This is a genomic window from Deltaproteobacteria bacterium, assembly GCA_016875225.1.
In the GTDB taxonomy this organism is placed as follows: domain Bacteria; phylum Myxococcota_A; class UBA9160; order SZUA-336; family SZUA-336; genus VGRW01.
Map to the genome: position 1 here is coordinate 1 of VGRW01000027.1, position 40450 is coordinate 40450.

General features: G+C 71.6%; 37 protein-coding genes and 1 pseudogene. 21 read left to right on the top strand and 17 right to left on the bottom strand.

What is annotated here, in order from left to right:
* Window positions 1-789 (top strand): hypothetical protein (locus tag FJ108_08750; GenBank protein ID MBM4335988.1); only part of this gene is annotated, 789 nt, incomplete at its 5' end.
* Here FJ108_08750 and FJ108_08755 read toward each other — a convergent pair.
* Genes FJ108_08755 through FJ108_08770 form a run of 4 tightly spaced genes read right to left on the bottom strand, consistent with a single transcriptional unit; the run spans window position 786 to window position 3811 of the window.
* The gene (locus FJ108_08755; GenBank protein ID MBM4335989.1) at window positions 786-1337 is read right to left on the bottom strand and encodes a hypothetical protein; all 552 of its coding nucleotides are present in this window, start codon (window positions 1335-1337) and stop codon (window positions 786-788) included. The two genes, FJ108_08750 and FJ108_08755, sit on opposite strands and share 4 nt — an antisense overlap.
* The gene (locus FJ108_08760) at window positions 1325-1657 is read right to left on the bottom strand and encodes a hypothetical protein (GenBank protein ID MBM4335990.1); all 333 of its coding nucleotides are present in this window, start codon (window positions 1655-1657) and stop codon (window positions 1325-1327) included. The genes FJ108_08755 and FJ108_08760 overlap by 13 nt, the downstream gene beginning before the upstream one ends.
* Entirely contained in the window at window positions 1635-3008 is a 1374-nt protein-coding gene (locus tag FJ108_08765) for an ArsA family ATPase (protein ID MBM4335991.1), read from the bottom strand. Before FJ108_08765 ends, FJ108_08760 begins: the two co-directional genes overlap by 23 nt.
* On the bottom strand, window positions 2810-3811 hold the full coding sequence (locus FJ108_08770) for an ArsA family ATPase (protein MBM4335992.1): 1002 nt from the start codon (window positions 3809-3811) through the stop codon (window positions 2810-2812). The genes FJ108_08765 and FJ108_08770 overlap by 199 nt, the downstream gene beginning before the upstream one ends.
* A gap of 54 nt (window positions 3812-3865) precedes the next feature.
* Between FJ108_08770 and FJ108_08775 the strand changes: the two genes are divergently transcribed.
* Complete coding sequence (locus FJ108_08775) at window positions 3866-5311, top strand: hypothetical protein (GenBank protein ID MBM4335993.1); 1446 nt, start codon at window positions 3866-3868, stop codon at window positions 5309-5311.
* Between the two features lie 8 nt (window positions 5312-5319).
* Here the strand turns inward: FJ108_08775 and tatA are convergent, their stop codons facing one another.
* Entirely contained in the window at window positions 5320-5508 is a 189-nt protein-coding gene (gene tatA, locus FJ108_08780) for a twin-arginine translocase TatA/TatE family subunit (protein MBM4335994.1), read from the bottom strand.
* A 62-nt stretch (window positions 5509-5570) separates the two neighbouring features.
* On the opposite strand from tatA, the gene FJ108_08785 reads away from it, so the two are divergent.
* A complete protein-coding gene (locus FJ108_08785; protein ID MBM4335995.1) occupies window positions 5571-6923 on the top strand; it encodes a phosphomannomutase/phosphoglucomutase in 1353 nt (450 codons plus the stop codon).
* 34 nt (window positions 6924-6957) lie between these two features.
* Window positions 6958-7722 (top strand): hypothetical protein, encoded by a 765-nt coding sequence (locus FJ108_08790; GenBank protein ID MBM4335996.1) that lies wholly within the window; start codon window positions 6958-6960, stop codon window positions 7720-7722.
* 23 nt (window positions 7723-7745) lie between these two features.
* Here the strand turns inward: FJ108_08790 and FJ108_08795 are convergent, their stop codons facing one another.
* Genes FJ108_08795 through FJ108_08805 form a run of 3 tightly spaced genes read right to left on the bottom strand, consistent with a single transcriptional unit; the run spans window position 7746 to window position 10161 of the window.
* Window positions 7746-8312: a hypothetical protein gene (locus FJ108_08795; GenBank protein ID MBM4335997.1), complete on the bottom strand. Its 567-nt coding sequence runs from the start codon at window positions 8310-8312 to the stop codon at window positions 7746-7748.
* Window positions 8312-9049, bottom strand: coding sequence for a hypothetical protein (locus FJ108_08800; GenBank protein MBM4335998.1), 738 nt, complete (start codon window positions 9047-9049; stop codon window positions 8312-8314). The genes FJ108_08795 and FJ108_08800 overlap by 1 nt, the downstream gene beginning before the upstream one ends.
* 14 nt (window positions 9050-9063) lie before the next feature.
* Window positions 9064-10161 carry a ParA family protein gene (locus tag FJ108_08805; GenBank protein ID MBM4335999.1) on the bottom strand — a complete coding sequence of 366 codons (1098 nt, stop codon included), beginning with the start codon at window positions 10159-10161 and terminating at the stop codon, window positions 9064-9066.
* A gap of 203 nt (window positions 10162-10364) precedes the next feature.
* On the opposite strand from FJ108_08805, the gene FJ108_08810 reads away from it, so the two are divergent.
* The 9 genes from FJ108_08810 to FJ108_08850 all read left to right on the top strand — a co-directional run bounded on the left by FJ108_08810 (window position 10365) and on the right by FJ108_08850 (window position 21575).
* Window positions 10365-11324: a Ppx/GppA family phosphatase gene (locus FJ108_08810; protein MBM4336000.1), complete on the top strand. Its 960-nt coding sequence runs from the start codon at window positions 10365-10367 to the stop codon at window positions 11322-11324.
* Window positions 11325-11340: 16 nt separating this feature from the next.
* The gene (locus FJ108_08815) at window positions 11341-12504 is read left to right on the top strand and encodes a hypothetical protein (GenBank protein ID MBM4336001.1); all 1164 of its coding nucleotides are present in this window, start codon (window positions 11341-11343) and stop codon (window positions 12502-12504) included.
* A 2-nt stretch (window positions 12505-12506) separates the two neighbouring features.
* On the top strand, window positions 12507-13346 hold the full coding sequence (locus FJ108_08820) for a peptidase M48 (protein ID MBM4336002.1): 840 nt from the start codon (window positions 12507-12509) through the stop codon (window positions 13344-13346).
* A gap of 55 nt (window positions 13347-13401) precedes the next feature.
* The gene (locus FJ108_08825) at window positions 13402-14796 is read left to right on the top strand and encodes a magnesium chelatase (protein MBM4336003.1); all 1395 of its coding nucleotides are present in this window, start codon (window positions 13402-13404) and stop codon (window positions 14794-14796) included.
* A 1372-nt stretch (window positions 14797-16168) separates the two neighbouring features.
* A complete protein-coding gene (sppA, locus tag FJ108_08830; protein MBM4336004.1) occupies window positions 16169-18103 on the top strand; it encodes a signal peptide peptidase SppA in 1935 nt (644 codons plus the stop codon).
* A complete protein-coding gene (gene trmB, locus FJ108_08835) occupies window positions 17818-18693 on the top strand; it encodes a tRNA (guanosine(46)-N7)-methyltransferase TrmB (GenBank protein ID MBM4336005.1) in 876 nt (291 codons plus the stop codon). The genes sppA and trmB overlap by 286 nt, the downstream gene beginning before the upstream one ends.
* The gene (gene rlmN, locus FJ108_08840) at window positions 18690-19754 is read left to right on the top strand and encodes a 23S rRNA (adenine(2503)-C(2))-methyltransferase RlmN (GenBank protein ID MBM4336006.1); all 1065 of its coding nucleotides are present in this window, start codon (window positions 18690-18692) and stop codon (window positions 19752-19754) included. Before trmB ends, rlmN begins: the two co-directional genes overlap by 4 nt.
* A gap of 10 nt (window positions 19755-19764) precedes the next feature.
* A complete protein-coding gene (locus FJ108_08845) occupies window positions 19765-20433 on the top strand; it encodes a serine/threonine protein phosphatase (GenBank protein MBM4336007.1) in 669 nt (222 codons plus the stop codon).
* Complete coding sequence (locus FJ108_08850; protein MBM4336008.1) at window positions 20433-21575, top strand: isovaleryl-CoA dehydrogenase; 1143 nt, start codon at window positions 20433-20435, stop codon at window positions 21573-21575. The genes FJ108_08845 and FJ108_08850 overlap by 1 nt, the downstream gene beginning before the upstream one ends.
* A 7-nt stretch (window positions 21576-21582) precedes the next feature.
* Here the strand turns inward: FJ108_08850 and FJ108_08855 are convergent, their stop codons facing one another.
* Entirely contained in the window at window positions 21583-23520 is a 1938-nt protein-coding gene (locus tag FJ108_08855) for a LysM peptidoglycan-binding domain-containing protein (protein MBM4336009.1), read from the bottom strand.
* A gap of 150 nt (window positions 23521-23670) precedes the next feature.
* Between FJ108_08855 and FJ108_08860 the strand changes: the two genes are divergently transcribed.
* Together FJ108_08860 and FJ108_08865 are read left to right on the top strand one after the other, a co-directional pair.
* The gene (locus FJ108_08860) at window positions 23671-24813 is read left to right on the top strand and encodes a CoA transferase (GenBank protein MBM4336010.1); all 1143 of its coding nucleotides are present in this window, start codon (window positions 23671-23673) and stop codon (window positions 24811-24813) included.
* Between the two features lie 19 nt (window positions 24814-24832).
* Window positions 24833-26335, top strand: coding sequence for a DUF2779 domain-containing protein (locus FJ108_08865; GenBank protein ID MBM4336011.1), 1503 nt, complete (start codon window positions 24833-24835; stop codon window positions 26333-26335).
* Here the strand turns inward: FJ108_08865 and FJ108_08870 are convergent.
* From FJ108_08870 to FJ108_08900, 7 genes are read right to left on the bottom strand one after another with little or no spacing between them, the layout of a single operon-like run.
* Window positions 26320-27246 (bottom strand): hypothetical protein, encoded by a 927-nt coding sequence (locus FJ108_08870; protein MBM4336012.1) that lies wholly within the window; start codon window positions 27244-27246, stop codon window positions 26320-26322. The genes FJ108_08865 and FJ108_08870 overlap by 16 nt on opposite strands.
* Window positions 27247-27257: 11 nt before the next feature.
* On the bottom strand, window positions 27258-27950 hold the full coding sequence (locus FJ108_08875) for a histidine phosphatase family protein (GenBank protein ID MBM4336013.1): 693 nt from the start codon (window positions 27948-27950) through the stop codon (window positions 27258-27260).
* Window positions 27874-29208 (bottom strand): hypothetical protein, encoded by a 1335-nt coding sequence (locus tag FJ108_08880; GenBank protein MBM4336014.1) that lies wholly within the window; start codon window positions 29206-29208, stop codon window positions 27874-27876. Before FJ108_08880 ends, FJ108_08875 begins: the two co-directional genes overlap by 77 nt.
* 10 nt (window positions 29209-29218) lie before the next feature.
* Window positions 29219-30520, bottom strand: coding sequence for an MFS transporter (locus FJ108_08885; protein ID MBM4336015.1), 1302 nt, complete (start codon window positions 30518-30520; stop codon window positions 29219-29221).
* Window positions 30520-31326, bottom strand: a complete 807-nt coding sequence (locus FJ108_08890; GenBank protein MBM4336016.1) for a thioesterase family protein — start codon at window positions 31324-31326, stop codon at window positions 30520-30522. The genes FJ108_08885 and FJ108_08890 overlap by 1 nt, the downstream gene beginning before the upstream one ends.
* Window positions 31323-32264, bottom strand: coding sequence for a TIGR03560 family F420-dependent LLM class oxidoreductase (locus tag FJ108_08895; protein MBM4336017.1), 942 nt, complete (start codon window positions 32262-32264; stop codon window positions 31323-31325). The genes FJ108_08890 and FJ108_08895 overlap by 4 nt, the downstream gene beginning before the upstream one ends.
* A 20-nt stretch (window positions 32265-32284) precedes the next feature.
* On the bottom strand, window positions 32285-33118 hold the full coding sequence (locus tag FJ108_08900; GenBank protein MBM4336018.1) for a GGDEF domain-containing protein: 834 nt from the start codon (window positions 33116-33118) through the stop codon (window positions 32285-32287).
* 65 nt (window positions 33119-33183) lie between these two features.
* Between FJ108_08900 and FJ108_08905 the strand changes: the two genes are divergently transcribed.
* Window positions 33184-34350, top strand: a complete 1167-nt coding sequence (locus FJ108_08905; protein MBM4336019.1) for an MFS transporter — start codon at window positions 33184-33186, stop codon at window positions 34348-34350.
* Here the strand turns inward: FJ108_08905 and FJ108_08910 are convergent.
* Entirely contained in the window at window positions 34328-35785 is a 1458-nt protein-coding gene (locus FJ108_08910; protein ID MBM4336020.1) for an amidase, read from the bottom strand. The genes FJ108_08905 and FJ108_08910 overlap by 23 nt on opposite strands.
* Before the next feature lie 38 nt (window positions 35786-35823).
* Here FJ108_08910 and apaG point away from each other — a divergent pair, with 38 nt between their 5' ends.
* From apaG to FJ108_08935, 5 genes and pseudogenes are all read left to right on the top strand, one after another.
* On the top strand, window positions 35824-36249 hold the full coding sequence (gene apaG / locus FJ108_08915; protein MBM4336021.1) for a Co2+/Mg2+ efflux protein ApaG: 426 nt from the start codon (window positions 35824-35826) through the stop codon (window positions 36247-36249).
* A 13-nt stretch (window positions 36250-36262) separates the two neighbouring features.
* Window positions 36263-38356: a formate dehydrogenase gene (locus FJ108_08920; protein MBM4336022.1), complete on the top strand. Its 2094-nt coding sequence runs from the start codon at window positions 36263-36265 to the stop codon at window positions 38354-38356.
* Window positions 38357-38442: 86 nt separating this feature from the next.
* Window positions 38443-38637 (top strand): annotated as a pseudogene (locus FJ108_08925) (helix-turn-helix transcriptional regulator).
* 450 nt (window positions 38638-39087) lie between these two features.
* On the top strand, window positions 39088-39678 hold the full coding sequence (locus tag FJ108_08930) for a hypothetical protein (protein ID MBM4336023.1): 591 nt from the start codon (window positions 39088-39090) through the stop codon (window positions 39676-39678).
* Between the two features lie 64 nt (window positions 39679-39742).
* Window positions 39743-40450 (top strand): carbohydrate binding family 9 domain-containing protein (locus FJ108_08935; GenBank protein ID MBM4336024.1); only part of this gene is annotated, 708 nt, incomplete at its 3' end.

Sequence of the window (40450 nt, forward strand, 5' to 3'; positions counted from 1 at the left end):
GCTCGCGCAGCAGCAGCACCCCGCCGTCGCTGCTCGCGTGCTCCGCGTCGAACCGGCCCACCACGGGCCGTCGTCCCAGCGGCGAAAACTCAAGCTGCGTCGCGCTACACTCTGTCTGCACAGGTCGGCCCTTTCTGTTGGCCCGTTTTGTCTTGCAACTCAACGGTTAACAGAAGTCAGCCGGCCTGTGCTCGTTTGAGTGGTGAGAAATCCAGGCTAGGAATCACCGTCGTCGAAGCCGCCGGCAATGGGAGCGTCGATCTCGACGCTCCGGCTTGCGGCGGCGTGTTCGACCGGGCGGTCGGAGACAGCGGCGCGATTCTGGTGGCTGCGGGATCGGCCGCCTCGCACGCGCCCCTCTCTTACTCGACCCACGGCGGACGCGTCGATCTCCAGGGAATCGCCGAGGGCGTCGTGACGCTCGGCGGTGGAGGTCTGTTCGGCGGGAGCGACCCGTTGCAGCGCTATCAGTCGAGCTTCGGCGGCTCGTCTGCCGCTTCGGCGATGGTTGCCGGCGTGGCGCTCGCCGTCCAAGGCCAGAGGCGCGTGGGAGGTCATGCGCCGCTCGAGCCGCTGGAGCTGCGCGATCTGCTGGTCGAGACGGGCACGCCGCAGGCTCCCGATCCACGTCTGATCGGGCCGCTTCCCGACCTGGCCGCGGCATCGGCGGTCGGCGTGCCGGCGCCGCGGATCACGGCGCTCTCGGCGAGCTGGACGCTCGCGCTCTGCGCGCTGCTGTGGGTCGCGGTCGCGACGCGCGCCAGCGCGCGCTGCGCTGCCGGCGGCTAGAGCGCGCGGTCTCGCGGTCGGTCGGCGTCCGCCAGGCGGGCCTCGAAGCCCTCGAGCGCCGTTGCGAGTCGCTCGAGGTTCTTGTTCAGCGCCTCGAGGTCGCCGCGCGTGGGCAGATCGGCGACGTGCAGCACGCGCTCGACCGCGGCGTGAACGGTCTGCGTGATCTCCGAGGAGTCGAAGCGCGGGCCGTCGCCGGGAGTGCGGATCCAGCGCCTCACGTTGTCGCGCATCTCGTTCAGGTTGGTCTCGACGTCTCCGACTCCCCGGCGCACCAGGCTGTAGAGCGCGTCGCCGCCGCGCTGGATCAGCTCGGTGAGCAGCGTTCCGGAGACGGCGGGATCGCGATCGCCGCGATTCTCGCGCTGGTCGTCCACCAGGATCTGCGACAGGACGATCGGCGTGATCTCTTCGCCCGTCTCGTTGTCGATCACGCAGATGTCGTGACCCTCGCGCACGAGCTCGGAGATCCCTTTCAGCGTGATGTACCGGCTCGACTCCGTGTTGTAGAGCTTCCGGTTCGCGTAGCGCTTGATCAGGATCGCCATGATTTTCGAGTATCCCACCGGCCCCTGGGTCGGTCAAACCCGCCCCCATCTCGTTCTCGTCTCGCGTGGACGTCCGGTGCGATGGCATCGGAGAGCGCCGCGAAGACCTCGCGCACGCGCTCGGCCGCCGGATCGCGGCCGGCGCGTTCTGCCCAGCGCTTCTCCTCTGCGCGCAGCGCCTCGCGCAGGCGCTCGAGCGAGGGGGCGGCGCCGCCGAGCAGGCTGGCTCCGGACGCGAGCGCGAGGGCGAGCTCCTGCGCGGAGCGCACCAGATGCTCGAGCGCGCGCCTGCCCGAGTCAGGCATCGCCGCGCTCCGCAAAGATCATCCCGACCATTCGCCCGAGCGCCGCGAGCTCGTGCACGTCCTCGCCGAAGAGCGGCACCGCGCGCACCGCCTCGGCCGGGAGCGGAAGCGCCTTCTCGAGGCGCTCGCGCACCGAAGCGTCGCGGAGCGCAAGCGCCGCCTGCGCGCGCGTCGCCGCGACCAGTGCGCTCGCGCTCGCCGGCGCGTCCAGGTCGGGCGCGGCCTCGCCGAGCGCGCGCGTGAGCCAGGCGATCGCGCGCTCCACTTCGCCGTCGTCGTCGGCCGGCGGCTCGCCTGCGCCCGGCCAGACGTGCACCCGATTCAGCACCAGCCCGACCAGCGCGATTCCCTCCGCCTGAAGGCGCAGCCAGAACGTCTCCGCGCTCTTCGCCTGCTGCAGATCGGGCCCCGAGACCAGCACGAAGCCGCAGCTGGGATCGCGAAGCAGACGCGCGACCTCGTGCGCCCGTTCGGAGAAGCCGCCGAGCATCTCCTCCATCGCGAGCAGGAACTCCGAGATCGCGGTCAGGAACTCGAGGCCCGTGATCCGCTCCAGGCCCTTCAGGACCAGCTCCGAGCCGGAGCGGAACAGGCGCAGGCTGGCCCGTCCGACGACCGCGGCCGGATGCAGGAGCGTGGTCAGGAACTGGCTCTCGAGAAAGCCAGCGAGTCTTCGCGGCGCGTCGAGGAAGTCGAGCGCGTGCGATGCGGGGGGCGTGTCGAGCACGATCAGATCGTACCCCCCCTCGACGTGAACCTGGCGCAGCTTTTCCATCGCGGAATACTCGCGGCTGCCTCCGAGCGCGTCGGTCAGGTTGCGGTAAATGGGATTCGCGAAGATCCGCTCGCGCGACGCCGGATCGGCGGCGAAGCGCTCGACCAGCTCGTCGAAGGTGCGCTTGGTGTCGAGCATCATCGCGGCGAGCGTTCCCTCTCCGGCGACGCCGGCCTCGCGCAGACGCTCGCGCGGCACCTCGCGCGGAACGTGGTCGAGCGCTCCGGTGCCGAGCGCGTCGGCCAGGCGGCGAGCGGGATCGATCGTCATCACGAGCACGGACTTCCCTGCGCGCGCGCCGGCCAGCCCGAGCGCCGCCGCGACGGTGGTCTTGCCGACCCCGCCGGTGCCGACGGTGACGAGGATCCGGCGGTCGAGCCAGCCGGCAGGCTTCACGCCCCGACCTCGGCTCGCGATCGCGCGAGCTCGGCCTCGAGGCTGCGCGCGAGCGCCGCCACGCCGGTGGGGTCGTCGACGCCCCGCGCGAGCCAGGGCAGGGCGATCGGCGCGACGCCGAACTCGCGCTCGAGTCGCACGAGATGGCCCGCCTGCATCCGTGCGCGCGCCAACCGGTAGCGCGCGGAAGCACAGAGCGTGACCGGGTCGACGAGCGGGGACGGCGCGCCCGCGGCGTCGAGCTTCGCGACCATGCCGAGCACGCGTTCGGCGTCGCGCAGGTCGAGCGGCGGCTCGACGCCATTGGCGATCACCGGGCCGAGCGCGAGTCCGAGCTCGCGGATCCGCGCGCTGAGCTCGAGCGTCTCGTTCACCGGCAGCTCCTCGAGCAGGCTCACGATCAGCACGGCCGTCCGCGCGGCGTCGGTGAGCAACGCCTGAACCAGATCGGTGTTGCGGCGCAGTGGACCGAGCCTCACGGTGTCGAGGATCACCTTCGGGGCCGAGAGCAGCGAGAGCCCGTGACCGGTCGCGGGCGCGTCGATCACGATCAGCGGCCAGACTGGGGCTCCGCGCGAGTCCTCCCGCGTGACCAGGTGCCAGAGCTTCCCGAGCGTGATCAGCTCGCGCCAGCCGGGCGCTGCCTCCAGGAAGCGCTTGAAGCCCGCGTTGCCGACGATCCCGCGCGCCAGCGCGCGCACGCGGATCTGCAGCTCGAGGTACTCGAGCAGGGCGTCTTCGGGGATCAGCCTGAGCGTGAACAGGTTTGGCGCGGCGCGGAGCGGATCGCGGCGGGGCTCGCCCGTCGCGCGTGGGGGGCCCTCGCAGAGCAGGTCCGGCAGAACCGACGCGTGTCCGAGCTCGACGACCAGCGTCTTTACGCCGGTGTCTGCCGCCAGCCGGCCGAGCGCGGCCGCGACGCTGGTCTTGCCGGTGCCTCCCTTGCCCGTGACGAGCAGGAGACGACGCGCGAGAAGCTGCGCGATCAGGTCCGTCATCGTCGCTCCTCAAGCGGCGCGCCGCGCCCGCCGACCCGGAAGTGGGGCCCCCGAATGACCGTAGAGTGCGAGAACTGCAACACGCGTTTCCACGTCGCCGACGCGCGCATTCCGGCCAAGGGTGCGCGGGTTCGCTGCTCGCGCTGCCACCACCGATTCCACATCACACCGTCGTCCGCTCCACCCAAGCAGCCGAGCGCCGGGGCACAGGGTAGCGCGGAGGAGCCGGTTCTCGGGGGCGAGGCCTCGCGCGAGGAGGATCAGCTCGACCATCCCGAGTTCATCTTCGACCGTCCCGACACCGGACGGACCCGACCGGGGCGAGCCGCGGCGCTCGAGTCGGAGTTCGCGCAGACGCGGCCCGTGCAGCCTCACCTCGCCGAGCCTCCCGAGCCGGCGACGCCCGCGCCCCCGCGGGAAGAGCACATCGTCTCGAGCGGCGGAGTGACCGCCCAGCAGCTTCTCGACGACGGCGCTCCAGACCTGCCGACCGGTCGCCTCGAGATCGCGGGCGCGCTCGGCGAGACCGACAGCATGATCGGCAGCCCCGACGACGGTGCGGCCTCTTCCGCTCGGCCCGCGCCGGCCGACGACCTGATCGATTTCGACGCGCCGGTCGAGAGACTCGCGCCGCCCCGTCCCGGATCGGCGGACATCGCGGCGCTCGCGGCGGAGCTCGGCGAGGACGAGGACACCTCTCTCTCCGACTGGGATCCCCTCGCCACACCCGCGTCCGCGTCGACCGCGATTCCGGCCGACGAGCCGCTCGCGCCGGTCGCCCCGAGTCCCAAGCCCGCAACCTCGAGCCCGGCGCCGCGTCCGAAGCGCCGCGCCCTTGCCGAGACGCCGGCGTTCGATCCCGAGGCCGCCGGCCCGATCGGGCTGGTACTGCGGGTCGCCGCTGCGATCGTCGGCCTGGCGCTGCTCGCCGGAGCCGGGCGGCTCCTCTGGCTGCAGCGCGACGTCGCCGACTTCGCCCCGGAGGTCGTTCAGGCCGCCGGCTGGATCGCGGCCGATCTCGAGACCTTCCTCGCGCGAAGCGGCGACGGCGAACGCGTGGTCGTGGTTCGCGGCAATCTGTTTCCGGAAGGGTCCGCCCCGCCTCCGGACGTCGAGGTGCGGCTGATCGGGGGCGACGGCGAGGCGTTGGTGGCCTCGCCGCGAACCTGGCTGGAGCGGATCGACGACGCCGAGATCTCGCCGGAGCGGCTCGCGATCCGGCTGGCCGGAAGCGGCGGAGAGATCGGCGCAATGGGAGAGCTGGTGACCGGATTCACCGCCGTGATCGCGGATCCTCCCCCGGGGGTGCGCCGGATCGAGGTCAGGCTCAGCGCGCGAGAGCGAGCGCCCACCGGAACCGCCACGGCCGACGCGCCGCCTGCGCCGGCCGCGCCGCCCGCCCTGGAGCCCGCGACCGAGACGGCCGCTCCGGGCCCGGTCGAGCTCCCGAGCGCCGAAGCGCCGGCCGACGTCCTTCCCGCCGCACCTGCACCGGAATAGCCTGGCGGCTACTCGCCCTTCTTCTCGTCGCCTTCCTTGGGCGTGACGTCGATCGCGGTCGGCTCCTTCAGCGCGCCGCGGAAGTTCTTGATCCCCTCGCCGAGGCCCTGGCCGATCTGCGGCAAGCGTGTGGCCCCGAAGATCACGATCACGATCACCAGGATGATCAGAAGCTCGGTCGCGCCCAAGCCGAACATGAACGGGAGATTCGGCGACCTCCGAGTTGAAGTCAACCAAGCGAGTCGAGACACTGCGCGCGATGAAGCCCGCCATCTTCAAGGCCTACGACATCCGAGGTCTCTATCCCGAGGAGCTCGACGCGGCCGCGGCGCTCGCGATCGGGCGGGCGCTCGCGCGCAAGCTCGGGCCGGGTCCGGTCGCGGTCGGCTTCGACATGCGCACCAGCGCCCGCGACCTGCACACGGCGCTCGTCGCCGGGCTTCGCGGCGAGGGCTCCGACGTGATCGACGTCGGCCGCGTCGCCACGCCGATCCTCTACTTCGCGACGACGACGCTTCGCGCGGTGGGCGGCGCGATGATCACCGCCTCGCACAATCCGGGCGCGTACAACGGCTTCAAGCTGTGCGGCCCGAACGCCGCGCCGATCGGGATCGAGTCGGGGCTGCGCGAGATCCGGGACGTCGCGCTCGGGCTGCACGGCCAGCCGGCGCCCGCCCCGCGCGGAACGCTGCGAAGCGAGGACCCGAAGCCGCGCTACTACGACACGCTGCTCGAGCTGTTCCCGTCGCGGCCGCGCCTGCGGGCCGTGATCGACGCGGGCAACGGCATCGCGGGCGAGGCGTACTCGGGCCTGATCGACCGATTGCCGCTCGAAGCGCGGCGCCTGTACTTCGAGCCCGACGGCCGCTTTCCCAATCACGAGGCCGACCCGCTCAAGCACGAGAACCTCGCGGACCTGCGCAAGGCGGTGCTCGAGGATCGCGCGGACCTCGGCATCGCGTTCGACGGCGACGGCGATCGCGCGGTTTTCGTGGACGAGACCGGCGAGGTGATCCCGGCGGATCTTCTCACCGCGCTCTTCTGCGAGGTGATCCTCGAGCGCAAGCTGCTCGGCGCGGGAGCGCGCGCCGCGATGCTCTACGACCTGCGCTCCAGCCGCGTCGTGCCCGAGACGCTGCGCGCGCGCGGCGCGGTGGCGATCCGCAGTCGCGTCGGCCACGCGTTCATGAAAGCGGTCATGCGCGAGCGCGGCGCGTGCTTCGGCGGCGAGCTCTCGGGTCACTACTACTTCAACTTCCCGTCGGGCTACATCGGCGACGACGGCGCGGCCGCGATGATGCTCCTTCTCGAGGCCATCGCCGTGCGCGGGCTCCCGCTATCGAAGCTCTGGCGGCCGTACCGGCGCTACCGCCAGAGCGGCGAGATCAACCGACGGGTCGCCGACGTTCCGGCGACGCTCGCGCGCGTGCGCGCGGCGCACGCGGCAGGCGACGCGGACGAGCTCGACGGGCTCACGGTCAGCTATCCCGACTGGTGGTTCAACCTGCGGCCGTCGAACACCGAGCCGCTTCTGCGCCTGAACCTCGAGGCCCCGAGCGACGCCGAGGTCGCCGCGAGGCGCGACGCGCTGCTCGCGCTGATCGAGGGCTAGCGTCTCGCGCCCGGGATTCCTCGCGGGCCCCGACGTGCTGCGGCGCGGCTTCGCTCTGCTCTGCCGCGAGCGGTCGCTCTGGCCCTGGGCGATCCTGCCGCTGCTCTCGAGCCTCGCGGCGTTCGCGCTCGCGATCTGGGCCTTCACCGCCAATCTCGACGCGATCGCGGCACCGCTCGAGCGCGCGCTCGACCCCGGCGAGCCGGAGGCCTGGTGGGGCTGGGCCTGGGCCGGGCCGCTGCTGGTGCTCGCGCTGCTCGTTCGCTGGCTCCTGCTCGCCGCGCTCGGCGTCGCGATCTATTTCCTGTTCACGGTACTCGGCGGCGTGATCGCGGCTCCGTTCCTCGAGGTGCTCTCCGAACGAGTCGAGCGGATCGCGACGGGCGCGTCCGCGCCGTCGGACTCGGGACTCGCGGCGCTCGCCCGCGGCGCAGTGCGAAGCATCGTCGAGGAGGGCAAACGCGCGGCCTTCTTCGTCTCCGTGCAGATCGGGCTGCTGCTGCTCGGCCTGATCCCGGGCGCGCAGCCGATCGCGGCCGCGGCGAGCCTCGTCTTCACGGCGCTGTTCCTTCCGCTCGACTACACCGCGCACGCGCTCGACCGGCGCCGAGTCTCGTTCCGGCTGCGCCGGCGCTGGATCTTCGGGCACCCGGCCGAGATGCTCGGCTTCGGAGGCCTCGGGCTCGCGCTCTTCTTCGTGCCCGGTCTCTCGTTCCTGTGCCTGCCGTGGCTGGTGACTTCCGGCACGCTGCTCGCGCTCGAGCTCGGCCCGCCGGAAGAGCGGCCGCCGGCTCCGTGAATCGACGTACGGCGCGGCTCCGCTCAGGCGCGCGAAGCGCGCTCGGCGACCTCTCGGAACCAGCTCGGGCTCGGCGTCGGGTCCTTCGCGATCGCGACGTGCGCGATGCCGCTCGGCGCCGCGAGGAATCCGCGCGCGAGCTCTGCGCCCAGCCCGACACCGACGAACGTCACGCGCGACGCGTCGAGCTCCGGATCCGCCGCGACGAGCGCGAGCACCGCGGCGAGATCTGCGGCGACCTGTTGCTCGAGCTCCGGCCGGAGCCGCGCGGCGAGCGGGGTACGCGCGTCCAGCGCGAGCGCGCTCAGCTTGTCGCTCCTTCGCGCGCCGCAGAGCGGCAGGTCGAAGCTGATCAGCGCCGCCGTCGCGCTGCACGCCAGTGCCGCGCTCTCGGCGAGCGCGGAGCTCGCGCATCCATCGGGTCCGGCCAGCCGGATCACCGGGTTCGGGCCGGGGTGCGCGGGTCGGATCACGTAGCCGTGCACGCGGTCGCCACGCGAGAGCAGACTCCAATGGGTCTTCGCGCCCTCGCGCCTCGTCGCAAGCCCCGGGACGCCCGCGTTCGGATCCTGCGCAGCGACGCGGCGCATCAGGCCGCGAGCCGCTGGCTGAGTCGCTGGCACAGCGCGCGAAGACTCCGACCCGTCGCGCTCTCGTCCTCGAGCGCGTGCAGCGATTCGCCGCGCAGCAGGGAGCGATAGCTCTGCTCGTCGCGCGCGAGCTCGCCGAGCAGCTCGATTCCGACGCCGTACTGGCGCCGTGCGGCCGAGGAGAGCCGCGCGATCAGGTCGGCGGCCGCGACCGGGGAGTCGGATCCGACCACCAGCGCCAGCACGCGGCGGCCGGCGAGCGCCGGCGCGAGCTCGCGAAGCAGGCCCAGCGCCCGGCCCAGGCCCCAGGCGGCGAGCTCGACCGGGAGCAGCACGCCGTCGATTCCGTCCGCGGCGATCCGTCCGAGCATCGCGCCGATTCGCGCCGGGCGCTCGACCGCGATCGCGGGCACATCGTCCGAAATCGCGGCCAGCGCCACGGCCGGATCCGCGCAGACCTCCCAGCTTGCGCAGCGAACGCGGGGGACCAGGGGCGAGGCAGGGAACGAGCTGATCACGCGAGCCGGCCGGCCCGCGGCGCCCATTCCACCGGCGAGCTCGAGCGCGAGCGCGCAGGAGAGCGGCCGCTCCGGGTCCGCCGGCAGGCAGTAGCGGGGCGCGCGCGAGGGCTGCGCCAGCGGCGGCGTCGCTCGCGCTCGCGCGGCCTCGCGGGCCTCCCGCTGCTCCTCCTCGGAGATGAAGTAGTGGAGAACGTCTCCGAGGTTCCTGCGCGCCAAGGCCGGCTCTCGTGCTAGCTGATGATGAGCACCGAGTTTACACCGCCAGCCGGACCCTCGACGCGTCGCGGGTTGCTCGGATCCGGCTGCCACTCGCCGTCGACGAAGTAGCGGTACTGGTACACGCCCGGCCCCAGCCGTACGACCTTCTCCCAGGTGCCGTTCGGACCCAGCCGAGTCTCGACGCCCTGGTCGGGAATCCAGTTGTTGAAGTCGCCGGCGAGCTGGACCTCGTTCACGTTGGGGTTCTTGAACGTGAAGACCACGCCCTTGGCCGCCGCGGAGGCCAGCTCGATCGGATCGGGCTTTGCGGCCGCGGGCTTCGCGGGCTGCTGCTCCTCTTCGCGGTCGTAGAGGACCTCGAGCGCGAGCGACATGTAGTCGACGAATCCGTAGGAGCGGCGGTCGAGCTTCGCGATCGGAATGCCGCGCTGCGCCGCCTCGCGCAGCCGCACGTTGGAACGGATCACCGTGTCGAAGACCAGATCCTTGTAGGTCTCGCGGATCTCGGCGAGCGCGCGCTTCGCGAAGCGCGTTCGCCCGTCGAAGAGCGTCGGCAGGATGCGGATCTTGAGCGAGTGTCCGATCCGATCCTCGAGCAATCCGATCGTCTCGAGCAGCTTGCCCACGCCGTGCATCGAGTAGTAGCTGGTCTCGAGCGGGATGATCACCTCCTGTGCCGCGCGAAGCGCGTTGAAGGTCAGGATCCCGACGTTGGGCGGACAGTCGATCAGCACGAAGTCGTAGCGCTTCTCGAGCTTTGCGATCGCCGCGGCCAGCCGCTCGGTGCGCCCCCGCGCTCCTTCCGCGCCGAGCTTCTGCTCGAGCGCGGAGAGGATCACCCCGGAGGGTGCGACGTCGAGGTTCTGAGAGGCGTTGGTGATCACCTCGTCGAGCTTCGCGCCCGCGCCGTCCGGCTCCGAGAGCACTTCGTACAGGTTCTCGTCGACCTCTTCGGGGTCGACGCCGAGGCCGAGCGTCGCGTGCGCTTGCGGGTCCATGTCGATCACGAGAACCGAATGACCTTCGGCCGCGAGACACCCGGCGAGACTCACCACGCTGGTGGTCTTGCCGCAGCCACCCTTCTGGTTCATCACCGCGATGCAGCGCATGCCTGTCCCTCCTCTCTACGAGACAGAGATCCGAATGGGGGCGTACCACGACGAGCGGAGGAGCGGCAGGGGAAACAGCGGTTCCGCGCCCCGCGGGTCATGCACGGGTGCACCGCTTGATTCCGACGAGGCAGATCGCGAGATCTCCCTCAACTTCCCCACCCCCATTCGAACCGATCGAAACGTAGCAGCAGGAGAATCCGATGGCCAACTCCGAACAGGCGCGCCCGGCGCGAATCGGCGTGCTCGACCTGGGCTCGAACACCGTGCTTCTGCTCGTGGTCGACGCGAGCGGCCGCGTGATCCGCGACGTGGCGCGCATCACGCGTCTCGGACAAGGCGTCTTCGCCAGCTCCTCGCTCGCGCCCGATGCGGTCGCGCGCACGCGCGCGGCGATCTCGGAGCTCGCGAGCCTGGCGCGCGCGGACGGGGTCGATCGCCTGGTCGCGGTGGGCACCGAGGCGCTGCGCCGCGCGCGCGACGGAGCCGACTTCCTCGCGCGGCTGGTGAGCGAGGGGTGGATCGACGCCGCGCGGCTGCTCTCGGGCGAGGAGGAAGCCGAGCTCGCGATCGAGGCGACACGGCGCAGCGTCGGCGCTCACGCGGCGGCGCTTGCAGTGATCGATGTCGGCGGTGGTAGCACCGAGATCGCCTGGCGCGCGCGCGCCGACGCGCCGATCGCAGCGCTCTCGCTGCCGCTGGGAAGCGTCCGGCTCTCCGAGGAGCTGCTGCCGCGGCATCCGGTTCCCGACGCGGATCTCGCGCGGGTCCGCGCTCGGGTCCGGAGCGCGACGCAGAGGCTTGCGCTGGCGCTGCCGAACGGATTGCCGTCCGGCTGCGCGGTGGTCGCGGTCGCGGGCACCGCGACCACGCTCGCCGCGCTCGAGCTCGCACTCGAAACCTGGGACGAGTCTCGGGTCGAGGGAATGGAGCTCGGCACCGGGACGCTCGCGGCGTGGATCGAGCGCCTGGCACGGCTCGGTGTCGCGGAGCGAGCGCGGCTGCCGGGGCTCGATCCCGGACGCGCGGACGTGATCGTCGCCGGGCTCGTCGTGCTCGAAGGGGTGCTCGACCGGCTCGGCGCGAGCCGCTTCACCGTCTCGGGTCGCGGCGTGCGGCACGGCGTGGCGCTCCGCGCGCTCGCTGGCGAGAGGGTCATTTGATAACGTCGGAGTGCCGGTGAAACAGACAGTTCTGGTCGTCGTCGGTCCGGACGGGCCGCGGCCCTTCATGCGCGGGATTCTGGTGCAGTCGTTGGTCTCGCGCGGCGTGCCATTCGATGTCGCGCTGGAGACCGCGACGGCGATTCGCGACCGCGTTGCCGCCAAGCGGCAGGTGCTGGTCGGCGAGCTCTCGAGGCTCGTCGACGAGCTCCTCGACGACCGCTACGACCTCGATTCGCCGCCCATCCTCGCGAGCGCCGAGCCGCCGCGCGTGCTCGAAGAGACCGGCTCCGGCAGCCCCTTCTCGAAGGGAATCCTGGCCGTCTCGCTGATGGGCGCGGGTCTCGAGCCGGACGAAGCGCACGACGCGGCGCGCGAGATCGAGGCGCGACTCCTGCGCCAGGGTCTGCCGCACATCGACCGCACGGAGCTGCGCGACCTGGTCGCCGAGACGCTCGAGCGCACCCACGGCGAAGGGCCGGCCAGCCGGTATCGCATCTGGCGCGAGGCTCGCGACGACGGCAAGCCCAGCCTGGTGCTGCTCGGCGGAGCCACCGGCTCGGGCAAGACCTCGATCGCGATCGAGGTCGCGCGGCGGCTCGAGATCCCGCGCGTGATCGGCACCGACTCGATCCGCCAGATCATGCGGCTGATGTTCTCTCCCGACCTGATGCCGGAGATCCACTCCTCGACCTTCGACGCGCACCTGCGGCTCGCGCGCGCGGCCACGCCGGCCGCCGAGCCGGTCGTGGTGGGCTTCCGCGAGCAGGCGCAGAAGATCGCCGTCGGCGTGCACGCGCTCTTCGACCGGGCCGTCGAGGAGAACACCAGCATGCTGATCGAGGGCGCGAACCTGGTTCCGGGAATGCTCGACCTCGAGCGCTATCGCGATCGCGCGCACGTCTCGTTCATCATGACCGGAACGCTCGACCGCGAGGCGTACCGAAGCCGGTTCTCGACCCGCTCCGCCAAGGCGCGCGGCCGCTCGGCCGATCGCTACCTGGAGCACTTCGACGACATCCTGACGATCCAGAACTACCTTCTGGCCGAAGCGGAGCGCCACGCGCTTCCGATCGTCGACAACGTGCACTTCGATACCGCCGTGGTGTCGGTGATCCGCTCGGTGATCGCGACGCTGCCGCCGGCACGAGCGAGGGGTCAGGAGGGGGAGGCGTGCTAGGCGTGGGATTTCGGATCGGGCTCTGCGCGCTGGCCCTCGCGCTCTCGGCGTGCGGGACGCTCAGCGTCCAGGAAGAGAAGCAGATGGGCGCGCAGGCGCAGTCCCAGCTGCGCAAGCAGCTCACCTTCGTGCGCGACCCGGTCACGGTGAGCTACGTGCGCAAGCTCGGCGAGAACCTGGCCGCCGCGGCGCGACCGTCGCCGTTCGAGTTCCGCTTCTACGTCGTCGAGGACGAGACGCTGAACGCCTTCGCGATCCCGGGCGGGGCGATGTACGTGAACACCGGCCTGATCCAGGCCGTCGACAACTCCGCCGAGCTCGCGGGAGTGCTCGCCCACGAGATGGGGCACGTCACGGCGCGTCACGTCGCGCAGATGGCCAACCGCAGCCGCAACACCGGCTTCGTCGCGAACATCTTCTACATGCTCGTCGCGATCCTGACCGGCAACCCGTACCTCGCCAACGCGGGCGGGCTCGCCGGCTCGGTCGCCGGTCAGGCGTACATGAACACGTACACGCGCGACGCGGAGCGCGAGGCGGACGCGCTGGCGGTCGAGACGCTGGTTCACGCGGGCTGGAATCCCGAGGCGCTGGTCACGATGTTCGAGACGCTGAAGAAGGAGTCGGGCGGATTCAGCGGACCGCAGTTCCTCTCCAGTCACCCGGCCACGGACGAGCGGATCGCCAACGTGCAGCGCGACATCGCGAAGTATCCGGGCACCGCGAAGCTCCGGCTGGACGACGGCAAGCTCCCGATCATCCAGGAGCGGCTGAAGCTGATCGTGGGCACCGATCGGGAAGAGTCCGCCGACGACGAAGAGGGTGAATCGGACGAGGAATAGGGCCCGGGCGTACAATTTCCGCGCTGCAGGGGAATGCGGCCGGAGGCGTGGGAGAGTGGGACGACCTGAACGGCTCGGCGAGCTTCTAGCGTCGGGCTATCGACCGCGCAGCGTGCGAGAGGAGCTGCGCGCGAACCTGATCGCGCGGATCCGCGCCGGGCAGCCGCTCTTCCCGGAGATGATCGGCTACGCGGATTCCGTCGTGCCCGCGATCGAGAACGCGATTCTCGCGGGCCACGACATGATCTATCTCGGCGAGCGCGGGCAGGGCAAGAGCAAGATGATCCGCAAGCTCGTCGAGCTTCTCGACGACTGCGTACCGATCATCGCGGGCAGCGAGGTCAACGACGATCCCTGCGCGCCGATCAGCCGCTGGGGCCGCGATCGGGTCGAGAAGGAGGGCGATGCGACGCCGATCGAGTGGATCACCCGCGCCTCGCGCTACGGCGAGAAGCTCGCCACGCCCGACGTCTCGATCGCCGACCTGATCGGCGAGATCGACCCGATCCGGGTCGCCGAGGGGCGCTACCTCGCCGACGAGTCGACCATCCACTACGGGCTGATCCCGCGCACCAATCGCGGCATCTTCTGCATCAACGAGCTGCCCGACCTGGCGGAGAAGGTGCAGGTCGGGCTGTTCAACGTGATGGAGGAGCGCGACTTCCAGGTGAAGGGCTTCAAGGTCCGGCTTCCGCTCGACGTGCTCGTGGTCGCCAGCGCCAACCCCGAGGACTACACCCGTCGAGGTCGCATCATCACCCCGCTGAAGGACCGCTATCAGGCGCAGATCCGCACGCACTACCCGCCCACGCGCGCGCTCGAGATCGAGGTCATGAAGCAGGAGCGGCGCAAGCCGCGCACGCAGGCGGTGCCGCTCTGGATTCCGGGCTTCCTCGAGCAGATCGTCGCCGAGCTCACGATCCAGGCGCGCAAGAGCGCCGACATCAGCCAGGTCTCCGGCGTCTCGGTCCGCGCCTCGATCGCGAATTACGAGACGCTGCTCGCCGCCGCGGAGCGACGCGCGCTCCGGCTCGGCGAGGACGAGGCGGTTCCGCGACTCACCGACCTGCCGGGGCTGCTCGCGTCGATGGGTGGCAAGGTCGAGCTCGAGTACGCGGGCACCGACACCCACGAGTCCGAGATCCTGGACAACCTGGTGCGGCGCGCGGTGATCGAGGTCTTCGGCGAGGTCTGCGCGGCGTTCGATCTCGACGCGGTCGTGCGCGCGTTCGAGGACGGCTGGAAGGTCGAGGTCGGAGACGAGCTGCCCTCGCGCGAGTACGCCGACGGCCTCGACCAGATCGCGGGCCTGCGCAAGGCGGTCGAGCAGCTCGGCTGTGACTCGAGCCCGGCGCGGATCGCGGCCGCGGTGGAGTTCGTGCTCGAGGGTCTGCACCTTTCGAACCGACTCAACCGCGAGACCTCGGGCGACCGCGTCGTCTACGGCTAGCGATGCCGAGGCTGCGCTACAGCCGCTGGGACGGCACGCAGCGACCGTTCTCGCTCGCCGCGGAGGCCGCGCTCGACGAGCTCGCGCGCCACCTCATGGAGGGAATGAGCGTCGACGAGGCGCTCTCCTGGATGCGCTACCAGGGCTTCGAGCTCGCGGGCCAGAACTTCCGGGTGATGGGCGTCGAGGAGCTCATGCAGCAGCTGCGCCAGAAGGCGCGCGAGCTGATGAGCGGCCGCAACATGGACCAGGTCTTCGACGAGCGCTGGCAGAAGCTTCGCGACGCGCTCGACCGCGAGCAGGCGGCGCTTCGCGACCGACACGGAGACGAGTCACGGCGGCTGAACGAGTTCCGCGATCGCCGCGAGCCGCTTCCCAAGCGCCTCTCCGAGGCGCTGCGCCGCTTCGAGAGCCACGAGTGGGAGGATGCCGAGGCCGAAGCCGCCTACCGCGAGCTGCTCGAGGAGCAGGAGGAGATCCGCGCGCTCGAGGACTTCCAGGCGCGAAACCGCCAGCAACTCCGCGGCGGACGCAGTCTCGGCTACGACGAGGCGCTCGAGCTGATGCGCCAGGTCGAGCGGCTGGGCCAGATGGCGCGAAACCTGCTCGAGGGGAACTTCGAATCGATCTCGCTCGACGAGCTTCGCGAGCTCGCGGGCGAGGAGGGCGTCGAGTCGCTGCTGATCCTGCGCGATCTGCGCGGGCGGCTCGAGCAGGCGGGCTACGTTCGCGACGGCTCGGGGGGACTGGAGCTCACGCCGCGCGCGATCCGGCGCATCGGCGAGCTCGCGCTCGACGACATCTACGGCGCGCTGAAGCGAGGCGCGCCGGGCGCGCACGCGACCGTGCACCGCGGCGGGGGCCCGATCACGATCGAGCGCAGCCGGCCCTACGTCTTCGGCGAGCCGGCGAACATCGACGCGGTCGCCACGGTGCGCAACGCGCTGCTACGAGACCCCGCCAGCGCCAGCGTGCCGGTCTCGATATCGCCGCAGGACCTCGAGGTCTGGGACACGGACCAGCAGACCGACACCACGACGGTGCTGCTGCTCGACATGAGCTGGTCGATGTCCTGGTCCGGACGTTGGCCCGCGGCCAAACGCGTGGCGATCGCGATGGACCAGCTGATCCGAACCCGCTACCCGCGCGATCGCTTCTTCACCGTCGGCTTCTACACGCGCGCTCGCGAGCTGCGCATCCCCGAGCTGCCGGAGCTGGTCTGGAACATGGAGGACCCGTTCACGAACCTTCAGGACGGGCTGCGCGTCGCGCAGCGCCTGATCGACCGGCATCCCTCGGCCAACAAGCAGATCATCGTGATCACCGACGGCCAGCCGACCGCGTACTTCGTCGGCGAGGAGCTGCGCGTCGAATGGCCCAGCGGCGTGGGCGGAACCAGCCCGCGCGCCAACAAGGAGACGCTGGGCGAGGTCTCGCGCGTCACGCGAAAGGGCATCACGATCAACACCTTCATGCTCGACGACGCGCCGGAGCTGATGCACTTCGTCGAGGCGATGACCCGAATCAACAAGGGCCGCGCGTTCTACACCACGCCGGGTCAGATCGGCGAGTACGTGATGGTCGACTACCTGTCGCGGAAGCGCCGGAAGATCCGCTGATGGCGAAACGCGCGACGGGCGGCGCGCGCGCGGCCGCCCAGGCGACGCGCGCGGCGGCAAACGCGGCGAGCTGGCTGCGCGACGCGGCGACGCTTCCGTTCACCTGGCGCCTGCCGCGCGACTGGGTCGCGCTCCCGCTCGAGCACGGCATCGCCCCCTCGCCCCCGACGCTGCCTCGCTTCCTGCAGCGCGGCCGGTCGCCGCTGCCGCTGCTCGCGCTCGACCTCGGGCTCTCGCTCGCAGAGCGCGATCCGCAATTGTGCGGGCTGGTGGTGCGACTCGGCGCAGCTCCGCTCGGCTTCGCGCGCACGGCGCAGCTCGCGCGCGGCATGGCCAGGCTTCGCGCGGCCGGCAAACGCGTCGTGGTCTGGGCGGCCTCGACCGGGAACGCGGGGGCCTGGCTGGGGGGCCTCGCCGATCGCTTCTGGCTCGCTCCCGAGGGTCGGCTCGAGCTCGTGGGGCTGCGCGTCGAGAACGTCTTCCTGCGCCAGGCGCTGGACCACCTGCGCGTGCGGCCGGACGTGTTCTCGACCGGCGAGTACAAATCCGCCGGCGAGATGCTCGAGCGCGACTCGCTCTCCGCTCCCGCGCGCGAAGCGCTCGAGACGGTGGTCGAAGATCTGTACCAGACGCTCGTCGCCGGGCTCGCGGCCGGGCGCGCGGGCACGGTGGAGCGCGCGCGCGAATGGATCGACGCCGGCCCGTATCTCGCGCGCGAGGCGGTGGCCGCGGGAATCGCGGACGGACTCGTCTATGGCGACGAGCTGCCCGCGAAGCTCGCCGAGCTCGACGACGGTGGAGCCCCGCAGCCAGCGACGGAGGAGCCGCGCGAGGCGCGCCCGATCCCCTTCTCCGCGTATCTGCGCGTGGCCCGGCCGCGCTTCGTGTGGCAGCCGGTCCGGGTCGGCCGGCCGGAGATCGCGGTCGTTCCGCTTCTCGGCGCGATCCGTCCCGGCGCGGGCGAGCCCTCCGGCGTGGTCGGCGTGCTGCGCGCGCTCGCAGAGCGCGAACCCGTCCGGGCCGTGGTGCTGCGGATCGACAGCCCCGGCGGCGAGCCGCTCGCCTCCGATCTGCTCTGGCGCGCGGTGCGCGTGCTCGGCGAGAAGAAGCCGGTGATCGCGAGCCTGGGCGATGCCGCGGCCTCGGGCGGCTACTACGTCGCGATGGCCGCGCACGAGATCGTCGCCGATCCGTGTAGCCTGACCGGCTCGATCGGGGTCGTGCTCGCCGGCCTCGAGATCGACGGGCTTCTCGACTGGCTGGGCGTCTCGCTCGACGGCGTGCAGCGCGGCAAGCACGCGGGCATCCACGACCTCGCGCGCAAGCGCACGCCCGAGGAGCGCGCCCACCTGCACCGGCAGGTCGAAGGCATCTACCGCAGCTTTCTCGCCAAGGCCGCCCTGTGCCGCGGTCGCAGCGAAGCGGAAATCGAGGCCGTTGCGCGCGGCCGCGTCTGGACCGGCCGCCACGCGCAGGAGCGCGGTCTGGTCGATTCGCTCGGCGGCCTCGACGACGCGCTCGCCCGTGCGCGCGCGCGGGCGGGTCTCGGAAACGACGAGGGCGACCCGCTCTACTGCACCCTGAACGTCCGGCCGTGGGAGCGCCTGCTCGCGCGCCGTCCGTTCGATTCGCGCGCCCGCGCATTCGCGCCGGAGCTGTCTTGTCCGATCCGCGTCCCGCTGCGCTAGCGCCGGTCGTCTCCGCCGAGACGCTGCGCGAGCGGGGCTTGCGCAGCTGTCTGGGCGTCGATCGCGTCGTGCTCGAGCTCGGCTTCGGCCGCGCCGAGCTGCTGCTCGATCTGGCCGAGCGCAATCCGGAGCGCGTGTACCTGGGCGTCGAGGTTTCGCGCAAGCGGGTCGAGAAGGCGGGACAGCGCGCGCAGCGGCGCGAGCTCGCCAACGTCTTCATGATCCACGCGCCGGCCGAGTACGTGCTCGAGCGCGTGCTGCCCGCCGACTCGGTCGAGGAGTGCTGGGTGAACTGCCCCGATCCCTGGCCGAAGAAGCGCCACTGGCGGCGCAGGCTGGTGCAGGCGCCGCTCGTCGCAGCGCTCGCGCGTGTTCTCTGCGCCGGCGCGGTTCTGCACATCGCGACCGATCACGAGGGCTATCGCGACTGGATCGCCGCCGTCATGGCCGCGCAAGACGCGTTCGTGAACCTGCACGCGCCCGAGGCCTTCGTCGCCACGCAGCCCGACCGGCGCGAGACCGCCTACGAGGCCGAATGGCGCGCCGAGGGTCGCGTGATCGCCTACTTCGACTATCGTAGGGCGAAGTGAACTCCCTGCTCGCACTCACCCCCGACGAGCTGCGCAGCCATTTCACGGCCGTCGGCGTGCCCGGCTTCCGCGCCGCGCAGGTCTCGAGCTGGCTGTACGCGCGGCGCGTGCGCGACTTCGCGGCGATGGCCAATCTGCCGCGCGCGCTGCGCGCGACGCTCGCCGCGACCTGGGACGCTCGAGCGCTCGAGCGCATCGACGTCCGTGAAGCCCCCGACGGCACGCGCAAGCTCGTGCTCGGCACGGCTGACGCCGCGCGAATCGAGGCCGTGCTGATTCCCGAGGGCCGAAGGCAGACGCTCTGCGTCTCGTCGCAGATCGGCTGCAGCCTGGACTGCTCGTTCTGCGCGACCGGCCGGATGGGCCTGGGGCGGAACCTGCGCGCCGAGGAGATCGTCGACCAGGCGCTGCACGCGAGCGACATCCTCGCGGCGGAAGGCAAGGCGCTCACCCACGTGGTCTTCATGGGCATGGGGGAGCCGCTGCTGAACCTCGCCAGCGTCGTGCAGGCGATCCGCGTGCTCACGCACGCCGAGGCGTTCGCGCTCTCTCCCAAACGCATCACGGTGTCGACGGCGGGCGTCGTGCCCAGGCTCGCCCAGCTCGGCGCTGCGGTGCCGGTTCGGCTGGCCGTGTCTCTGCACGCCACCACCGACGCGCTTCGCGACGAGCTCGTGCCGCTGAATCGCCGCTTTCCGCTGGCAAGACTGCTCGAGGCCTGCGCGGCGTATCCCGTCGCCAGACGCGACCGTCTCTCGTTCGAGTACGCGCTGCTCGCGGGCGTGAACGACTCGGACGTCGATGCGCGCAGGCTCGCGCGGATCGCGAACGGGGCGCGGGCCAAGGTCAATCTGATCCCGATGAACGAGCACCCCGCCAGCCCCTACCGGCGGCCGAGCGAGGCGCGGATCGACGCCTTCCTCGCCGCGCTCTGCGAGGCCGGCGCGAGCGCGACCGTCCGGCGCTCGCGAGGAGACGACATCCTCGCCGCGTGCGGCCAGCTCGGGGCGCTCTCCGGCGCGCAGGGCGGAGCGACAAGCGCGGACGCGAGCGGCCGATAAGAGCCGGCGAATGCTCTACGCGATCGGCGACATCCACGGCATGCGCGACGAGCTCGCGGAGCTTCTGGCGAAGCTCCCGCTCGAGCCGAGCGACCGCCTGATCTTCATCGGCGACTACGTCGATCGCGGCCCGGATCCGAAGGGCGTCGTCGATCTCCTGATCGAGGTCTCGAAGCAGCGCGAGTGCCTGTTCCTGATGGGCAACCACGAGGCGATGTTCCTGTCGTTCATCGGCTGGCAGGGGCCCAACTACTTCGGCAAGGAGGCGTTCCTGCACAACGGCGGCGAGACGACGCTCGCGAGCTACGGCTACTTCGAGTCCGACGCGAGCTTCGAGCTTCCGCCCGAGCACGAGCGCTTCTACCGCGATCTGCGTCTCTGGCACCTCGAGGGCGAGTACGCGTTCGTCCACGCGGGACTCTCGAAGGCGGCGCTCCCCCTCTCCGACGCGAAGTACGCGCTGTCGCGCGAGCGGGTGAAGGACCTGCTCTGGCAGCGCGAGACCGCGGACCTGCCCCACAGTCTGGGCGTGACGATCGTCTACGGCCACACGCCGCTCCCGGATTTCGGTGTAAGGTGGAACGTCCCATACTCGATCGGGATCGATACCGGGGCGGTCTACGGCGGGCCGCTCTCCGCGATCCGGCTCCCCGACGAGACCATCTTCCAGAGCCCCTGATGGACCTCACCCCCGAGCACGAGCAGATCCGCGACACCGTCCGGCGCCTCGCCGAGCAGGAGCTCGCTCCGATCGCGGCGAGAATCGACGCGGACGATTGGTTCCCGCGGGATTTCTTCCGGCGGCTGGGAGAGATCGGCGCGCTCGGCGTGCTCGTGCCCGAGGCGTTCGGCGGCAGCGGCGGCGACTATCTGGGCGCCGCGCTGATCATGGAAGAGCTCGCGCGCCACAGCGGCTCCGTCTCGCTCTCCTACGGCGCGCACGCGGTGCTCTGCGTCGGTGCGATCGCGCGCGACGCGTCCGACCAGCAGAAGCGGCGCGTGCTGCCGCGGCTCTGTTCGGGCGAGGCGATCGGCGCCTGGGCGCTGACCGAGCCGAGCTCCGGCTCCGACGCGCTGGGAATGCGCACGCGCGCCGTTCGCGACGGCGACGTCTACGTGCTGGACGGCAGCAAGACGTTCATCACCAACGGCTCCGAGGCGGAGACCCTGGTCGTCTACGCGCGCACGAACCCCGCGCTCGACGCGCACGGGATCTCGGTCTTCCTGGTCGACGGCAAGGCGTCCGGCTTCTCGTGCAGCAAGAAGCTCGACAAGATGGGAATGCGCGGCAGCCCGACCGCCGAGCTGCGCTTCGACGGCGTGCGCGTCCCCGTCGCCGATCGGCTGGGCGAGGAGAACCGCGGCGTGGCGATGATGATGCGCGGTCTCGACGTGGAGCGCGCGACGCTGGCCGGCGTCTCCGTGGGCCTGGCGCAGGCCGCGCTCGACCACGCGCTCGTCTACGCGCGCGAGCGCGAGCAGTTCGGCCGGCCGATCGCCGACTTCCAGATGGTGCAGAAGATCCTCGCCGACACGTACGTCGAGCTCACCGCCGCGCGGCTGCTCGTCTACGAGTCGGCGCGAACCTGCATCCGCCAGAGCAGCGGGGTCTCGAAGCTGGCGTCGGCCGCCAAGCTCTTCGCGTCCGAGATCGCCACGCGCGCGGGTCTGGCCGCGGTGCAGATCCTCGGCGGCTACGGCTACACGCGCGACTATCCCGTGGAGCGCATCGCGCGCGACGCGAAGCTGATGGAGATCGGCGCGGGCACGTCCGAGATCCAGCGCACGATCATCGCGCGCGACCTGATCCGCGGCCGCTAGTCGCTCGCTACCCGACTTTCTCGACGATCGGGATCACCAGCACGACGCCGGGCACGAGCTTGCCGAGATCGACGTCGGGGTTGTAGCGGCGGATCAGCCAGCCCGGCACGGCGTACTTCTTGTGCGAGAGCAGCCAGAGCGTCTCGCCGGGCTTGAGCTTGTGCTCGAGCGTGTTCGCGACGCGGAAGCTGCCGAAGAAGTCCTCCTCGATTCCCTTGTGGTACTCGAGCCGGCGCTGCTGGAAGACGTCGGGCGTGACCTTGGCGAAGTCGAGCCGCAGCGATTGCCCGACCTGGATCGGGCGCCGCGGTCTTAGCTTGTTCAGCCGCACCAGGTGCTGCGGCGTGACCTGGAGCCAGTCCGCGAAGTGGCCCAGCGTCTCGCCGGCCTCGACGATCACCCGGTCGCCTTCGACGCGCAGGAAATCTTCGCTGCCGGGCGCCCCGGCGGGGACGGGAGCGGCGGCGGCCGGCTCGATCGCCGCGACGACGACCGGCTCCGGCTCGGGAGCCGGCGCGGGCGCGGGCTCGGGCTTCGGCTCCGGGAGCGTCGCGGCCTCGGCGGTCCGAACGATCTCGATTCCGGGCTTCGCAACCGGCGCGGAGGCCCCCGAGCGATCGGGAATCTGCAGCACCTGACCCGGGTAGATGGTGCGCCGTGCGCCGACGTCGTTCTCGGCGGCGAGCGCCGCGACGCTGGTGCCGTGGCGCTGCGCGATACCGCCGAGCGTGTCGCCACGCCGAACGGTGTAATAGCGGTTCTCGTGCTGGCGGGCGTGCTGGCTCTGCTTCGGAACCGCCGCGATCCAGGTCGAAGCGTCGCCGACGACCGTCCCGGCGGGGAGGCGGAGCGTGTAGCCCTTCGGGATCCGCTTGCCCGAGCGGAACACCGGCGGGCGCAGGGCGGGATTCAGCTCCGCGATCGTCTCGCGCGAGACCCCGAGGTTCCGCTCCAGGTCCGCGACGTCCGCGTAGAAGGGGAGCGTCACGGAATCGACCACGCGCGGCTCGTCGCGCTGCAGCGGCCCCAGGTACGTCTCGTAGGAGCCGAGGATCCGGCGCGCCGCCAGGAACTGCGCGTAGAAGTTCCGCGACGCGAAGCCGAAGCTGGGCGCGTCGTAGCGCTCGACGATCACGTCGATCCGGCTGGTGCCGAGCTTCTTGACCGCGCGGTTCATCCCGGCCGCGCCGTGGTTGTAGGCGGTGAGCGCGAGCGGCCAGTTGCCCAGCACCGCGTAGTTCTCGCGCAGCAGCCGCGCCGCCGCCTCGGTCGCCACCACCGGGTCGAGGCGCTCGTCGACCACGTAGTCGACCTTCATGAAGCGCTTGCCGGTGCCGCGCATGAACTGCCAGATCCCCGCCGCGCCGTACTTGGAGTACGCGTGCACGTTGAACGAGGACTCGACGTGCGGCAGGTACGCCAGGTCCTCCGGCATGCTGCGCTCGCGGAAGTGGGCGCGCATCTCGGCCTCGTAGCCGCCGGCGACGATCACGCCCTGTCGGAACTTGTCGCGCTGGCCGAGCTGGAAGCGAATCCGCTCCTTGGCCGCGCGGAAATCCCGCGACACCGGCGCCCGGCCGAGCTCCGCCTCGAAGCCGCGTACCAGCGCGCGTTCGGCGTCGTCGCGCGGCGCTTCTCCAGCGGCGAGGCGCTCGAGCACCGCGCGCCAGCGGTCCTTGGCGCGCTCGACGATCGCCTCGCGCCGGCGGGAGTTCCGCTCGCCGTCGAAGCGCAGCAGCTCGTAGACGACTGCGAGCTCGCGCGCGTCGTGCAGGAATCCACCGTCGGTGGTGGAGTCGAGGTAGACGCGCGTCCAGAACGCGACGGCCGGCGACAGGCCCTCGGGCTCCGGAAACGGATCGCTCGGTCCGGCCGCCTGCGCGCGCGCGGACGCAACGATGCAGGCGAGCGCAACGACGCCGACGATCCGCGCAAATCCGCTCACGAAACCTTCCCCCGACCGACAAGCCCTCTTCGTCGCGGCGACCCGCTCGCTTGAGACGACGCAAGGTAACGAACGCGCCAGACATGGCCGCCCCGGTGGTATGCTCGCGCGTCTCTCGAACGGTGGCGTCGAGTCGGAGGAGCGTGGCGCATGGGTCCTTTGTCAGGAATCCGGATTCTCGAGTTCGCAGGCATCGGCCCGGGCCCGTTCTGCGCGATGCTGCTGGCGGACATGGGGGCCGAGGTCGTGCGCGTCGACCGCGCGCAGAACGCGCGCGGCGGCGACCCCGCCAAGCCGCCCTCCGATCCGCTGCTGCGTGGCCGGCGCAGCATCGCGGTCGACCTGAAGCAGCCGCAGGCGATCGAAGCGGTGCTCCGGCTCGTCGCGGGCGCGGACGCGTTGGTCGAGGGCTTCCGTCCCGGCGTGATGGAGCGGCTCGGGCTCGGTCCCGACGTGTGTCTGGCGCGAAATCCGCGGCTCGTCTACGGGCGCATGACGGGCTGGGGCCAGGACGGCCCGATGGCGCAGGCCGCGGGCCACGACATCAACTACATCGCGCTCGCCGGGGCGCTCGAGCCGATCGGGCGCAAGGGCCAGCCGCCGCTTCCGCCGCTCAATCTGGTCGGCGATTTCGGCGGCGGCGGCATGCTGCTCGCGTTCGGCGTGCTCGCGGGACTGCTCGAGGCCAAGCGCTCCGGAAAAGGCCAGGTCGTCGACGCGGCGATGGTCGACGGCGCGGCGCTGCTGATGTCGATGTTCTGGGGCATGCGCAACTCGGGCTTCTGGAGCGACGAGCGCGGCACGAACCTGCTCGACACCGGCGCGCACTTCTACGAGGTCTACGAGTGCTCGGACGGGAAGTACATCTCGCTCGGGTCGATCGAGCCGCAGTTCTACGCCGAGCTGCTCGAGCTCTCGGGCCTCGGCGAGGAGAAGCTCCCCGCGCAGATGGACCGCTCGCAGTGGCCGGCGATGAAGCAGCGCGTGGCGGCGCTGATCGCGACCCGCACGCGCGACGAGTGGTGTCGGATCATGGAGGGAAGCGACGTCTGCTTCGCCCCGGTTCTCGCGATGAGCGAGGCGCCCGCGCACCCGCACAACGTCGCGCGCCAGACCTTCATCGAGATCGCCGGAATGACCCAGCCCGCGCCCGCGCCGCGCTTCAGCCGCACCAAGCCCGAGGTCGCGCGCCCGCCCGCTCACGCGGGACAGCACAGCGTCGAGGTGCTCGACGGCTGGGGCTTTTCGGAGGCGGAGATCCGCGCGCTGCGGGAGTCGAAGGCGATCGCCTGAGACGCGACGCGGCCGCGCGATGAGCGACGAGCGCGCGATCGACCCGGGGCGGTATCTCGCCGGCTTGCAGTGCGAGCGACGGCTCTGGCTCGCCTCGCGCTCGGCCGGGATCGCTGCGAGCGCGGCCGCCTCCGCAGAGCGCGAGGCGTGGGCGCGCACCCGGCGCGAGCTACGCGAGATCGCATTCGGGCTCTTCCCCGGCGCGCGGGGGGTCGCAGAGCCGGACTCTGACAGGGCGGTCGCGCGAACCCGCGAGCTGCTCGCCGATCCATCGATCCCGGCGGTCGCCTCGGCCGTCTTCGCCGCCGGCGGCGCGATCGCGCGGATCGATTTCGTCGAGCGGCTCGGCGAGCGCGGCTTCGGGCTGCGCCAGGTTCGCGCGGCGCTTCGGCCCAGCGAGGCCGCGCTCGACGAGCTGGCGTTCCGCTACCACGTGGCGCGGAGCTCGGGGCTCGAGGTGGTATCGGTCGAGGTCGTGCTTCTCGACGCGGACTACGTGCGTGGGGCGAGCGCGCCCGATCCCCGATCGCTGCTTCGCAGGGCCGACGTGACCGGACAGGTCCGGTTCCTCGCCGGCGATCTCGAGACGCGGCTCGAGGACCAGAGGCGGATCCTCGCGCGCGAAAAGGCGCCGGAGACCGAGCCGTCGCCGCACTGTCGAAGACCGGACAGCTGCGAGTTCCTGGCCTACTGCACCGCCGGCAAGCCGCCGGACTGGATCGGCCATCTGCCCGCGCTTCGCGCCAACCCGTTCGCCGAGCTCCGCGCGCGCGGGGTCGAGCGCATCCGCGATCTCGATCCGGACTTCTCGCGCACGCCGTCGCAGCGCAACGCGCGCGAGTGCCTGCTGCGCGGGACGGCGTTCGCGACGAGCGACCTCGCGCGCAGGCTTTCGGGCTTCGGGCCGCCCGCGGACGCGCTCGACTTCGAGGCGATCCTGCCGGAGATCCCCGTCTTCGCCGGAACGCGCCCGTTCGAGGTCGTGCCGTTCCAGTGGTCCGCGTGGCTCGCCGGCGGGGGCTCGGAGCCGGTGCAGGCGGAGTTCCTCGCGGATGGCCGCTCCGATCCGCGCCGCGAGTTCGCCGAGAGCCTGCTCGAGGCGTTCGCGCCGCGAGCGCTCCCGATCCTGGTCTACTCCGGCTTCGAGTCCGAGGTGCTCGGCGCGCTCTCGCGCGCGTTTCCGGACCTGGCGGACGGCCTCGAGCGGCTGCGCGCGCGGCTTCGCGACCTGCTGCCGGTCGTACGCCGATCGGTGTACCACCCGGACTTCCTGGGGTCGTTCTCGCTGAAGCGCGTCGCGCCCGCGCTCTGTTTCGGCTTCACGTTCTCGGATCTGCCGGGGATCGCGGACGGCGGCGCCGCATCGCGCGCCTGGCTCTCGCTCGCGCGAGGCGAGCTCTCGCCGGAGCGAGCTGCCGGGATTCTCGGCGAGCTGCGCGAGTACTGCGCGCGCGACGCGATCGCGCTCGCCAAGCTGCTCGTCGTGCTTCGCAATCTCGATCCGGCTCACTCCGACAGGTAGGAGAGCGTCGAACGCACCCAGCGGATCCGCGCCTCGCGGAGCGCGGCCGCGCTCGCGGACGGGATCTCGAGCGTGAAGGCGGTGCTCCCCCCGGCGCCGATCCTGGCGACGATGAACGGAAGCTCGCGGCCCGCGACGCCGAGGCGGAACTCGGCGCGGGTCTGCTCGACGCTGGTCGCGTTCACGAGCCGTCCCTGTACGTGCAGGACGCCGCTCTGGTCCGAGAGCGACAAGCGCCCGACGTACAAGCCGTCTCCGATCGGCTGCAGCGCGGGGTCGTTCAAATCGACGAGCGCGCCGCGCTCGACGCCCCGGAGCGCGGCCGGCGCGGCAGCGGGCGCCTCGGCGCGTGCGCCTGCGCTCGGCTCCGCGGCTCGCCGGCGGCTCGCTGCGCCCGGATCCCGCTCCGAGATCAGCCGCGCGATCTCGCCGCGGCGAAGCTCGAGCAGGGCCCCGTCCTGACCCGCGAAAACCGAGCTCGAGCTCGTTCCGTCCGGCGTGCTGAGCGACAGCGCGCTTCCCTTCGCCGAGGTCGCAAGCCGGATCGTCTGAGTCGGCGCCGAGTCGCCCGCGCCCGCGAAGAGCCCGATCACCGCCTGCCCCGATCCCGCGCCGGTCGCGGGCTCGCGGCCGACGAAGACCAGACTCCGGCCGGCGTCGTCCACGACGCGAAGCGCGCCGCGGAGCGTGAGGTCGCTCGCGACCAGGCGCGCGCCCCCGCCCCCGCTGGCGCCGGAGCCCGGCGCTCCCGGAAGCGTGGTGCTCGTGGCCAGGAACGCCGCCGCTGCGCAGAGTCCCACGAGCATGACTCCGAGCGCGGCGAGTCCGGTCCAGAGCCTGCGGTTCTCGCGCTCGAGCGCGGACAGCCGCGCGAGCACCCACGCGTCCTCGTGGCCAGCGGTCTCTCGCATGCGGCACCCCGCTACAAGTGGTCGGTGCGATTCCAGGCGATCAGTCGAGGCGCAGGCTCGAGCACCAGCTCCGACAGCCCGCAGTTCGACAGGTGGTACTGCTGCCAGCGCATCGGGTCGCGATCGAGGAGCTGGCCCAGCGCGATGCCCAGCGCCGCGCCGTGACTCACCACCACCACCTCGAAGCCCCGGTGCGCGATCGAGATGCGCTGGAGCGCGGCGGTCACGCGTGCCATCACGGCGTTGGGTGACTCGCCGCCGGGCGGCGCGAAGTCGAGATCGTCGCGAATTCGCGTGAAGAAGCCGTGCTCGTCGAGCAGCGCCTGGTACGAGACACCCTCGAGCTCGCCGATCCCGTACTCGGCGAGTCCGGGCTCGACGATCGGCTCGAGGCCGAGCCGCGCGCCGATCTCGGCGGCCGTGTCGCGCGTGCGCTGGAGCGGGCTCGTGTAGAGCGCGCGCACGGCCGGGCGGGTTCGGGCCAGATGCTCGCCCGTGCGCTGCGCTTCGAGCCGTCCGTGATCGGTGAGCGGGCTGTCGGTCGAGCCGTGCCAGATCCGGGCGGTGTTCGCCGCGATCTGGCCGTGACGAACGAGCACGAGCCGGGTCGATCCTGTCTCGGACACGTCAGTCGCGGATCCAGCTGCCGTGGAAGCCGTGCGGGACCCGGCGGGGCATCTCGATCGTCGCCACGGGCCGCCCAGACGGGTCGCTCGCGTCGAGGATCACGAGATCGGACCCGTCGCGCGCCTTGTCGTAGACGAAGCCGAGCGCGTAGCCCTCGTCCTCCGCGGCGGAGTCACTGGCCTGCGCGAAGACGAACTCGCCGGGCTGGGCGCTCGGCCCGAAGTCGTGCACGGCCGAGGTCCCGCGCTCGAGGTCGTACTTCAGCAGCACGCCCGCCGCGCCGAAGCCCGGCTCCTCGCCGGGGCGCGACGCGACCGCCCAGCCGTAGCGGTTGCGCAGCCCGACCGCGCGGTCGTCGACGCGGGGAAACGCGTGCGCGACGTCGTCGAGCTGCCGCTCGGCGACCCGGCCCGTCGAGAGATCGAACTCCCAGCGGTGCAGGTAGGACGGCGGGAAGTCGTTCATCGACTCGCGCCACATCGACTCGTGGCGGCCCACGTCGCAGAAGACCACGTCGCCTTCGACCCAGGCGTTCATGGGATGGAAGACGTAGCACGGGTCGATCTCGAACCAGCGCACGTCGCGGTTGTCGCCCATTCGCGGCAGGATTCCGATCCGCGCGCCGTAGTCCGGATCCCAGCCCAGCGGAACCTCGCCCTTGATCGCCTTCTCGAGGCTGAACGTGACGGGCAGGTCCATGAAGATCGCGTGATCCCGCGTGATCATGAAGTCGTGCATCATCGTCGGGCCCGGCACGCTGATCTCCGCGCTGTGCACGAGCGCGCCCTTCGCGTCGAGCACGTGGTAGACGAGGTGGGGCGGGAGCACGCCGTAGCCGAAGAAGTGCAGCTCCCCGGTGACCGGGCAGAGCTTGGGGTGCGCCGTGAACGCCGTCGTGAGCCTTCCGCCGAAGCTCTCGCAGCCGAGCGTCTCGAGCTCGCGCGACAGCTCGTACGGGAAGTGGCCCTCTTCGAGCGCGAGGATCCGCCCGGCGTGGCCGACCACGTGCGTGTTCGCGGCGCTGGCCGTGCGGTCCATCATCGTCGCGGGATCCATCGCATCGAGGTCGCGCTCGAGCTTGGTCGTGCGAACCCAGCGGTTGCGGTACCAGACGGCGCGGCCCGACTCGAGCCGGACGCCGTGGACCATCCCGTCGCCCATGAACCAGTGGCTCGACGCGCCGCTCTTCGGATTCGCCCCGTTGCGGACGTACAGCCCGCAGAGCTCCGGCGGGATCGCTCCGGTCACCCGCAGATCGAAGCGGGTGAGCTCGTCAGCGACCGGTCCGTAGTTTCCGGAGAGGTGCCAGGGCTTCGCGTCGCGCGGATCCGCCATGGCGCCGAGCTTACACCGCCCCGCGGCTCTCGCGAAGGCCCGCCTCGCGCGCGCGCTCGAAATCGCGGGCGAGGGTTCGCGACGCCAGGTAGAAGTGCAGTGCCGACCAGACGAAGAGCGACGAGACGATCAGCAGCGCCCAGCGCAGCGAGTCCGCGCCGAAGCGCGGCTCGAGTGCGTCGCTCAGCGCCCCCGTCGCGAGCGGCCCGAGCGCGAGCCCGATGATGTTGATCACGAACAGCAGCACCGCGGCGGCGGTGGCGCGCATCTTCGGCGTGGCCAGCGACTGCGTGATCGCGAACGCGGGCGCCTGATACATGAGGCCGAGCCCCGTGGGCAGGACCAGGAACACCAGCGCGATCGTCGCGCTCTGGGTTCCGTAGATCACGAGCGAGAACGGCGCCGCGACCGCCATCGCGATCGCGGGCACGAGCGCGCGCTTGCGCGCATCCTTCGCGCCGAAGCGATCCGCGAGCACGCCGCCGAGGTAGTTTCCGATGCCACCGCCGACGCCGACGATCAGCGCCAGCCAGGATCCGACCTCGCCGCTCGTCATGTGGTGCGTGCGGATCAGGAACGACGGCACCCAGTTGATCACCGAGTAGCCGACGAAGGCGTACAGGCCGGAGGCCAGCGACAGATGGCGGAAGGTGGGCGCGCTCCACAGGAAGCGGATCACGTCGAGCGCGGACGGCGTCGCTCCGTCGCTGTGCAGGCCCTCGGAGTGCCCGCGCGGCGGCTCGCGCAGCGTGAGCGCGACCAGAACCGCGAGCAGCAGGCCGGGCAGGCCGACGACCACGAACGCGCGCCGCCAGCCGAGGCCCTCGTTCAGCCAGCCCCCGGCCAGGAAGCCGACCAGGATCCCGAAGGGCACGCCGAGCGAGAAGATCGCGAGCGCCGTCGCGCGCCGCTCGGGCGGGAAGTAGTCGGAGATCATCGAGTGCGCGGGCGGGCTGCCGCCGGCCTCGCCGACGCCGACGCCGACGCGGAACGCGAGCAGGCTCGTGAATCCGACCGCGGAGCCGCACAGCGCCGTCATCCCGCTCCAGAGCGCGAGGCAGACCGTGATCACCCATTTTCGCGACACGCGGTCGGCCAGGCGCGCGATCGGGACACCGAGCGTCGCGTAGAACAGGCCGAACGCGGTGCCCGAGAGCAGGCCGAGCTGCGTGTCGGTGAGCGAGAGCTCCGCCTTGATCGACGGCAGCAGGATCGCGAGGATCTGGCGATCCACGAAGTTCACCACGTACACGGCGCAGAGCAGGCCGAGCGCGTAGCGCAGATAGGACGCAGAGAAGCTCGGGGCCGCCATCAGGTGAGCAGCGCCAGCTGGCGCGACTGCGCCAGAAGCGTGCCGTCGCGGGTCCAGATCTCGCCGTCCTCCTCGACGTAGCCGTCGCGCGCGATCTGGCTGCGGAACACGCACAGGTAGGAGTCCTCGGGCCGCGCGTTCGCCGGCAGCGGCGCGCGGAAGTGCACCGAGAGGTCGATCGTCGGCACGCCGCGCACGGAGTGGTCTCCCGACACCTGGCGCTGCATGACCGCCGGCCACCACGCGTCGCAGAACATCGCCAGCGCCGGCGCGTCGGGGACGAACGGCTCCGCGAGGCGCAGCCACCCGCCGACGAGCGCGCGCGAGGACGTGCCCGGGCCGATCGCGCCGAACGCGGGCCGCGTCTCGAAGCGCTCGCGCATCGGCACCATCCGCTCGCCGGTCGGCGCGAGCACGGCCAGCTTCTCGGGGCTCGCGACCTCGGGCATGTGCAGGTCCTGGAACTCGAGCGAGTCCCGCGCGCGGCCGAACGACGCCAGCGCCAGCGCGACGAGCCGACCGTCCTGCTCCAGCCGCGCCGAGAGCGCCGAGAGAGAGCGGCCGCTGCGCTCCTCGCGCACGTGCACCCGCACCGGCCCCTCGGCCGCCGGCGAGACGTAGTGGATCGTGAGCGAGCGCGGCGTTCGCTCCCCATCGTCGACCGCGGCGATCAGGGCGCGGAGCACGATCGAAGCCAGGTAGCCGCCGTTCGCGCCCATCACGACCCACCAGCCGCGATCGATTCGCGCGTCGAACGCTCCGTCGGCCGCGAGCACGACGGCGCTGTCCCGCTCGAAGCGGGTCATGCGCCGGAGAACGCGGGCAGCACGCGCTCCGCGAAGAGGCGCGCGGGAACGCGCGTGTCGCGCCCGAAGAATTCGATCACGAGCAGCCCGCAGCCGAGCTTTCTATGCCGCTCGATGCAGTCGATCACGCGCTCGGGCGTGCCCCAGATGCCGTGCTCTTCGAGCGCACCGCCCATGTGGCCGCCGTAGATCTTCTTGGCCTTCTCGAGCGACTCTCTTGCCCGCGCCTCGTCCTCTTCGATCACGACCACGCACTGCTGCGAGATGCGGATCTCGGCGATGTCGCGCTTCACGTCGTCGCAGCGGCGGCGCAGTGCCTCGATCTTCGCCGGGAGCTGCGCCTGGAAGACCGCGAGGTTGTTCCAGATGTCGGCGTGCTGCGCCGCGATCCGCAGCAGCACCTTCTCGCCCGCGCCGCCGATCAGGATCGGCGTGCGCCGCAGCGGCTTCGGCTCGCACCAGGCCTCCGACACCGAGAAGTGACGGCCCTGGAACGTCACTCGCTCCTCGCTCAGGAGCCGGCGCAGCAGGATCGCCGTCTCCTCCAGCGCCTTCATCCGCTCGCCGAGCGCGGGGAAGGGGCTCCCCGTGCCGCGAAACTCCGCCTCGAACCAGCCGGCGCCCAGGCCCACGATCGCGCGCCCGCCCGAGATGTGATCCAGCGTCGCGATCTGCTTGGCCAGGATCGCGGGGTTGCGGAAGAACGGCGGCGTGACGAGCGTGCCGAGCTCGATGCGCGAGGTGACGGCCGCGACCGCCGCGAGCTCCGTCCACGCCTCGAAGATGGGCAGGTTCGGCGCCGGCACCCCGTAGACGTGGTCGCAGACCCACGCCGAGTGGAAGCCGAGCGCGTCGAGCTCCTCGGCCACCGCGCGCGCCTCCTGCCAGCTGCGCTTGATCTGCGGCAGCGTGCCTCCGAACTGCATCGAGCTCGCCATCGATTCCTCCCGTCGCGATTCTACGCGAAGACGCGGTTCCCGCCCGAGGCCTTCGCGCGGTACAGGCGAGCGTCGGCGGCGCGCACCAGGTCGGCCGCGGTCTTGCCGTCGCGCGGCGCGCTCGCGACTCCGAAGGAGAGGGTGAGCGACACGTCCGCGCCGTCCGGCCGGAGCGCCTCGGCCGCGATCCGGATCTTCTCCGCGACGGCGATCGCGCCAAGGACCGTGGTCTCGGGCAGCACGAGCGCGAGCTCGTCTCCGCCGTAGCGTCCCGCGGTGTCGCTGGTGCGCGAGCGCTCGCGCACCAGTCGGGCGATCTGCACCAGTGCCGCGTCGCCGGCCAGGTGTCCGTGGCGGTCGTTGAACGCCTTGAAGCGGTCGACGTCGATCATCACGAAGGCGAGATCCCGGCGGTAGCGATCCGCGCGCGCGGTCTCGCGCTCGAGCGCCGCCCAGAGGTGTCCGTGATTCGCAAGCCCGGTGAGCGCGTCGCGATCGGCGCGGACCAGCGCCTGCTCGTGATCGCACGCGTTCGAAAGCGCGATCGCGGCGTGCGCGACCAGCGCCCGGAGCGCGGCTTCATCGAGACCGCCGCGCGCGAAGACGCGCAGCCTGCCGACGCTCGCGCCGCGCGCGCGAAGCTCGATGACCTGCGCCGGCGCTCCGCCGCAGTCGCCGCGTTCGAGCTCGAGGGCGCTCGTCTCTTCGCGAGCCTCGAGCTCGAGCGCCGCACCGCTCGCGCTAGCGAGCGCCAGCACCGAGCCGAGAAGCCGTGCGGCCACGTCGGCGGCGCACAGGCTGCCGGAAAGCTCGCGAACGGCTTCGAGCAGGGCCTCTGCGCGCGCGTCGCTCATCGCGCGATTCTACGCGGCCAGGCTCGCTTTCTCGCGTCCGGCCCGTGTGTCACCCTCCCGCGCCGATGCCGCGCTCCGTCGCCTTCGCCGCACTCACCGCGTTCGTGCTCATGCTCGGCATCGGCGTGCTGTTTCCCGTGCTGCCGTTCCTGACCCGCGATCTCGGCATTCCCGACGCGCAGGCCGGCTGGCTGCTCGCGTCGTACCCGCTCGCCTCGTTCCTCGCGAGCCCGTTCTGGGGCCGGTTCTCCAACGCGCGCGGCCGAAAGCCCGCGCTCGTGATCGGCCTGCTCGGCTACTCGCTGGGCTTCATCCTGTTCGGCTTCGGCCAGACGCTCGGCCAGCTCCTGGCGGCGCGCGTGCTCGGCGGGCTGCTCTCCGCGGCCGCGCTTCCCGCGCTCTTCGCGTACGTCGCCGACGTCACGAGCCCCGAGAAGCGCAGCTCCGGAATGGGGGCGCTCGGCGCAGGGCTGGGGCTCGGCGTGACGCTCGGGCCGGTGCTCGGCTGGCTGACCTACGCCGCCTATGGATTGCGCGCTCCGTACTTCGTGGCGGGCGCGATCGGGCTCGCAAACGCCCTCGCGGTCTCGCGCTGGCTGCCCGAGAGCCTCGACGCGGCCGCGCGCGCGGATCGCGATCGCGAGGCCGCGCCGCGCCGACCGCTCGCGCAGATCGCGCTGCCGCTCGCGCCGTTCCTGCTCTGCAGCTTCCTGACCTCGACGGCGCGAATGGCCGTCGACACGACCTTCGGCTTCTTCGCGCAGACCGCGCTCGGGGCGTCGCCGCGCGGTGTCGCCGGCGTGCTCTTCGCGATGGGCGTGACCTCGGCGCTGGTTCAGGGCGGGCTCTTGCGCTCGCTCGCGGGTCGGATCTCCGACCTGCAGCTCTTCGTCGCCGGATGCGCGCTGATGACCGCGGGGCTCGCGGGGCTGGGATTCGCGGGCAGCTGGGCGGGGGTGCTTTCGGGCGGCATTCCGGTCGCGGTCGGCTTCGCGCTGCTCGCGCCGACCCTCACCTCGCTGCTCTCGCGCGCCGCCGAGGACGTGCAGGGAGAGGCGCAGGGGTTGAACGGCAGCGCGACCGCGCTCTCGCGCGTGATCTCGCCGCTGCTGTTCACGACCGGCCTCTGGCCGAGCTTCGGCGGACCGGGCACCTACGGCGCCGCGGCGGTCCTGTCGGCGCTCGCGGGGGTCGTCGCGCTACTGCGCTTCAGAAGCCGGGTGGCGGCGTGAAGCCGCCGAGCACCTGCGCGATGCGTCGGCCGAGGTCGAGCGTGGTGCGGTCCTCGAGGTAGGGCCCCGCGATCTGCAGCCCGACCGGCAGGTTCTCGGCCGTGCGACCTGCCGGCACTACCGTCGCGGGCAGCTTGCACATCGTGACGGGCGCGATCCACCCGAACATGTCGGTGTAGGGGCGTCTGGCGGAGTTCACCGTGAGCGAGCGCGTGGTGAACGGGCCGTCCTTCTGGTGGGGGATCGCCGCGACCTGGCTCACTGGCAGCAGCAGCGCGTCGTAGCTCGCGAAGAACTCCGCGAACCCGGCGCGAAGCGCCTCGCGCTGCTCGTTCGCGGCCAGCCACTGGTGGTGCTGCGCGGTGGTCGTGCGCGCTGTCAGGATCATCTCGGAGTCGTCGTCGGGCCGCGCGCCCGCGGCGAGCTTTCGCAGGCTCTCGAGCGAGTCCGGCGGAAGGCTCGACGCCATCAGCGGCATGAGCAGCCACTGGTAGATCCGCGCAGCCTCGTGAAGGCGAAGCGGCGGGCGGGCGCGCTCGTCGATCCTCGCACCGGCGCGGCGAAGCTTCTCGACCGCCTCGGCGTGGACCCGCTTCACGGCGCCGTCGACGGGGAAGTCGCCGTCGTCGAGCCACGCGGCGATCCGGTACTCGGCGAGGCTCGCACGGCGCGGCGCGGGAAGCTCGAGTCGCCAACCCTTCGACTCCCGCTCGCTCGCTCCCGCGAGCACGCCGAGCGCGAGCTCGAGATCCTCGATCGAGCGCGCGATCGGCCCGTGCACGTTCAGGTCGGGCTCGGCGAACGCGCCGGGCGGGAAGGGAATGTGCCCGCGCTGCGGGATGATCCCGTAGCTCGGCTTGTGCCCGAAGACGCCGCACCAGTTCGACGGCACGCGGATCGACCCGCCGATGTCGCTGCCGAGCTCGAGCGCCGTGTAGCCCGCCGCGATCGCGGCCGCGGCGCCGCCGGACGATCCGCCCGGCGTGCGCTCGAGGTTCCACGGGTTGCACGTGGTGGGGAAGAGCTCGTTGAAGCTCTGCCAGTCGCTCGTCATGTACGGCGTGTTGGTCTTGCCGAACACGATCGCGCCCGCCTTGCGCAGCCGAGCGACCGCGATCGCGTCGCGCGTCGGCACGTGGTTCGCGAGCTCCGGCGCCCCGCAGGTGGTGCGGATCCCCTCGGTCTCGAAGCTGTCCTTGATCGTGATCGGCAGCCCGTGCAGCGGCCCGAGCTCGCGTCCGGCCGCCCGCGCGCGATCGGCCGCATCCGCCTCCGCGCGCGCGCGCGTGGCCTCGAGCGTGACGACCGCGTGGATCGCGCCGTCGTGCTTCTCGACCCGCGACAGCGCCTGCTCGAGCAGATCGCGGCTCTGGAGCTCGCCGCTGCGCAGGCGCGCGCAGAGATCGGTGGCCGTGCGGAACGAGAGATCGCTCATCGGGGCCCTCTTTCGCGATGGACGACCGGCATCGTACCATGCGCCTCGTCGGATCCGACGCAGCGGAGGCGAATTTGGGCAGCTCGGAAGCGCTGACGCGCGGCATCCGCGTGAGGGTCGCGTCGAAGTACGTGGCCTCGCGCTCGCGACCGCTGATGAACGAGTACTTCTTCGCGTACTCGATCCAGATCTCGAACGAGGGTCGCGAGACGGTGCAGCTGGTCTCTCGCCACTGGACGATCACCGACGCGGAGGGGCAGGTGGAAGAGGTCCGCGGGCCCGGCGTGGTCGGCGAGCAGCCGGTGCTCGGCCCGGGCGACGCGTTCGAGTACACATCCGCGTGTCCGCTCGCGACGCCGTTCGGATCGATGAGCGGCACGTACCAGATGGTAACGGAGTCCGGGGAGCACTTCGACGCCGAGGTGGGCCGCTTCGCGCTCGCCGAGCCGTACGCGATCAACTAGGGGAGGAGCGAAGTTGAGCGAGCGCAAGGTCCACACCTTCTGTCGCGTCTGCGAGCCGGCCTGCGGGCTGGTCGCGTCGGTGCAAGGCGACCGCCTGGAATCGCTGCGGCCCGACCCCGAGCACCCGGTCTCGCGCGGATTCGCCTGCAACAAGGGCCTGGCCGGCGTCGAGATCCACCACGACCCCGACCGCCTTTCCCACCCGCAGCGCCGCCGCGCGGACGGGCGCTTGGAGCGACTTGGCTGGGACGACGCGACGTCGCAGATCGCGTCCCGCCTGCGTGAGATCGTGGCTGCGCACGGGCCGGACGCCGTGGCTTCCTACATCGGCAATCCCAGCGCCTTCAACGCGCTGATCGCGCCGGCCGCGGGCGCGTTCTTCGGCCAGCTCGGCGCGCGGCGCTCCTTCAGCTCGGGTACACAGGATTGCGCCAACAAGTTCGCGGGCAGCGAGGCCGTCTTCGGCTCGAGCACGATCCACCCGATTCCGGACCTCGAGAACGCCGATCTGGTGCTGATCTTCGGCGCCAACCCGCGCGTCTCGCACGGCAGCTTCATCTCGATCGCCGATCCCGCGCGCGTGCTGAAGGACGCGCGCAAGCGCGGCGCTCGGCTGCGCTTCGTGAACCCGCGCGAGATCGAGTCCGCGGAGCCGGGCGAGACGATCCTGATCCGCCCCGACACGGACGTGTACCTGCTGGCGGCGCTTCTTCACGAGCTCGACCTTCTCGGCGGCTTCGACGAGGCCGCGCTCGCGGCGCACGGCGCGCACGTCGCGGAGCTAGGGGCGTTCGTCTCGCGCTACCCGGCCGAGCGCGCCGCGACCGTGACCGGCATTCCGGCCGAGACCATCCGCGGGCTCGCGAGCGAGATCGCGCAGGCGAAGAGCTGCGCGGTGCACCTCTCGACGGGCGTGAACATGGGCCGGCAGGGCACGCTCGCCTACGCGCTGCTCCACGTGCTCTCGTTCGCGAGCGGAAATCTCGACCGGCGCGGCGGGAACATCCTCTCGGTCGGCTTCTACGAGGCGGCGAAGGCGGGACGGCGCGAGTTCTCGAGCTCCTACGCCGACACCGAATTCGGTCGGCTGCGAAAGGGGGCGCTGCCCGGCACGCTGCTCTCGCAATCGATCCTCGATTCGGCCAACCCGGTGCGCGCGCTCTTCGTCGTGGCGGGAAATCCGCTGCTCTCGATCGCGGGCGAGGCGCGACTGCGCGAGGCGTTCGGGGCGCTCGAGCTTCTGGTCTGCATCGACCTCTACCCCAACGCGACCTCGGAGTACGCCGACTTCCTGCTCCCGGCGACCGACGCCTTCGAGCGCGCGGACGTGAACCTGACCGGGCTCGGCCTGCAGCACGAGCCGTGGGTGCAGTGGACCGACGCGGTGGTGCCCGCGCGGGCGGAGCGCCGCGAGGAGTGGTGGATCTTCGCGCGGCTCTGCCAGGAGCTCGGCCTGAAGAGCGCGCTCGACGCGGGCCCCGAGCCGGATCTCTGGGGTCGGATCGACCACATGCTGAAATCGCGCGGCCACTCGCTCGAGGAGCTCCGCGAAAGCCCGCACGGGATCGTCTTCTCGCGGCCTTCTCCCGGGAGCTTCTTCGAGAGGCAGATCCAGACCCCGGACCGGCGGGTCGACTGCTGCCCGCCCGGCTTCGCCGAAGCGATCGAGCGCGCGGAGCGGATCTTCCGCGAGCTCGAGAGGGAAGGGCGCTCGCGCCTGAAGCTGATCACGCGGCGCGACCCGTACATGCACAACAGCTGGTACGCGAACCTCCCGGCCATGAAGCGCGGGCGCCGCGATCGCAACCGCCTCCACGTCCACCCGGCCGACGCGGCCGAGCGCGGGCTCGCCGACGGCGCGAAGGCGCGGATCTGGAACGAGAACGGCGCGCTCGAGCTCGAGATCGAGCACGACGCGACGCTGATGCGCGGCGTGGTCGCGCTCGCTCACGGCTGGGGCCACCGCGGCGCGGCGGGGATGCGCGTGGCCGCGCGCGCGCCGGGCGTGAACGCCAACGCGCTGCTGCCGATCGGGCCGGGCTCGTTCGAGCCGCTCTCGAGCCAGGCCTTCATGACCGGAATCCCGGTGGAGCTGGCGCCTCTCTAGGACAGGGGTTCGGGACGCCGGCCCGGGGCCGGGCTTGCATCTATAAATGAACACGTTCATAATTGATCGTGTTCATGGAGGTGCAGATGCCCGAGCCGGCGGTCGGACTCCGAGAGCGGAACAAGCGCGAGAAGCTGGCGCGGATCACCGCGTCCGCGCGGGAGCTGTTCCGCACCAAGGGCTTCGAGGAGGCGACCGCTCGCGAGATCTGCGAGCGGGCCGAGATCGGCACCGGCACGCTCTTCCTCTACGTGCGCGACAAGCGCGAGCTGCTCTTCCTCTGCTTCGAGGCCGACGCGCGGCGGCTCTTCGCCGAGGGCCGGGCCGAGGCGCTCCGGACCGACGGCCTGGTCGCGCAGCTGCTCTGCCTGTTCCGCCGCTTCATCGACTACTACGCGGCCGACCCCGCGCTCTCGAAGGCGATCGTGCGCGAGCTGTTCTTCCGCCCGCACGACCCCGAGGGCATCGGCCGGCTCACGCGCGAGTACTCCGAGCACGTGGCCGACCTCGTCACCGCCGCGCAGGCCCGGAGGGAGATCCGCGCCGACGTGTCGGCCAAGCTCGCCGCGATGGCGTTCTACGCGCACTACGCGTTCTGGATTCTCGGCTGGCTCGGCACGGGGATGCTCTCCGCCGAGAGCGTGGAGCCGGGGCTGCGGCAGGCGCTCGAGCTCCAGCTCGACGGGCTCGCGGCCCGCCGCGCGGATCGAAACACGAAGAGGAGATAGGCGATGGCGAAGATGGACCTGGCGATCAGCGTGGGCGAGGCGCGCGCGCGCTACTTCGAGGAGTCGGGCTTTCCGCCGGACGGCGGCATGTCGCAGAGCTTCGTGGCGTTCTGGAAGCTCGGCCCGATCCCGATCGGGTTTCCCAACTCGAACGCGCGACGGCGCGCGCTCCAGATGCACGACCTGCACCACGTGGCGACGGGCTACCCGCCCAGCTGGACCGGCGAGGTCGAGATCAGCGCCTGGGAGCTCGCGACCGGCTGCGGCGGGTACGCATTCGCGTGGACGATCACGCTGCAGGGGCTGGCCGTCGGCCTGTTCGTGAGCCCGATCAAGACCTGGCGCGCGTGGGTGCGCGGGCGCAACACGCGCAGCCTCTACGCGGAGCAGTTCTCGGAGTCGCTGCTGCGCAAGAGCGTGGGCGAGCTTCGCCGCCACCTCGGGCTCGACCGGGGTGTGCCGCGCGCGACGCTCGGCGACGCGCTCTCGTTCGGGTTCTGGAGCTCGGTCGCGCTTGCGCAGACGGCGGCGATGTTCGCGCTGCTGGCGCTGCCCGTCGCCGGGCTCGCCATGCTGGTCCGAGCGCTGGTCTAGGCCGGAAGCGGTCCCGCCGCGGCAGGAGATTCGTCGGGGTCGCAGGCTAGAATGCGCGCGCCTCATGAGCCTCCGGGGAACGCGCCGCCAATTCCTGGGCGCGCTCACGCTCTGCGTGTGCGCGCTCGCCGCCGCGATTGCGAGCGCCGACGCCTCGATCCACGCCGTGCGCTCGGCGACGCCGCCGGTGATCGACGGCCGGCTCGACGACGAGATCTGGAAGGTCGCGGGCCGAAGCGACGCGTTTCGCGAGGTCGATCCGGTCGAGGGCGGCGAGCCCAGGCAGCGCACCGAGGTCCGGGTCGCCTACGACGACGAGGCGCTCTACGTCGCGGTGCGCTGCGACGACAGCGATCCCCGCGGCATCATCGCCAAGACCCTGCTCCCCGACGTCGACATGCGCTCCGACGACCGCGTGAACTTCGTCTTCGACACGTTCCACGACTCGCGAAACGGCTACTTCTTCCAGATCAACCCCGTCGGCGCGCGCTCCGACGCGCTGATCGAGAACAACGCGATCTTCCGCCGCGAGTGGGACACGATCTGGTACGGAAAGACCAGCGTCGACGCGGAAGGCTGGAGCGTGGAGCTGGCGATCCCCTTCAAGAGCGTGACGCTGCGCCCCGGCGATCCGGTCTGGGGCTTCGAGGTCGAGCGCATCGTGCGCCGCGACAGCCAGAAGATCCGCTGGGCGAACCACTCGCAGAACCACGTGATCGTCAACATCGCTGGCATCGGCAGGATCGAGGGCCTGGAGGGAGTCTCGGGCCCC

Coding starts and splice junctions, on each gene's coding strand:
- FJ108_08755 (MBM4335989.1), bottom strand. CDS start 1,337: ATGGCGATCCTGATCAAGCGCTACGCGAACCGGAAGCTCTACAACACG.
- FJ108_08770 (MBM4335992.1), bottom strand. CDS start 3,811: ATGACGGACCTGATCGCGCAGCTTCTCGCGCGTCGTCTCCTGCTCGTC.
- FJ108_08775 (MBM4335993.1), top strand. CDS start 3,866: ATGACCGTAGAGTGCGAGAACTGCAACACGCGTTTCCACGTCGCCGAC.
- tatA (MBM4335994.1), bottom strand. CDS start 5,508: ATGTTCGGCTTGGGCGCGACCGAGCTTCTGATCATCCTGGTGATCGTG.
- FJ108_08785 (MBM4335995.1), top strand. CDS start 5,571: ATGAAGCCCGCCATCTTCAAGGCCTACGACATCCGAGGTCTCTATCCC.
- FJ108_08795 (MBM4335997.1), bottom strand. CDS start 8,312: ATGCGCCGCGTCGCTGCGCAGGATCCGAACGCGGGCGTCCCGGGGCTT.
- FJ108_08805 (MBM4335999.1), bottom strand. CDS start 10,161: ATGCGCTGCATCGCGGTGATGAACCAGAAGGGTGGCTGCGGCAAGACC.
- FJ108_08810 (MBM4336000.1), top strand. CDS start 10,365: ATGGCCAACTCCGAACAGGCGCGCCCGGCGCGAATCGGCGTGCTCGAC.
- sppA (MBM4336004.1), top strand. CDS start 16,169: ATGGCCCAGCGGCGTGGGCGGAACCAGCCCGCGCGCCAACAAGGAGAC.
- FJ108_08845 (MBM4336007.1), top strand. CDS start 19,765: ATGCTCTACGCGATCGGCGACATCCACGGCATGCGCGACGAGCTCGCG.
- FJ108_08850 (MBM4336008.1), top strand. CDS start 20,433: ATGGACCTCACCCCCGAGCACGAGCAGATCCGCGACACCGTCCGGCGC.
- FJ108_08860 (MBM4336010.1), top strand. CDS start 23,671: ATGGGTCCTTTGTCAGGAATCCGGATTCTCGAGTTCGCAGGCATCGGC.
- FJ108_08865 (MBM4336011.1), top strand. CDS start 24,833: ATGAGCGACGAGCGCGCGATCGACCCGGGGCGGTATCTCGCCGGCTTG.
- FJ108_08870 (MBM4336012.1), bottom strand. CDS start 27,246: ATGCGAGAGACCGCTGGCCACGAGGACGCGTGGGTGCTCGCGCGGCTG.
- FJ108_08880 (MBM4336014.1), bottom strand. CDS start 29,208: ATGGCGGATCCGCGCGACGCGAAGCCCTGGCACCTCTCCGGAAACTAC.
- FJ108_08885 (MBM4336015.1), bottom strand. CDS start 30,520: ATGGCGGCCCCGAGCTTCTCTGCGTCCTATCTGCGCTACGCGCTCGGC.
- FJ108_08890 (MBM4336016.1), bottom strand. CDS start 31,326: ATGACCCGCTTCGAGCGGGACAGCGCCGTCGTGCTCGCGGCCGACGGA.
- FJ108_08895 (MBM4336017.1), bottom strand. CDS start 32,264: ATGGCGAGCTCGATGCAGTTCGGAGGCACGCTGCCGCAGATCAAGCGC.
- FJ108_08900 (MBM4336018.1), bottom strand. CDS start 33,118: ATGAGCGACGCGCGCGCAGAGGCCCTGCTCGAAGCCGTTCGCGAGCTT.
- FJ108_08905 (MBM4336019.1), top strand. CDS start 33,184: ATGCCGCGCTCCGTCGCCTTCGCCGCACTCACCGCGTTCGTGCTCATG.
- FJ108_08910 (MBM4336020.1), bottom strand. CDS start 35,785: ATGAGCGATCTCTCGTTCCGCACGGCCACCGATCTCTGCGCGCGCCTG.
- apaG (MBM4336021.1), top strand. CDS start 35,824: ATGCGCCTCGTCGGATCCGACGCAGCGGAGGCGAATTTGGGCAGCTCG.
- FJ108_08930 (MBM4336023.1), top strand. CDS start 39,088: ATGGCGAAGATGGACCTGGCGATCAGCGTGGGCGAGGCGCGCGCGCGC.